Genomic DNA, 56,151 nt, shown 5'->3' on the forward strand with positions numbered 1-56,151 from the left:
CAACCGGGTCCTGCGCCTGGGCGACCGCGCCGTCGGCTCGGTCATGACGCCGCGGATGAAGATCGCCTGGCTGGATATCGCCGCGCCGCGCGAAGACAACCTGGAGGTGCTGCGGCAGACCCCGTTCTCGCGCTATCCGGTCTATCGCCGCGACGAGAGCGAGGTGATCGGCACGGTCGAAGTCAAATCGCTGATCCGCTCGCTCGAGACGGGCGAGATGGACCTGTTTGCCCACGTCGGCCGGCCCCTGTTCGTGCCGGCCACGGCGCGTGCGCTGGACCTGCTGGAAGCCTTCCGCGACGCCGACACCCAGCTTGCGCTGGCGGTGGACGAATACGGCGACATCGAGGGCCTGGTGACGTTGAACGACCTGCTTTCCGCGGTCGTCGGCGCCACGGCCCCTGCCGCGGACGACACGGCGCAGGACGGCCCGATCGTCCGCCGCGACGACGGCAGCTGGCTGGTCGACGGGTCGCTACCGGCCGACGACCTTCGCGAGCTACTGCAGGTGGACAAGCTTCCCAATGAGGAAGAGCACGATTTCCGCACGGTTGCCGGCATGGTCACCACCGGCTTCGGCCACATCCCGCACGCGGGGCAGGCCTTCAGCTGGCAGGGCCACCGGTTCGAAGTGGTCGACATGGATGGGGCGCGCATCGACAAGGTGCTGGTGAGCCTGGACCCGGACGAAGCCGCGGCCGGGGAATAGGCTCACTCACGCACGGTTCAACCCGGGCTGGCAACGCTCGATGCATGACCGCCCACCCTCCTCGCGAAGACAAGACCGCCGCCCTGTTGCGCGCCGCCGCGACGGCGACGCCCGGCGAGCGCATCACGGTCGAGCAGTTGCTGGAGCCGCTGAAGCGCCGGGCCTTCGGTTTCCTGCTTCTCCTGCTTGCGATCCCGAACTTCCTTCCCGTGCCGCTGGGCATCGGCGGAGTCATGGGCGTGCTCGTCGTGGGCCTGGGGCTGGAAATGTCGTGCGGGCTGGAGCAGCCGTGGATTCCGGGATTCCTCAAGCGACGAACGATGTCGCGCGAGGGATTGCTACGTTTCCTCGACCGGATTGCGCCGATCACCCGGCGGCTGGAGAAGGCCTGCCAGCCACGCCTGCAGCGGCTGACGCAGCGCCCCTTCACGCTGGGGTCGGGGCTCGTGATGATCCTGATCGGCATCCTGCTCGCACTGCCGATCCCGTTCACCAACTATCTGTTCGGCGGGATGCTGATCGTGTTCGCCTTCGCGCTGGTCGAGCGTGATGGCGCCCTGCTGCTGGCGGTGTGGGCCACGACGGTAGCCATGGTCGCGCTGTCGGCCACCTTCAGCCACGCCCTGCTCCGCTTCTTCCGCGACCTCGTGTAGGAGCGCGCCTGCGCGCGATTGGGGTTTATTGGATCCTTGGATCTTTGGATCCTTGGATCTTTGGATCCTTGGATCCTTGGATCTTTGGATCCTTGGATCTTTGGATCCTTGGATCCTTGGATCTTTGGATCCTTGGATCTTTGGATCCTTGGATCTTTGGAGCCTCGGATCTTTGGATCCTTGGATCCTTGGATCTTTGACTCTTCGCTTCGCCACCTTTTCGCGCGCAGGCGCGCTCCTACAGGTCTTTTTTGTGGGCGATCGCGGCCATGCGCTGGGCGTCGGCGAGGATGCCGTGCAGGATGCGCAGCTCGCGCAGTTCGGGGCGTGCGCGCAGGAATAGCTTGCGCAGCTTGAGCATGATGGTGACCGGCGAACGACCCTTGTGGAACTCGATGTCGTCCAGCGTTTCGCCCAGGTGCGTGAAGAAACGTTCCACCTGCTCGGCGTCGGCGGGCACCTCGTCCGGATCGACCTCCACCACGGGCTCGACCACCGCGGGACCCGCGGCCTCCTCGGCCAGCATCGCCGTGCGAATCTCGTAGGCGACGACCTGGACCGCCTGCGAGAGATTCAGCGAGCTGAAATCGTCCACGCTGGGGATGCGGACCATGGCATGGCAGCGCGACAGCTCGTCGTTCTCCAGCCCGGTGCGCTCGTTGCCGAAGACCAGGGCGACATGCTCGCCCCGGCGGGCGGCGGCGATCGCCTGGGCCGCGCCTTCACGCGGATCCAGCTCGGGCAGGTTCACCCCGCGGCGGCGGGCGGAAAGCCCCAGCGCGAAGGTCGTGCCGGCCAGGCCGGCGACCAGGTCGTCGACCACGGCAGCCTGGCCCAGCACGTCGTCCGCCCCGGCGGCCAGGGCGGTGGCCTCCGGATCGGGGAAGCGGTGCGGCGCCACGAGGGTCAGCTGGTCGAAGCCCATGGTCCGGATGGCACGTGCCGACGAGCCGATGTTGCCCGAGTGCGAGGTGCGGACGAGGACGAAGCGGAAGCGGTCGTGGAGCGGCGGCAGGGCCATGGACAGGGCATCGGTTCTTCAGGACCGGAAAGTCTACACCGGCCATCGACTTGGGCGCGGGCGACACGGGTGCTAAACTGCCCGACCGACGCGGCTTTCGACCGCTTCCCCTGTTCTTTTGCCAAGCCGACCCCCATGCCAAGACCCGCCGTCAACGTCGCGGCGCGCGCCGCGCGCTCCGCAGGAAACATCATCCTGCGCTACATGAACCGCATCGAAGGCCTTTCGGTCGTCGAGAAGCAGCGGATGGACTTCGCCTCCGAGGTCGATCGCCTGGCCGAAGCGGAGATCGTGAAGGAACTCCGTCGTGCGTACCCGACCCACGCCATCCTGGGCGAGGAGACCGGCCAGATCGGCAAGGGTCCGCTGATGTGGGTGATCGACCCGCTGGACGGCACGCACAACTACCTGCGCGGCATCCCGCACTTCTCCGTATCGATCGCCCTCGTCGAGAAGGGTGAGCCGGTCTACGGCGTGGTCTTCGACCCCCTGCGCGACGAGCTGTTCACCGCGAGCAAGGGCGACGGTGCCTACCTCAACGACCGCCGCATCCGCGTGGGCCGTCGCGAGGGGATCGCCGGCGCGCTGCTCGGCACGGGCTACCCGTACCGCGTGCGCAACCATCTCGAATCGCAGCTGTCGATGACCAGCGCCCTGCTGAAGGAAGCCGAGGACATCCGCCGCATGGGTTCGGCGGCCCTCGACCTGGCCTACGTCGCGGCCGGCCGTCTCGACGGTTATTTCGAGCCCGGCCTGCAGGTGTGGGACATGGCCGCAGGCGCCCTGCTGGTGCGCGAGGCAGGCGGTGTCTACAACGACTTCGGCGGCCGCGAAGGCTTGCCGGAAAGCGGCAACATCATCGCCGGCAACCACAAGATCGCCGCCGCGATGACCGAGGTCATCGGCGCCAACGCGACCCCGCGCCTCCTCGGCACCGACGCCTGACCTAGGCTGGGTGGGCGCCTAGGCGCCCGCCCGCTCAGGGCAGCAGCGTGCGAAGGAACGGGATGGTGACCCGGCGCTGCGCCGCGAGGGTCGCGCGATCCAGCGTGTCCAGCAGGTCCAGCAACGCCCCGAGGTCGCGCGCATGATGCGCGAAGAGCCAGTCCAGCACCGGCTCATCCAGCTCGATGCCCCGGCTCGCCGCCTGCTCACGCAACACCTGCCGCCGCTCGCCGTCGGCAAGCGGCTTCAACACCGCCTGCGTCAGCGAACCCAGGCGTGAACGCAGGTCCGGCAAGCCGAGGTCCAGCGCCACCGGCGCCACGTTCGCCGCGAACAACAGCGTGCAACCCTCCGCCTTGTAGCTGTTGAACGTATCGAACAGCGCGTGCTCGCTATCCGGGTCGCCGCCGATCGAATCCAGGTCGTCGATCGCCAGCAGGTCGCTGCCGGCCATGCCGCGAATAGCGGCCGCACGCGTGCCACGCAGCCCCGCGAGTGGCAGGTATTGCGCGCTGCGGCCCGCGTCGATCGCCGCCTGGCACGCGGCGATCAGCAGATGCGTGCGACCACTGCCCAGCGGCCCGGCGATGAACACCCATGGCGCAGCGGCGTCATCCGCCGCCGCACGCACGGCTTCCACCGTCGCGGCGTTCTCACCCGCGTGGAAATGCTCGAACCGCTGGCCACGCGGCCAGCGCAGTGCAAGGGGCAACTGCGAGGTCATGGACGGCCATCGCCCGGCGGCAGGATCGAACCGCCATCGCGCCGATTCACGGTGACGTCTACGTCGACATCCACCTCGACAGCCTGGCGCGCGGCGACGGGCGCCGGCTCCATGTACAGGTCGCTCTCGCGATAGCGGGCAAACACATAGCGCAGCAGCACCACCACGACCGACGCCGCCGGCAGGGCGAGCAGCACGCCGAGGAACCCGAACAGGTGGCCGCCCGCCAGCACGGCGAAGATCACCGCCACCGGATGCAGGCCGATCTTGCCGCCGACCAGGCGAGGCACCAGCACGTAGCCTTCGAGCAACTGGCCGATGGTGAACACCACGCCGACCATGATCACGTGGCTCCAGTCGCCGTACTGGACCAGCGCGGCCACCAGCGCCGCCACGAAGCCGATCATGAAGCCAAGGTAGGGCACGAAGCTGAGCAGGCCGGCGACCATGCCGATAAGCGGACCGATCGAGATGCCGACCAGGGTCAGGCCGAGGCCGTAGAACACGCCCAGCGCCAGCATCACCAGCAGCTGCCCACGCACGAAGGCGCCCAGCACCTGGTCCGACTCGCGCGACAGCCGCACCACGGTCGGTTCGACCGAACGGGGGATCAGTCGCTGGATGTGCGCGATCATCGTGTCCCAGTCGCGCAGCAGGTAGAACGCCACCACCGGGATCAGCACGAGGTTGGTCATCCAGGTGATGATGCCCATGCCCGACTGGGTGATCCGCTGCAGGGTGCGCGCCGCGATCGATCCGATCGAACCGATGTGCTCGCGAATCGCGGTCAGCACGCTGTCCGTATCGAACGTTGCCGGATCCATGTGCAGGCGCTGCTGCACCCACGGCAGCGCGACACTACGCATCCACTCCACGTAGTGCGGCAGGTTGGTGATGAGGTTCTCGACCTGGGTCTGGATCAACGGGACCAGCAGCAAGAGCACGCCGATGAAGATGATCGTGATGACGGTGAACACGATGCTCACCGCCCACGCCCGGCCCATGCCGAGCCGCTGCAGGCGGTCGGCGAGCGGGTCGCCCAGGTAGGCCAGCATGGCCGCCAGCGCGAACGGCATCAGCACCGGCGCCAGCAGCCAGATCACGAAAACGACCACGCCCACCAGGGCCAGCATCTGCCAGCGGCGAGAGGTATCCGGAGCCATGGCCATCGGTCAGGGTACCCAGCGTACGGCGAGGTCGGCGCCGTCGTGCGCGTCGGCCGCCAGGATGTGGCCGCCGGCCGCGTAGCCCGCGATCAGGCGGGCCACCGGCGCGCTCGCGTTCACGTTGAGCAGCACGCCGTCGGCCGAAGCGCCCAGCGGCGCCACCGACTTGATCGACGGGTCGTTCTGGAAGGTGGCGAGCAGGCCCGCGTAGTCGGTGGCCGAGTGCAGCCCGGTGACCCAGACCTTGCCGCTCGTCGCACCACCGGATGCGGCGGTGAACGAGTGGTCGAGCTTGTCGGCCATGGCGTTTGCGCCGTTGCTCAACAGGGCCGCGCGGGCTTCGCCGCTGTCCGACCAGCTGGACACGCGCCCCGCGTTCACGAGGGTCCACTCGGTACCATCGTCGCGCACCGTGCCGACCAGCACCGTGGCGGTGTTGTACTGGCGGGCCGCCGTGGCCACGGCCGAGGTATCGCCGGCGGCCAGGGCCTTTGCGTCCACCGGGGTATCCGCCTTCGGCGTCACGATCTGGTAGCCGCGGGCATCGGCCATCTGCGCCAGCGGCGCAAGGTCCTGCATGGTGAGGTTCTTGCCCGTGGCGTCGTGGGCAATGACCAGCACGGGCGGCTTCGGCGCCGCCGCGGCGGCGTCGCCGACCGCCAGGACGCGGCGAATCGCACCCGGGTCGAAGGTGATCTCGAGCGCCAGCGGGGCACCGTTGGCACCGCCGGTTCGCTGGTACTGGTACTGCTGGACCAGGCCGCCCGGCTGCTTCATCGCATCGGCGTAACCCTGCTTGGCGCGGGGGTCGGCGCCGTTGCTGGCGCGGGCCAGGACCTGGGTCAGCCCGTTGGCGAAGGCCTGGTCGCGCACCGCCGCACTGGTGTCCGCCACCGGCACGGAGACCGTGTACATAGCCGTCTGCGCGACCGCCGGGCCGATGGCGGCCAGCAGCAAAAGCATCAGGAATCCGAGCGAACGGGCTGCGCGCATGGTCATGGCATCGCTTCTAAAGAGGCGGGAAGTCTGCACAAACCTTGGCATGGCGTCCATCCAGACGGCGTGCAGGCCCCGGCCGGGCGCCACGCTTGCTGCTATCATTGCGCGTTTCCAATCAGTGCCGGAACCGCTTATGTCCTCCGACCAGGGCTCCCTCACCTACCGCGACGCAGGCGTCGACATCGACGCTGGCAATGCCCTCGTCGAGCGCATCAAGCCGATGGTGAAGCGCACCTTCCGCCCCGAAGTGATGGGCGGGCTCGGCGGCTTCGGCGGTCTGTTCGACCTGTCCGGCCGCTACCGGGAGCCGGTGCTGGTCTCGGGCACGGACGGCGTCGGCACCAAGCTCAAGCTGGCCCAGCAGCTCGGCCGGCACGACACCATCGGCATCGACCTGGTCGGCATGTGCGTCAACGACGTGCTCGTCCAGGGCGCCGAGCCGCTGTTCTTCCTGGATTATTTCGCGACCGGCAAGCTCGATGTCGACACGGCCGCTTCGGTCGTCGGCGGCATCGCCCGTGGCTGCGAACTGGCCGGTTGCGCCCTGATCGGTGGCGAAACGGCCGAAATGCCGGACATGTACCCGCCGGGCGAGTACGACCTGGCCGGCTTCACCGTCGGCGCGGTCGAAAAGTCGGCGATGAACGACGGCTCGAAGATCGTCGCGGGCGACGTGATCCTCGGCGTGGCCTCGTCGGGTCCGCACTCCAACGGCTATTCGCTGGTCCGCCGCATCCTCGAGCGCGCCGGCTCGCCGCTCGACACCGAGGTCGGTGGCGTCAGGCTGGTCGATGCCCTGATGGCGCCGACCACCATCTACGTCAAGCCGATCCTCGAGCTGATCGGCAAGGTCGACGTGCACGGCATGGCCCACGTCACCGGCGGTGGCCTGACCGAAAACATCATCCGCGTGGTGCCGGACGGCCTCGGCCTGTCCATCGACGCATCCTCGTGGGAGCTGCCGCCGGTGTTCCAGTGGCTGCAGCGCGAAGGCAACGTCGCCCGCGAAGAGATGTGGCGCACGTTCAATTGCGGTATCGGCTTCACCATCCTGCTCGCCCAGGACCAGGTGGATGCCGCGAAGGCCGCACTGGCCACGCACGGCCTCGATAGCTGGGTCATCGGCTCGGTCGTTGCCGCCAGCGGCAGCGAACGCGTCCACATCGGCTGAGGTTTTTCGTGGATCGGCCCCTGCGCGTCGCCGCGCTCGCCTCCGGGCGCGGCAGCAACCTCGGCGCGCTCATCGCGGCGCGCCTGCCGGTGGAGTTCGTGCTGGTCGGCAGCGACAAGCCGGCCGCCGGCGCGCTTGCCATTGCGCGCGAACATGGCATCCCCACCGTTGCCCTAAAGCCGCGCGACTTCGCCGACCGGCTCGCGTTCGACCAAGCGCTGTTCGGTGCGCTTGCCGACGCGAAGCCCGACCTGCTCGTCCTTGCCGGTTACATGCGGATCATCGATGCGTCGGTGGTCGCGGATTGGGAAGGCCGGGCGATCAACGTTCACCCCTCGCTGCTGCCCAAATACCAGGGCCTGCATACGCACCGTCGCTGCCTTGAAGCAGGCGACAACGAGCACGGCGCCAGCGTGCACTACGTTACCGCTGAACTCGACGGCGGCCCCGTCGTCGCCCAGGCCCGGATCAGCGTCGGGCCCGACGACACCGAAGCCACCCTCGCCCAGCGACTGTTAGTCGAAGAACACAAGCTGCTCCCCGCCGTCGTCGGCGCCATCGCCAACGGCCGCCTCCGCTGGAACGGCGCACCCCTGCTCGACGGCACCCCCCTGCCCTCCCCCGTCGACATCACCATGCTCCTGTAGGAGCGCGCCTGCGCGCGATCGCAGCCCCGCATGCCCCCGCATGCCCCCGGCACGCCTCCCATATCCGCCCACATACCTCCGCCATACCCCCCACGCCCCTCCGCCACAGAGGGTGATCCCGCATTCAGCCGCGCCGTTTAAACTCGGGCCCATGAAAACCACCCTCCTCCGCGCCGGCCTTGGCCTGGCCCTCGCCCTGCCTGCCACCGCGTTCGCCGCGGACGTGCCGCAGTCCTTCACCGCCACCTACAACGTGCTGCAGGGCGGCTCGCCGCTCGGCGAGGCGACCCTGACGCTGAAGCCGGCCGGCAATGGTCAGTTCGAATACAGCAACAAGGTGACCGGCACGTCGGGCCTCGCCGCCGCCCTCGGCGCCAGCAGCTCGGAAGTCTCGGTATTCACCTGGGTGGGCAAGGTGCCGCAGGCCGTCTCGTACAAGTACGACCTGCAGGCGTTCAAGCCGAAGACCCGCTCGCTGACGGTCAAGGGCAACACGGTTGCCGTGCAGGACAACAGCAAGTCGTTCTCGTACCCGGCGCAGCCCGGCATGGTCGACCGCAACACCCTGCCGCTCGCGCTCGGCGTCGCGCTGCATGGTGGCGCGAAGGGCGCCACGTTCCCGGTCGGCGTGAAGCAGTCGATCGAGACGCAGGTGTTCAAGGTGGCCGCCAGCGAGAAGGTCACCGTGCCGGCCGGTTCGTTCACCGCCGAGCGCGTCGACCGCACCGACCAGGACCGCGGCTTCAACGCCTGGTACGTCCCGGCGAAGTATCCGGTGCCGGTGAAGCTGGCGCAGAAAGATGGCGGCGATTTGACGCTGGAGCTGGTTAAGTTCCAGGGGCAGTAGGGACTTCCGGGGGCTATAGAAGAACACCCGGGCAATAAAAAAAACCCGCCTTCTGGCGGGTTTTTCGTTTGGGTGCGGGTGTCGCTTGCAGGGGTCGCGCGCAGGCGCGCTCCTACAGGGGGGGGAACGTGCGGGTTAGCCGGGGAGGCGGCGGATGCGGGCGCCGAGGACGCCGAGCTTTTCCTCGATGTTCTCGTAGCCGCGATCGATGTGGTACACGCGGTCGACCGTGGTGTCGCCCTCGGCGACGAGGCCGGCCAGCACCAGGCACGCGGAAGCACGCAGGTCGGTGGCCATGATCGGTGCGCCGCTCATCTTCGGCACGCCGGTGATGATCGCGGTGTTGCCTTCCAGGCGGATGTCCGCACCCAGGCGCTGCAGTTCCAGCGCGTGCATGAAGCGGTTTTCGAACACCGTCTCGGTGATCACGCCCACGCCTTCGGCGACGCAGTTGAGCGCGGTGAACTGCGCCTGCATGTCGGTCGGGAACGCGGGATACGGCGCGGTCACCAGGTTGACGGCCTTCGGCCGGCGCCCCTGCATGTCCAGTTCGATCCAGTCCTTGCCGGTGCTGATGTGCGCGCCGGATTCCTCCAGCTTCTGCAGCACCGCGTCCAGCGTGTCGGCACGCGCGCCGCGCGCACGCACCTTGCCGCCGGTCATCGCCGCGCCAACGAGGAAGGTGCCGGTCTCGATGCGATCCGGCAGCACTTCGTAGTGCGCGCCGTGCAGGCGCTCGACACCTTCGACGATCAGGGTGGAGGTGCCGATGCCGTCGATCTTCGCGCCCATCGCCATCAGGCAATGCGCAAGGTCGACCACTTCCGGTTCCTGCGCGGCGTTCTCGATGATCGTGGTGCCCGACGCCAGCGTCGCCGCCATCAGGATGTTCTCAGTGCCGGTGACGGTCACCATGTCCATCACGATGCGAGCGCCCTTCAGCCGGCCAGCCTTCGCCTTGATGAAGCCGTTTTCGACCGTGATGTCGGCACCGAGCGCCTGCAGGCCACGGATGTGCTGGTCGACCGGACGCGAACCGATGGCGCAGCCACCCGGCAGCGACACTTCGGCCTTGCCGTAGCGCGCGACCAGCGGGCCCAGGACGAGGATGGACGCACGCATGGTGCGGACCAGCTCGTACGGCGCCACGCAGCTGTTTTCCGGGCGCGGGTCGATGTGCATCTTCATGCGGTCGTCGAGGACCACGCGCACGCCCATCCGGCCGAGCAGCTCGATGAAGGTGGTGACGTCGTGCAGGTGCGGCACGTTGCCGATGCTGACCGGTTCGTCCGCCAGCAGGCAGGAAGCGAGGATGGGGAGCACGGCGTTCTTGGCGCCGCTGATGCTCACCTCACCGTTGAGCGGCTGGCCGCCGCTGATAAGGATCTTTGCCATGGAGTCGTAATGCCTTTCGGGAAAGGGAGAGCGTGGCGCCTCAGGGGCGGCCGGCGGCTTCTTCCGGGGTGAGGGTCTTCAGGCCCAGTGCGTGGATGGCGCCGCCCATCAGGTCACCGAGGGTGGCGTAGACGAGGCGGTGGCGAGCGAGGGGCAACTTGCCGGCGAACTGTGCCGAGATGACCTCGGCTTCAAAGTGAACGCCGTCGTCGCCGCGCACGTCCACCCGGGCGCCGGGCAGGCCGGCTTCGATCAATGCCTGGATGCGCGAAGCGTCCATGGGGTCTCCGGTAAAGGGGGAAAGTCGCGCGGCCGGGAGGGGTTCCAAAACGGTCCCTGAATCACCAGTCGATGGCAGCGACGATAAAATGAGAATATGTAATGGTAATGGAAATCCCATGTCGCAGAAATGGACATTCCGGGTTGCCCAGGGACAACCCCTCCAGTCGGAAGCCAAGGTCGAATGAACGCCCGCACTGCCCCGCCAGCCGACCACCCCCTCGTGAACGCGGAAACCGTGGTGCGCAGCGCGCGCACGGTCATCGCGACCGAGGCGGCCGCCATCCGGGGCCTGGAGCGGCGCATCGACGCCTCGTTCGTCCAGGCCTGCCAGATGATCCTGGCATGCAAGGGCCGGGTGGTGGTGTCGGGCATGGGCAAGTCGGGGCATATCGCCCGCAAGATCGCTGCCACCCTCGCCTCCACCGGCACGCCGTCGTTCTTCGTCCACCCGGGCGAGGCGAGCCACGGCGACCTCGGCATGATCCAGCCGGACGACATCCTGCTGGCGATCTCGTACTCCGGTGAAACCGACGAGCTGCTGTTCATCCTGCCCGCGATCAAGCGCCAGGGCATTCCCCTGATCGCGATCACGGGCAACCCGCGCTCCTCCCTGGCCAGCCAGGCCGAGGTCAACATCGATGGCAACGTGGCCTCGGAAGCCTGCCCGCACGGCCTGGCGCCCACCGCCAGTACCACGGCCGCGCTGGTCCTTGGCGACGCCCTGGCAGTCGCCCTGCTCGAAGCCCGCGGCTTCACCTCCGACGACTTCGCCCGTTCCCATCCGGCTGGCAGCCTCGGCCGGCGCCTCCTGCTGCACATCGCCGACGTGATGCACGCGGGCGACGACGTGCCGCGGGTGCCGGTCACCGCCACCCTCAGCGAAGCCCTCGTGGAGATGACCCGCAAGCACCTGGGCATGACCGCCGTGGTCGAGCCGGACGGTCGCCTGCTCGGCGTCTTCACCGACGGTGACCTGCGTCGCGCCCTGGACGACGAGGGCGTGGACCTGCGCGGCGCCACCGTGGCGCAGCTGATGACCCGCGGCCCGAAGACGATCGGCTCGGACAAGCTGGCCGTCGAAGCCGCCCAGTTGATGGAAAAGCACCAGATCCATGCGCTGCTGGTCACCGACCCCGACGGGCGCGTGGTCGGCGCACTGAACATCCACGACCTGCTCCGCGCCCGCGTCGTCTGAGCGAGCGCGACCGGCGCGTCCCCACCGCGCCGCCCGCCCCCACCTGGTTGCCATGGCCTACACCCACTACTCCGACATTCCCGCCGACGTCCTCGAACGCGCCGCCCGCATCCGCGTGGTGGTGTTCGACGTCGATGGCACGCTGACCGACGGCCGCCTCTGGTACGCCGAAGACGGCCGCGAAACCAAGGTTTTCCACGTCCACGACGGCCTCGGGCTGAAGCGCCTACAGGAAAACGGCATCAAGGTCGCGATCATCACCGCCCGGATCAGCCACCCCGTCTCGCTTCGCGCCGAGGAGCTGGGGATCCAGCACGTCTACCAGGGCCAGAAGGACAAGCGCGCGACGCTCAACGCACTCGTCGAAGCCCTTCGCCTCGAGCCCGGCCAGGCCGCCTTCGTCGGCGACGACCTGCCCGACCTGCCCGCGATGGGTATCTGTGGGCTGGCCGTGGCCGTGGCCAATGCCCATCCCTGGGTGGCCGAGCGCGCCCACTGGCGCACCCGCCTGAGCGGTGGCTACGGCGCCGCCCGCGAGGTGGCCGACATGCTGCTGGCTGCGCAGGGCAAGGCCGAAGCCGAGCGGGATCGCTGGCTGTGAGCGCCCTGAACCTGTTCAAGGATCGCAGCGCCGCCAGCGTCGTGGGCATCCTTGCCGCCGTGCTCGGGGCGAGCGTGCTGCTGTATTACTGGGTTGCGCCGGAGAAGAAGGTCGACGACTTCATCGGACCGCCGCGCTCCGGCTACGTGCTGACCAACTTCGACCTCGATTCCTACAACGAGGAAGGCAAGCCCGCCTTCAAGCTCATCGCGCCCCACCTGGAGCGTCGCGAGGGCGACGAGTCGCTCTACATCAATGCGCCCAACTTCGTGCTGCCCTCGACCAAGGAAGCCGACGTGCCGCCGTGGAAGGGCCATTCGCAGTACGGCTGGGTCAACAAGGACGGCAGCCTGCTCAAGCTGCAGGGCATCGTCCACATGGATCGCATCGCCTTCCAGAACAGCCCGCCCGCCAGCATCGACACCTCCGAAGTGACCGCGTGGCCGAAGGAGAACCGTCTGGAAACGGCCGAGGCGGCGCGTATCGTTCAGGGAACCTCTACAATGGATGGCGTAGGTATGCGCGCCAATCTCGACACCAAGCACCTGGAGCTCCTCGATGCCGTCCACACCCAATACCAGCCTCGCAAGCGCTAAGGCACTGCTCGCGGCTTGCGGCGTGGCGCTGTTTGCCATGGCCGCCCCCGCGATGGCCAAGCAGTCCGATCGCCAGCAGGTGGTCGACGTCAAGGCAAAGAGCTTCGACGGCAGCCAGCAGCCGCAGGGCATCGCCATCTACACCACCGGCGTCGTGATCACCCAGGGCACCCTGAAGGTCACCGGCGTCAAGGCGACGGTCTACTTCGATGACCAGAACCAGGTCACCCGCGCGGTGATCCTCGGTAGTCCCGCGACCATCGAGCAGCAGGACGACCAGGGCAACTGGATGCACGGCCACGCCGCCAACGTCGATTATCACAACGACACCGGCATCGCGATCCTGACCGGCGCCGCGCATATCGACCAGCCGACCAAGGGCACGGCCGATGGCGACAAGCTCACGTACAACACCAACGACAGCACGATGACCGGCGAGAGCAACGGCGACGCCACCGTGCACATGACCTTCCAGCCGAAGACCCAGCCAGGCGCCGCTCCCGCGGCCAAGCCGGCGGCTCCGGCAGCCACTCCGAAGAAGCCCTGACACGATGCTTTCAGCCCAAGGCCTGCAGAAGCGTTTCCGCGCCCGCCAGGTGGTGCGCGATTTCGCGTTCTCCATCCGCGAAGGTGAAGTGGTTGGCCTGCTCGGCCCCAACGGGGCCGGCAAGACCACCTGCTTCTACATGGTGGTCGGCCTGATCCAGGCGGACGCTGGCCAGATCAAGCTCGACCAGCAGGACATCACCGGCCTGCCGATGCATGCCCGCGCCAAGCTCGGCATCGGCTACCTGCCGCAGGAAGCGTCGGTGTTCCGCCGCCTCAGCGTGTCGGACAACATCCTCGCCGTGCTCGAGCTGCGCGAGAACATGACGCAGAAGCAGCGCGAAGACGAACTGGAAAGCCTGCTCGACGAACTGAAGATCGCGCACATCGCCGAACAGAAGGGCATCAGCCTTTCCGGTGGCGAGCGTCGACGCGTGGAAATCGCGCGCGCGCTGGCGGCACGCCCGCGTTACATGCTGCTCGACGAACCGTTCGCCGGCGTCGACCCGATCTCGGTCGGTGAAATCCAGCGCATCGTCCGGCACCTGAAGGAACGCGGCATCGGCGTGCTGATCACCGACCACAACGTGCGCGAGACGCTCGGCATCTGTGACCGCGCCTACATCCTCAACGATGGCGAAGTGCTGTCGCGCGGCACGCCGCAGCACATCCTGGCCGACGAGAAGGTCCGCGAGGTGTACCTGGGCCGCGAGTTCAAGATCTGACCGCAAGCTGCCCGTTGGCAGTACGCAAAACCGGCCAGCCGGCCTAGCCGCCGGTGACGCTGGTTTACCGGGCCCGCAAGGGGTTACGATGGGTTCGTAACCCGATCACGCGAAGGTAATGAAGCCCGGACTCCAGTTTCGCCTGCATCAGCAGCTCACGCTGACGCCACAGCTCCAGCAGGCCATCCGCCTGTTGCAGTTGTCGCAGCTCGAGCTCGAGGCCGAACTCCGCCAGATCGCGGAAGGCAACCCGTTGCTTGAGTTCGCGGAAGATGCCGAATCGGAACCGGAGGCGGCCGACGAGCCCACCTTCGACGAGGCCGTCGATTACCGCACCCGCGACGAAGCGCCGACCAAGGCCACCCGCGAAGAAGAGTCCACGGCATCGCCGGCCGACGACCTGACGCCCGACTGGGACGACGACCGCTACCAGGGCGAGGCAGGTGACTACGGCGGCGCATCGTCGCGCAACGGCAGCAGCAGCGGTGACGAGGACGGGTTCGAGCCGCAGAACGCGGCACCCGAGAGCTTGCAGCAGCACCTTGAGTGGCAGCTCAACCTCTCGCAGTTCTCACCGCGCGACCACGCCATCGCCACGGCGATCATCCATGCGCTGGACGAAGACGGCTACCTGCGCGATGGCGTCGAGGCCGTTCATGCCGCGCTCCCGGCGGAACTGCGCGCCGATCTTGACGAGATCGAAGCCGTCCGCAAGCGCGTCCAGCGTTTCGATCCCACCGGCATCGCCAGCCTGGACCTGCGCGACTGCCTGCTCTGCCAGCTAGGCCAGTTCTCCGCCGAGACCATGCACCGCGACCTCGCGATCCGCATCGTCAACGAGGAGATCGAGCTACTGGCGCGGAACGACGCAGGCAAGATCGCCCGTCGCCTCAAGGTGGCCGAAGCCGACGTGGCGGCGGCCGCCGCGCTGATCCGCAGCCTCGACCCCCGCCCTGGCGCCGCGCTCGATGCCACGCCCGTGGAATACGTGGCGCCCGACGTCTACGCCAGGCGTGAGAATGGCCGCTGGCGGGTTAGCCTGAATCCCGACGCCCAGCCCCGGCTGGGCCTGAACCAGCATTACTGCAACCTGATCGCCCGCGCCCGCGGCGACGACGCCACGTGGATGAAGGGCCAGCTGCAGGAGGCCCGCTGGCTGCTGAAGAGCCTGCAGTCCCGCGCCGAGACCCTGACCAAGGTGGCCGAGGTGATCGTCCGCCGGCAGAGCGCCTTCCTCGATTACGGCCCCGAGGCCATGCACCCGCTGGTGCTGCGCGAGGTGGCCGAGGAAGTCGGCATGCATGAATCGACTATTTCCAGGGTAACCACGCGCAAGTACATGCACACGCCGCGCGGTACCTTCGAACTGAAACATTTCTTTTCCAGCGGCGTGGCCACGGAAGACGGCGGCAGCGCGTCCGCCACGGCCATCCAGGCCATGCTGCGCAAGCTGATCACGGCGGAAGACCCGCGTCGGCCGCTGTCTGACCAGGCACTCGCGGAGGAACTCCATCGACGCGGTATTCAGGTTGCCCGACGTACGGTAGCCAAGTACCGGGAAGCGATGCGCATCCCCAGTTCCAGTGAGCGCGTGCGCGCCAGCTAGGCAAGGCGCGGAACCCCCACGGAGGATCACGGTCCCACGTACAACGGTTCAGGCGTGGCATACGGCCACTCCCCTCTCGCCGCCACCTTTCGGCGGCACCCTCAGCAAGAAGGAGGCGTCATGCAAATCCAGATCAGCGGCCAGCACATCCAGGTCACCCCCGCCCTGCGCGAGCGCGTGGAGCAACAGATTGGCCGCTTCGAACGCCTTTTCGACAACATCACCGGGCTGGATGTCGTGCTCTCCGTGGACAAGGCGGAGCACAAGGCCGGTGGCACCCTGCATTGCTCGGGCACCCGGCTCCACGCCGATGGCATTGCCAGCCAGCAGGATGGAACGATCGGCGACCGCATGTACGCCGCCATCGACGAGATGATTACCAAACTGGCCGACCAGCTGCGTAAGCATAAGGAAAAGCTCAAGGACCATCACAACAGTGAAGTCCGCGAGGCCCGCGCGGCCACGTAAAAGCCCACATCGGCCCTGTGGCACAATATAAGCAAGCCGGCACCCCCGAGTGCCGGCTTCTTTTTTGACAGGAACCGACGCTTGGACCGGCTGACCGCCAGACAACTCTTCGACGGCGTCCACGAACGCATGGCCCTGCGCTGGATCGCGGGCATGCGTGGCGAAGCCCGCGTGCTCGAGCCCAATGCCAAGCTGAGCCGCCGCCCGTCCCTGGTCGGCTACCTCAACGTGATCTACCCGAACAAGGTGCAGATCATCGGCACCGAGGAGCTCAACTACCTCGACGGGCTGGATTCCCGGCAGCGCTGGGAAGCGATCCACAAGGTCGCCGCCTACCAGCCTGCCGCGCTGATCGTCACCAAGGACCAGGCCATCCCGCCGGACCTGCGCGAGGTGGCGGAAGAAACCGACACCCCGCTGTGGCAGAGCACCAAGCGTGGGCATGAGCTGCTCACCTATCTGCAGTACCACCTGGCGCGGACGCTCGCGCCGCGGGTCACCCTGCACGGGGTGTTCCTGGAAGTGTTTTCCATCGGCGTGCTGATCACCGGTGAGCCGGGCTCAGGCAAGAGCGAACTGGCGCTGGAACTGATCAGCCGCGGCCACCGGCTGGTCGCCGACGATGCGACCGAATTCACCCTGATCGCCCCCGACGTCATCGACGGTGCCTGCCCGGAACTGCTGCAGGACCTGCTCGAAGTGCGTGGCCTGGGCGTGCTCAACATCCGCGAGATGTTCGGCCACACGGCGGTGAAGCCGTCGAAGTACCTGCGCCTGGTCATCCACCTCAAACCGATGCTTCCGGGCGAGGAAACCGACGCCATGACCCGCCTCACCGGCGACGTCAGCCGGCGTAACGTGCTCGACGTGGACGTGCCCAAGATCACCATCCCGGTCGCACCTGGCCGCAACCTCGCGGTGCTGGTGGAGGCCGCGGTGCGCAACCACGTGCTCAAGAGCAAGGGCATCGACCCAGCGCAAACCTTCATCGACCGCCAGGCGCACCAGATGCGCCGCTTCTCGCCATGGTGACCGCGTGACCGACGATCTCCTCAACCCCATCGTCGAACCCGACGCCATCCACCTGGTCGTGCTCACCGGCATGTCCGGCGGTGGCAAGACGGTCGCCCTGCGCGCGCTGGAAGACCTCGAGTTCTACTGCGTCGACAACATGCCGGCGGAATTGATCCCGCAGCTCGTGGCCGCGGTCAGCCAGGGCGAGCACGGCCCGCGCCGGCGCATCGCCGTGGGCGTGGATGTGCGCAATCGCCGCTCCGACCTCGAGCGCATGCCGCACGTGCTCTCCGAGCTGTCCAGCGCGGGCGTGCACGTGCACCTGATCTTCCTCGACAGCCGCGACGACGTACTGATCAAGCGTTACTCGGAGACGCGCCGGCGCCATCCCCTGGCCGCCGAACGCCGCTCGCTGGCCGATTCCATCGCCGAGGAGCGCCGCCTGCTGCGCCCGCTGGTGGCCATCGCCGAGAAGGTGATCGACTCGTCCGAACTGAACGTGCACCAGCTGCGCCGACTGTTCGCCACCGGCTACGCCGCCGCGAGCGACGGCACGACCCTGTTGTTCGAATCGTTTGCCTACCGGCGCGGCCTGCCGTCCGACGCGGATTTCGTGTTCGATGCCCGCTGCCTGCCCAATCCGCACTGGGATCCGCGCCTGCGCCCGTTCTCAGGTCGCGACCAGCCGGTGCGCGAATACCTCGACGCGCAGCCCCTCGTGGGCGAGTACTATGCGGACGTTGCGCACTGGCTCGATACATGGCTGCCGCGCTTCGAAGGCGAAGACCGAAGCTACGTCACCGTTTCGATCGGCTGCACCGGCGGGCGTCATCGCTCGGTGTACCTGGTCGAGCGGCTGGCCCAGCATTTCCGCACGGAACGCGGCAACGTACTGACTTTCCACCGCGAGCTCGAATGAGCACCTTCCCGAACCCGATCCACCTGCGGAGCCTGCCATGACCGTCGGCGTCCTTTTGATGACGCACGAAGCGGTGGGCCATGCCCTGGTGTCGGCTGCTCGCCACGTCATGCCCCGCCTGCCCCTCACCGTGGATGCGGTGGAGGTGCCTCCCGGCGCCGATCCGGACGTGATGCGCTCGCTCACCGCGAAGCATGCGCGCGACCTGGATACCGGCGAGGGCGTGCTCGTGCTCGCCGACCTTTACGGCGCCACGCCTTGCAACATCGGCCTCTCGCTGGGTGAGCTCGGCGTCCGCCTGCGTTGCGTGTCGGGCCTGAACCTGCCGATGCTGCTGCGCGTGCTCAACTATTCTGAAAAGTCGCTTCCCGAGCTGGCGGAAATCGCCGCCAGCGGTGGTCGCGGAGGGATCTTCATCGACCATGCTTGAACAGGAAATCACCGTATCCAACCGGCTGGGGCTGCACGCCCGTGCGTCCGCCAAGCTCGTCCAGCTGGTCTCGTCGTTCAAGTCCACCGTGCACCTGATCAGCAAGGGTCGCGAAGTGAATGCACAGAGCATCATGGGCGTGATGATGCTTGCCGCCGGCATGGGCACCCAGCTGGTGGTCCGTGCCGAGGGTGACGACGAGCAGGCCGCCGTCGCGGCGGTCATCGACCTCTTTAACCGTAAGTTCGACGAAGGGCAGTAAGCATGGGCGCCAGCGGGGCGACGCACGCATGAGGTATCTGCTGACCGGTACGCCGGCGGCCCGGGGCATGGCCCTCGGGCGGGCGCGTCTGGTCCAGCCCAGCCTTTACACCGCTGACATGCGCATGCTCGAGGACGCCGAGATCGGCCCCGAGCTCGACCGCCTGCACAAGGCCCTGGACCATGCCCGCGCGGAACTGCGCGAGTTGCGCGGCAAGCTGCACGGCGCACTGGCCCGCGAAGTGGGTGACTTCATCGATGCGCATAGCCTGCTGCTCGATGACGAAGAACTGCTGCGTGGCCTGGACGAACTGATTTCGGTCGGCCATTACACCGCGAGCGCCGCGCTGAAGATGCAACGTGATCGGCTCGCGGCCGTGTTCGACGCGATGAACGATCCGTACCTGAAGAGCCGTGGCGAGGACATCGACCAGGTCATCGGCCGGGTGATGTCCGCCCTGTTCCAGCACTCCAGTCGCGAGGAACGCAAGCTCGCCGCGCGTGTCGGCGAGATCATCGTCAGCGACACGGTCGCCCCGGCCGACATGGCCTCGCTGGCCGGCCAGGGCATGCTTGGCGTGGTCGCCAGCGCGGGCAGCGTGTACTCGCACAGCGCGATCCTGGCGCGTAGCTTCAACCTGCCGATGCTGGTGGGCACTAAGGATGCCCTCGCGACGATCAACGACGACGACCTCGTGTTGATCGACGCCGAGCACGGCGAGGTCATCGTCCACCCGACCGCGCAGGACCTCGCGCGTTATCGCCAGTGGCAGCGGCAGGCTGCCGCCGAAGGTCGCCGCCTCGCTGCGCTGGCCTCCGCGCCGACGCACACCCGCGATGGCTTCCACGTGCGCCTGTTCGCCAATGCGGAGCTGGCCGGCGATGTGACGCTCGCCCGCTCACGCGGTGCCGACGGCGTGGGCCTGTACCGCTCCGAATTCCTGTTCCTGCGCCAGCGTGGCCTGCCCAGCGAAGAAGAGCAGTTCGCCGCGTACCGCGATGTCGTCCTCGGCATGGGTGGCCTGCCGGTCACCATACGCACGCTCGACCTCGGCGCCGACAAGGCCGACGCGGCCGGCCTTGCGATCCGCGGCGAGGAAAACCCGGCGCTGGGCGTGCGTGGCATCCGTCTTTCGCTGCGCTACCCGGATATCTTCCTCGTGCAGCTGCGCGCGATCCTGCGTGCCGCTGCCTACGGGCCGGTGCGCGTGCTCGTGCCGATGATCACCCACCTGGGTGAGCTGACCGAAGTGCGCCGGTTGATCAAGAAGGCCCGCGAACAACTCGCACTGGAAGGCCAGGAACTGCCCGAGCGCCTCGACATCGGCGCGATGATCGAAGTGCCGGCGGCGGCGATCGGGGTGACCTCGATCCTGCAGAAGGCCGACTTCCTCGCCATCGGCACGAATGACCTTGCCCAGTACACGCTGGCCGCCGATCGCAACAACGATGCACTGGAAGGCATCTACGACCCGCTGCAGCCGGCGTTCCTGCGCCTGATCGCGCATGTCATCGCCGCTGCCCGCCGGGCGAAGAAACCGGTGAGCCTGTGCGGCGAGATCGCCGGCGATACGCAGTTCACCGCGTTGCTGCTCGCCATGGGCCTCGAGGAATTCTCGATGCACCCCGGCCAGTTGCTCCAGGTCCGCGACCGCCTCACCACCCTCGACTGCGCCGCCCTGCGCCGCGCCGCGCCGCACCTGTTCCGCGCGCACACCCGCGACGAAGTCGAAGAACGCCTGCTCGCCGTCGTCGCCAAGCAAGACGGCTGCGCCGGCGCCGCCTGACACCCCGCCAGGCCCGGTCCACCGCCTCACACACCGCCAGGACGGCTGCGCGCCTCCGCCCTCCCCCATCGCATACCGCCCCTGTAGGAGCGCGCCTGCGCGCGACCGCCAACCAACGCAGCGCCCCCCCCTCAAGCAACGCGCAGCTGAATCCCCAGCGCATGCAACACTCGCATCACCGTCGCGAACTCGGGATTGCCGTCGGACGCCAACGCGCGGTAGAGCCCCTCGCGCGAAATCCCCGCCGCCCGCGACACCGTCGTCATGCCGCGTGCCCGCGCGATATCGCCCAACGCAGCGCGCACAAGGCTCCCATCACCCGGGTCTTCGACAAGGCACGCATTCAGGTAGGCGATCTGGCTTGCCTCCGTGTGGAGGTGATCGACGGGATCCCATCGAGTGACAACTTCTTTCATCAGTTCTGGTCCCATGCCTTTGCGAGCTGGATGGCGCGACGGATGTCTTGCGACTGGCTGCTCTTGTCGCCTCCCGATAGCAAGACGATGAGCTGGTTCCCGCGATGGATGTAGTAAAGGCGGTAGCCCGGGCCGCAATCGATCCTCGCCTCCCTGACGCCTTCACCGACGTGCTTCACGTCGCCAAAGTGGCCGAGCTCCATCCGACGCAACCGCGCGTCGATGCGCAACATGGCTGCAAGATCGGGCAAGCCGTCATGCCATCGTTTGAACGTTCGCGTTTGGTTGATTGCGTACATGACGCAACCGTAACCCATAGGCTACACCCGTGACCCATGGACTACAACTGGCGCGTAAAAGCCCTACGAACGCGCGCGCCCTAGGAACCTGTTGGGCAAGCCACGCCTTCGCGCGGTCGACGGCGGCATCGCCTTCCACCCGTTCGTCCGGTAGCACTTGCTTGCCGAAGACCACGCCCGATCGATCGACGGCGATCGCCGACTTCAGCACCACGCTGCTGCCGTCTTTCAACGGGAAAACGGCATTCCCGTTCGCCTGGCCAAAGGTCGGCAGGCCGAACGAGCGCGTCGCCGGGCGGCCATGGAAGGCGACCGCGACGCCCTCGCCCGCGCTGGCGGTATGCGGGCCCAGAAGCACAGCCACGGGTTCATGGGTCAGGTCCATCGTGGGCTTCACCGGGAAGCCGAGACCCCGGTCCGCATGGATCGGCTGGTCCGGCCTGGCGGGCGTCCGATAGCCACCGAGCAAGCCGCTGCCGAGCAACGCACGGACGCCGGCAAGCATGGGCGGCACGCTGCCACCGGTGTCCTCGCGCAGGTCCACGATCCAGCCACCCGTGACCGAGGGAGCGAGAGCCGCGATCGCCGACGCAACGGTTTCCGCATAGTACTGCCTCGCTTCCACCGGGCCGGTCATGCCGGGCAGCCGCACGTACCCGACCCCGCCTGGCAACAGCTTGACCACGGGTGGGAAACGCGTGCCATCGACGGTCGACTCAGCCGTCGCCCTAGTCGGGTCCATGAAGAAGCTGTGCCCATCGGCCAGCTTCGTGATCGCGTAACGAATGGCGGGATAGGCCACGTAGGCGGGATCGCCCTTGTCCAGGTGGGGATCGACTTCCTTGCGGAAGGCATCCCAGTCCACGTTGCCCGCGTTGAGCGCATGGGCGCGGATGAGGGCAAGCGCTTCGTCGAGCAGCGCGGGTGCGTCGATGGCGGTTCGCTCCGGATCCGCGACGGCAAGGCGAAGGTGGTTGAAGTGGGCGACGCCGGGGCCGGTCAGCAGGACACCCACGACGACCTCCGTGGCGTCGCGCGGGATGAACAGCCGGACGCTGCGCGCCAGCGCAGCGGAGTCGACGTTGACCGGATGGCCCTGCGTGGTCTGGAAGGCACGCCCAAGCGGCGACGCGCTATCGGCGCGCAGCCAGATGGCTGCGTTGGCTGCGCCACCGGTCGTCGCCACGTCGGCGCTCAGGATCACATCCCTGCCTGCGAACGGGCGCGCATCGATACCCGCCGCGCCGCTGCCCCACGGTTCGTTTCCCTCCGGAGTGCGCGCCAGCGTGACGGCGACACCGTCACCCGACCATGGATCCCCCTGCGCCGCGAGCGTGTACGACGGACTGCGGTTGACGACATACCAGTGCAGCTGCGCCTCCGTTGCGGCGGCGAGCGTGGGAACGGCGACCCACAGCGTCAGCACCATCCGCCATACAAGCGTTGCCTTGGACATCGTTAACCCACTCCGCGCCCCGTCGTTCATGGACACCGGATGCTATAGAGCTGATCCCAGGAAATCTGTAGGCGCCTGCCTACAACGAACCTTGCGAATCGCCCAAAAGAAAAGGGCCGGCAATACGCCGGCCCTTCGTCCCATCCACATCGAAGGCGATCAGGCTGCCCGCGACGCTTCCATCTTCTCGGCCTTCGCCGCCACGCCAGCCTTCAGCTCGTCGCTGTCGAAGTCGTCCACCGAAATGAACTCGGCGACGGCATCGCGCACGCGCTGCAGCAGCTCGCGTTCGGCGGTCGTGATCGCGCCGAGCTTCTCGGCTTCCGCCAGCTGCTCGTTATACGTGTGCGCCTTCAGCTGGCCACCCTTGAACGCCTTTAGGAACTTGCGCTCCACCGGCTCGGCGGCGATGACGTCCGGCAGCACCGCGTTCATCTGGCCAACGACGTTGTTCGCGGTCGGGGTCAGGTAGGTCCACGTGGTCAGGCGATCGCGGGCCTCGCTGGGCGCCGTGATCAGTGCAGCCACGCGACGACCGAGGCGATCCGACGGCGGTACTTCGCGACGACCGAACGGGAACACCAGGGCACGCAGCAGCCAGGCTACCGGGCGCACCGGGAAGTTCCGGATCACGCCATCCAGCGCCATCTGCATGTTCCATACGCACTGGTGGAACGCCCAGGCCAGCAGCGGACGATCCGCTTCCGGACGGCCGGTGTCTTCGTAGCGCTTCAGCATCGCGCTGGCGATGTAGAGGTACGACAGCACGTCGCCGAGGCGGGCCGACAGCTTTTCCTTGAACTTCAGCTTGCCGCCGAGCACGCCCATCGCCACGTCGGCACACAGTGCCAGTGCCGCGGAGTAACGGTTGAGCTTGCGGTAGTAGCGGCGGGTGTACGCATCGCCCGGGGCATCACCGATGCGCGCCGAGGTGATGCCGAGCACGAAGCTGCGCACCGCGTTGGAAAAGCCGAAGCCGATGTGGCCGAACAGCGCCTTGTCGAAGGTCTTCAGGCGCTCGCGATAGTCCGCGATGGAAAGCGCCTGCATTTCCTTCAGCACGTAAGGATGGCAGCGGATCGCACCCTGGCCGAAGATCATCAGGCTGCGCGTCATGATGTTCGCGCCTTCCACCGTGATGGCGATCGGCACGCTCTGCCAGCCGCGACCCATGTAGTTCTTCGGGCCGAGGATGACGCCCTTGCCACCGTGCACGTCCATCGCGTCGGATGCGATCTGGCGGCACCATTCGGTGGCGTGGTATTTCGCGATCGCCGAAGGCACCGCCGGCTTTTCACCACGATCCACCGCGGCAGCCGTCGCGCGCGACAGTGCCTGGGTGGCATAGGTCAGGCCGCCGATGCGGGCCAGCGCTTCTTCCACGCCCTCGAAACGACCGATGGCCAGGCCGAACTGCTTGCGCATGCGGGCATACGCGCCGGTCGACGCCACGGCCATGCGCGACGCGCCGGTCGCGTTGGACGGCAGCGAGATGGCGCGGCCGACCGACAGGCACTCGACCAGCATGCGCCAGCCCTGGCCGGCCATGTGCGGGCCACCGATCAGCACCGACAGCGGGACGAACATGTCCTTCGCGTGGATCGGGCCGTTCTGGAACGGCGTGTTGAGCGGGAAGTGGCGACGGCCGATTTCCATCCCCGGGGTTTCGCGCGGCAGCAGCGCCAGCGTGATGCCGAGGTCTTCCTTGTCACCCAGCAGCTTGTCCGGGTCGTACATGCGGAAGGCCAGGCCGACGATGGTCGCGACCGGAGCCAGCGTGATGTAGCGCTTGTCGAAGGTCAGGCGGATGCCGACGGTTTCTTCGCCGTTCCACATGCCCTTGGTGACGATGCCGAAGTCCGGGATCGAGGTCGCGTCCGAGCCGGCGTACGGGCCGGTCAGCGCGAAACAGGGGACCTCGCGGCCGTCGGCGAGGCGCGGCAGGAAGTGGTTCTTCTGCTCGTCGCTGCCGTAGTGCATCAGCAGCTCGCCAGGGCCGAGCGAGTTGGGCACGGCGACTGTGGAAGCCAGCGTCTGCGACATGCTGGACAGCTTCTGCAGCACCGCCGAATGCGCCAGCGCGGAGAAGCCCAGGCCACCGTAGCTCTTCGGGATGATCATGCCGAAGAACTTGTTCTTCTTGATGAAGGCCCAGACCTCCGGCGGCAGGTCCGCCAGCTCGTGGGTGATCTGCCAGTCGTCGATCATGCCGCAGAGTTCTTCGACGGGGCCGTCGAGGAAGGCCTGCTCTTCGACCGACAGTTCCGGCTTCGGCTGCTTCAGCAGCACGCTCCACTTCGGCATGCCCGAGAACAGCTCGCCTTCGAAACCGACGGTGCCGGCCTCGAGCGCGGTCTGTTCGGTTTCCGACAGCTTCGGGGTCACCTTGGCGAACATCGACAGCAGCGGCGCACTGATCTTCTTGCGACGGAAGTCGACCATCAGCAGCGGCACGGCGACCACCGCCAGCAGCACCAGCAGGATGACGGTGGTGACCGGCGCACCGGCCAGGAAGCCGACGACCAGCGTCGTCGCCGCCGTGGCGATCGCCCACGTCCTGAGGGACGTGCGGTGGTAAGCACATGCACCGGAGGCGATCAGTGCCGCCAGTACAACCAGGATCGCAGACATGGGTATCACCTCGTACGTCGTGTTTCTAACAGGGTTACTTCAAGCGGAATGCAGCGGGACAGATAACAGGTGAAACGTGGAGTCAAAGCGATTGCATGAACGACGCGATCTCGCGGGTGAACGCGTCGTTCGCGTCGCCGGCCACCATGTGGGTGGCATCGGCGAGCGACACGTGGCGCGCGTGCGGTACCACGCGGAGGAATTCGTCGACGGTGTGGCTGGACACCACGTCGCTGCGCGCGCCCGAAAGCAGCAGCACGGGCACCCGGATGTTGGCGGCGGCGGCGAACAGACGCGGCTGGTAGCGCTCGCTCTCCTCGACCAGGCCATCCAGCAAGGCGGGATCCCAATGCCAGCGCAGCCGGCCATCGTCGCCCTGGCGCAGCAGCGGCTTCAGCTGGCTCTCCGTCTTGCGCTCGCGACGATGCGGCAGGTAGGCCTCGATGGCCGTGGCTGCTTCCTCGTAACTGGCGAAACCGTCGGGATGGGCGCGCATGAAGCCGAGGATACGTTCCACCCCACGGGTTTCCCACCGCGGCGTGATATCGACGAGGATCAATGCCGAGAACGGGCAATCGTCGCCCGCCTCGCCCGCCGCGACCAGGGCAAGCAGGCCACCCATCGAGGCGCCCACCACGACCGGACGGGTTCCATCCGCTGGGGCGGCGGCATCGGCAACGCTGCGCAGGTCCGCGACGAACTGTTCCATGTGGTAGTCGCCACGCGGCACGCGCTCGCTCTCGCCATGGCCGCGGGCGTCAAAGGTCAACGCCGGGAAGCCCTGCGCCGCCAGCGTCCGCGCCGAACCGGTCCAGGCATGGCGGGTCTGGCCGAAGCCGTGCGCGAACACCAGGGCAGGCCCGCGGGAGCCGGGCCAGCGCTCGCCGGCCAGCAGGATGCCGTCCAGCGCGGTGAGCTGGAGCGGGATCGACGGGATCGTGGCGGGTTCGGCAACCATACGGATGAGTATGTGGGGCCGGCTTGCCGTCGTCAATACGCTTGCGTACGGTCATGTAACGTACGGAAAGTCAAGGTCTTACGCAACACGTACGGAACCGGATGGATTGCAAAGCCGCGCATTCCCGCTACCATGCGTCGATGAACGATGGTGCCAAGAACGAACGGGTCCGCCTCTCCGCCGAAGACTGGGAAGATGGCGCGCTGGCCTTGATCGCCGAACAGGGCGTGGGAGCGCTGGCCGTGGAGGCCCTCGCCCGCCGCCTGGGCGTGACCAAGGGCAGCTTTTACTGGCATTTCCGTACCCGTGAAGCGCTTCTCCAGGCCGCCCTCGAGCGCTGGGAAGAGTACGGTGAGCGCGAAGTGCTGGCCGAGATCGAACGCATCGCCGATCCACGCAAGCGCTTGCCCGAACTGTTCCGCCGCGTGGCCCACGAGCTGCAGCCGCACCGCGTCTATGCGGCACTGCTGAAAGCGCTGGACCACCCGCAGGTGATCCCGGTCATGGCACGCGTGTCGCAGCGACGGATGGACTTCCTGACCCGCATGTATAGCGAAGCCGGCCTCGAGCCGATCGTCGCCCTGCACCGGGCACGCCTTACCTATGCGGCCTACGTCGGCTTCCTGCAGCTGAACTTCACGCTGGGCCTGCCGCGCCTGTCGCACGAAGAATTCGATGCCTACGTCGAGCACGTGATCACCACGCTGACGCCGGCGAAAGTCGAAGAGTGACCTGAACGGCGCCCGCGTTTTGCTGCGCCGTGCCTTGTAAATACCACGATCCGCAAACTACTGTCTCCACAGGCAATTACCTGGAGACCACACCGGATGGGTTCGCACGGCAGTTCACTGGAAGCATTGAATCGATGGGTCGATGACGTTGCCCGCCTCACGGAGCCCGGCTCCGTCGCGTGGTGTGACGGGTCCGACGCGGAGTACATGCGCCTCGTCGAGACGATGCTCGCCAGCGGTGATCTCCTCCCGCTCAACGAGAAGACCAACCCCCGCAGCTACCTGCATCGCTCGCACCCCTCCGACGTGGCGCGCGTGGAGCACCTGACCTTCGTCTGCACGCCCGACGAGGAAGATGCCGGCCCGAACAACCACTGGATGGCACCTGCCGACGCCCACGCGAAGATCGACGCCCTGTTCGCAGGGGCCATGCGCGGCCGCACCATGTACGTGATCCCGTATTGCATGGGCCCGATCGATTCGCCGATCGCGCGTTGTGGCGTGGAAATCACCGACAGCCCTTACGTTGTCGCCAACATGCGGATCATGACTCGCATGGGTGCGCCGGCACTGGCGCGGATCGAGCGCGAAGGCGTCTTCGTCAAAGGCCTGCACTCCACCGGCGACCTCGATCCGGAACGCCGCTTCATCATGCATTTCCCCGAGGAACTGGCGATCAAGTCAATCGGCTCGGGTTACGGCGGCAACGCGCTCCTGGGCAAGAAGTGCCATGCCCTGCGCATCGCCAGCCACCAGGCCCGCCGCGAAGGCTGGCTGGCGGAGCACATGCTGATCGTCGGCATCGAAAACCCCAAGGGCGAAAAGCATTACATCGCCGCGGCGTTCCCCTCGGCTTGCGGCAAGACCAACCTCGCCATGCTGATTCCCACCGAGGGCTATCGCGAAGCCGGCTGGAAGGTGTGGACCGTCGGCGACGACATCTGCTGGATGACGCCGGGCGAAGACGGCCGGCTGTGGGCGATCAATCCCGAGGCGGGCTACTTCGGGGTGGCCCCGGGCACGGGGGCGAACACTAATCCGGCGGCGCTGGAAACCCTCGGCCATGATGCGATCTTCACCAACACGGCCGTGACCGCGGACGGCCGCCCCTGGTGGGAGGGCCTCGGCGAAGGTGCACCGGTCACCGACTGGCAGGGGTGCGCATTCGACCCGGCCAACGGCCCGGCCGCCCATCCGAACTCGCGTTTCACCGTGTCGGCAAAGCAGTGCCCGAGCTGGGCGCCCGAGTCGGAAGATGCGAGCGGCGTCCCGATTTCGGCGATCGTTTTCGGTGGCCGTCGTCCGTCGCTCGTGCCGCTCGTCTTCGAAGCGAAGGACTGGGCGCACGGCGTACTCGTCGGTGCCGCGATGGGTTCGGAGACGACCGCCGCCGCGACGGGTGCGGTGGGCGTGCTGCGCCGGGATTCCATGGCGATGAAGCCGTTCTGCGGCTACAACTTCGCCGACTATTTCGCCCACTGGCTGTCGTTCGACAAGCCCGGCGCGAAGTTGCCGCGGATCTTCCACGTGAACTGGTTCCGCAAGGACGCCGACGGCCGCTTCATGTGGCCCGGCTACGGCGAGAACCTGCGCGTGCTCGACTGGATGATCCAGCGCGTGGAAGGCCAGGCCAGCGGCGAGGAGACACCGATCGGCGTCGTCCCAGCCAGGGGCGAGCTCAATACCGACGGCCTGGCGATCGCGCCGGGCACGGTCGACGAGCTGCTGCGCGTGGACGTGGACGGCTGGGTGGAAGAGCTCAACGCCATCGGCACGTACCTCGACGGCTTCGGCGAACGCATGCCCGAACGCCTCAAGGCCGAACGGGCCCGCGTCAGCAAGGCACTGGAAGCCGCCGTGGAACGCCGCGCCGAACGCGTAGCCTGACCCACCCCGCCCCATGTAGGAGCGCGCCTGCGCGCGATGGAGCCCCCAGGCCCATCCATCGCGCGCAGAGCCTCGCCATCCGGATTCCCATCCCTGCCCTTAAACCGTTTCCCCCTTGCCCGCATCCAAGCTGGCAAGATGAACGCCCTATGCCTCGCCGCCACTTCCTTCATGCAGCCTGAGCTGCCCGCCACGACGTCGGACGACGACATCGTGCGCGCCGCGATCGGTGGCGATCGCAAGGCGTTCGAGAAGCTCTATCGCAAGCATGCCGACCGCGTTTACGGCGCCATCCTTCGCCTGGCCGGGTTCGACCACGCCCGCGCCGAGGACCTGACCCAGGAAGCCTTCATCCGCGCATGGCAGAAGCTGGACAGCTTTCGCTTCGAGAGCGCATTCGGCACCTGGGTCTACCGGCTGGCGGTGAACGTGGCGCTGATGTCCATACGCGCCCGCAACGCCGACCCGGTCAGCATCGTCGACGACGAACACCTGCCCGACCTCGCCGACACCGATAACCCCGTCCGCGCCATCGAGCGCGACGAGCTGGAAAAGGCCATCTCGGGTTTACCCCCGCGGGCCCGCGCCGTCCTCGTGCTGCACGACGTGGAAGGCTGGAAACACGAGGAGATCGCCACCGAACTCGGCATGGCGGTCGGTTCCTCGAAAGCGCAGTTACACCGTGCCCGCGGCCTGCTCCGCCGCGTGCTGGGAGAAAAGCCATGAACGACCTCGAATACCTGCGCCAGATGCGCTCGCTCAACCGCCCCGTCGCGCCCCCACGCGACCTGTGGGCGGGGATCGAAGCCCGCCTCGATGGACCGGCCGCCGTCACCCCCGTACGCCACCGTCGTGGCCACGCCTGGGCCATGGCCGCCGCGATCGCCGGCGTCGCCGTCCTCAGCGGCGGCATCGGCCTGCGCCTTGCCCCCGGTGGCAGCGATGCCGTGGCCGAGGCGCCAGCCCACTGGAAGCCCACCGACCCGCGCCTGACCGGCGCCGCGGTGGAACTCGATGCCGCCCGCCTGGAACTCACCCAGGCCATGCAGGATTCACCGCAGTCCCCGGCGCTCCAGCGCCTGCTGCAGAAAACCGAACGCCAGCGTGACCGTCTCCGCTCCTTTGACAAGCAAGCCGGCTAAGTCACCGCGACACCCGCCAGGATCCATGCCATGAAAATGCTCTATGCCACTCCCCTACTGCTGGCGCTGTCGATCGGTCAGGCGTTTGCCTCGACACCGATCAACCTGTCGAAAGACATCCGGCCCAATGCAAAGATCAGCATCGACAACACCAAGGGCGAAGTCACCGTCACCGCCTGGGACAAGAACCAGGTGCAGGTGACCGGCACGCTCGGCGACGGCGCCAGGCCGATCGAACTCGATGGCGACGCAGGCAACATCGACATCCGCGTCGACACCGGCGGCGGGAAGAACGGCAGCTGGTTCAGCTGGGGCAATGACACACGGATGCAGCCCACCGTGCTCAACGTGCGCGTGCCGAAGGGCGTGCAGGTCGACATCAACGTGGTCAGCGCGCCGGTGAGCATCGATGGCCTGGACGGCGGCAAGGTCTCGGTCGACTCGGTCAGCGGCCGCATCCGCGCCAATGTCCGTTCCCCGGAAATCAGCATGCAGACGGTCAGCGGCACCATCGACCTGGCTGGCAAGGCCAGCAAGGCCGACCTGCAGACGGTCTCGGGCGACATCACCGCTCCAGGCATCACCGACAAGGTGGAAGCGCAGACCGTCTCGGGCCGCATGACCATCGGTGGCGGACCGTGGAAGGAAGCGAACTTCAGCACGGTGTCGGGCGACACGCAGATCCACGGCGGCATCATCGACGGCGGCAAGATCACCGTGGATTCCATGAGCGGCGACGTCGAACTCGCCCTGCCCGCCGCCACCTCCGCGAAGCTCGAAGCCTCTACCTTCAGCGGCGACCTGCGCACCGATTTCGGCACGCCGAGCAAGGGCGACGACGGCCCGGGCAAGGAATTGAAAGCCACGATCGGCAGCGGTGCCGGCACGATCCATCTCGAAGCCTTCAGCGGCGACGTGAAGATCCGGCGGGCGGGTAACTGAGAGGCGCGGCAGTCGTTCGCTGCGCTCGCTGCGAGTCGCAGCCTTCGGCTGCTGGAAGTCGTAACGGGCGCAACTCACAGCCCGCCCAGCGGGCGGCTACCGGTCAGAGATCCTGGTGATACTGCACGTACGGCGTACGCGACTGATCCGGCTCGGGCATGTTCGCGCCACCGGTGGGCGCCGTGCTCGACGACCAGACGTTCTGCGCACCGACCGACAGTTCGCCGCGCCACGGCAGGCGCCACGTCACGCCGAGGTCGATGGCGTTCCAGCGACGGTCACCGTTCAATGCGTTCACCGCACCGGCTTCCGGCTGCATGCTGCGACCGGTGATGGCGCCGTAGATCGGGCCGCGGTCGACGCCGAGGCTGAGCGATTTCTGGTCCACCGCGCCGAGACCGAGCAGGTTGCCCGGAACGAGGCGGACGCGACCGACGCTGGCACCGAGGTCTATACCGCTACGCGCACCCAGGTCGAGGCGACCGTGGGCGTTGACTTCGGTGCTCGACGACAGCGCACCGAACGGCAGGCCGGATGCGGTCGTCAGGCCAGGCAACACGCGCGGCAGCGCCGCACCGGCGCCATTCGGCCGGGCCGAACCCACGCCGACGCCAATGCTGTAACCCGTGCCGCGATAGGTCGCACCCACTTCGCTGCCGACGATGCGCGGCGGCGTGCCGGGCTCATTGCAACGATCGCCGCTGCGTGCGGCGGCGGCAGGCGTGCCGCAGGATTCGAGCGAATTGATCCAGCCCTGGTTACTGACGCTGGCATGCGCGGAAACGCGCGGGCCGAGGTCGTACTGCAGGCCACTGGAAAGGAAAGGACCCGACTGCACCGGGCGGACGGACAGCGGACTGGTCGGATCGACCCGGGAGTCCGTCGTCGCGGCGAGTGAGCGGCCATCGTCCGTGCGCCACAGCGTCACCGCCGCCTGGCCACCATCGCCTTCGACCGGCGCAGCCAGCAAACGGGCGGGCGAGGTGTCGGCCCCTACCGGCACGACCTGTCCTGCCGCGGCGAGCGGCATGAACAAAAGCGTGGCGAGAAGAGACTTGCGCATGGTTACCGTATCGGCAGGTGGCTGGCTTTCCCCATCCTCCCGCACCAGCCTTGGCGGGGAGGTATGAGCATACCCCATTTTACTTTTTACTAACACCCCATTCCTACGGCTTAAGAAAAGAACGGCGCTGCCGTTTATGACCAGTAAGGGGAGTTTTCGCGCACCGGATCAGCCGCCATGAGACTGGCGGAGCCGCGCCCGTCGCGCCCCGCCTTGAACGCATATAGACTGATCCGACCACGACCGGAAACCACGTTGGCGATGACCATCGCTCCATCACAAAGCCCCGCTTTGCAGGCTCCCGGTCCGGCCGAGGTGGAGCCGCTGCACGACGCCGTGGAGCGCCTCCTGCGCGCGGCCGACGCCGAAAGCGTGCGCGGCGAATGCGAAGCCTTCGCCCGCTGCCTCCTGCCCGAGGCGCACACCGCCTGGCGCGAGGCGACGGCCGAGCCGGCGCGTGGCCATGTCGTCGTGGACCTGGGCAGCGATCCCCAGACCGAACGCACCCTCGAGTTGCACACCACCGAGCAGGACAGCGCCGGCTGGGCCGACATGATCGGCTGGCTGGGTCGCCTCGCCGCGGCCCGCCTGCGCCAGCTCGCCGAAACGGCAAACCTCTACGAGGCGATCTCGCGCCTCGCGCTGGCCGAACGGCTGCAGCGTGCGCTCTACGCCATCGCCGAGCAGGCGGGCGCCGAGCACAACATGAACGACATGATGAGCGCCCTGCACGGCATCGTGGGCAGCCTCATGTACGCCGAGAATTTCTTCATCGTGCTGTACGACTCGCAGAACCGTACGGTGCGCTTCCCCTACTTCGTCGATTCGGTGGATCCGGATATCCCGGATCCCGACGGCATCCGCCCGATCGAAGCCATTGAGAACACGCTGACCTGGCATGTGCTCAAGAGCGGCAAGTCGATGATGGGTGCCAGCACCGACCTGGAAAAGAACCTGCCCGGCCCGCGCGTCCCGATCGGACCGCCCAGCGACGACTGGCTCGGCGTGCCGATGAAGCGTGCCGACGACGTGGTCGGTGCCCTGGTCGTGCAGAGCTACCGCCCGGATACCCGCTACACGCAAAACGATCGTGAACTGCTCACCTACGTGGCACAGCACGTGCAGACCGCGCTTGAGCGCCGCCAGGCCCACGAGGAGCTGGAGCGCCGGGTGACCACGCGCACCGCCGCCCTGCGCGAAGCCAACCGCGTCCTGCGCCAGCAGGTGCTGCAGCGCCAGCGCGGCGAACGCCTGCAGGCGGCGCTGTTTCGCATCGCCGAGCTCGCCAACACGTCGGACAGCATCGAGAACTTCTACGCCGCCGTGCATCGCGTCATCGGTGGCCTGCTCTACGCGCGCAACTTCTATATCGCACTGCTTTCCGAAGACCAGAACAAGCTTACCTTCCCGTATTCGGTGGACGAACTGGACGGCGTGCGCGAACCGCGCGAGCTTGGCCGCGGCCTTACCGAGTTTGTATTGCGCAACGGCAAGGCGTTGCTGGCCGACCGCGAGGAAATCGACCGCCTGAACCGCGACCTGGTGCTCTCCACCAGCGGCGCGCGGTCGCTGCACTGGCTTGGCGTCCCGCTCATCTGGAACGAGAAATCGATGGGCGTGCTGGCCGTGCAGAGCTACACGCCGGAGCACACCTACAGCGCGCGCGACCAGGAACTGCTCACCTTCGTGAGCTACCACATCGCCAACGCACTGCAGCGCAAATATACCACCGAGTCGCTGAAGCAGGCCTACGCCAGCCTCGAGCGCCGCGTCACCGAACGCACCCGCGCGCTGGCCCTCGCCAACCGCGACCTGCGCGAGCAGATCGCCGAACGCGAGCGCGTCGAACGCCGGCTGAAATACGAAACCCTGCACGATTCGCTTACCGGCCTGCCCAACCGCACGCTGCTGCTGCAGCGCCTCGAGCAGGCACTGAACCATTACCGCGAGAATCCGACGGACCTGTTCGCGGTGCTGTTCATCGACCTCGATCGCTTCAAGGTCATCAACGATTCGGTCGGCCACCTGGTCGGCGACGACCTGTTGTTCCAGGTCGGCGGTCGCGTCCGCGCCTGCCTGAAGACCCGCGACGTGGTGGCACGCCTGGGCGGTGACGAGTTCGCCGTGCTGGTGGAAGGCATCACCGACCCGCAGGCCGCCACGCACATCGCCGAGCGGATCATTGCCCAGTTGCAGACGCCGTTCCGCCTGGGTGCGAAGGAAATCTTCACCTCAGCCTCGATCGGCATCGCGTTGCCGACCCTGGACTACACCCGTCCGGAAGAACTTCTGCGCGACGCCGATTCGGCGATGTATCGCGCCAAGGCCGAAGGTCGCCACCGTGCGGCGGTGTTCGACGACCGCCTGCGTCGCGAAGCCCTGCTCCTGCTAGAACTGGAAGGCGACCTGCGCCGCGCGATCGCGCGCAACGAATTCGTACCGTTCTTCCAGCCGATCGTGGAACTGGAAGGACCGCGCGTGGTGGGCTACGAGGCCTTGCTACGCTGGCGGCATCCTGAGCGCGGCCTGTTGCCGCCGGGCGAGTTCCTCGCCGTGGCCGAAGATACGGGCTGCGCCGAGGCCATCGACTGGCAGATCTTCGAACAGGTGGCGCGACAGGCACGTGCCCTGACCCGCGACGAGGGGTTCATCAGCATCAATGTCTCGGGCAGCCACTTCCGCTCGCCCAACCTCGACCAGCGCCTGCTCGACCTGTTCGCCGAACACGAAGTGCCCGCCCGCTGCATCCGCGTGGAAGTGACCGAGCGCGCGCTGCTGGAAAACCCGGCGCAGGTGAAACGCATCCTCGAGAACCTGCGCAACCATGGCGTCGGCATCGCGCTCGACGACTTCGGCACGGGTTACTCGTCGCTGAGCTACCTGCACCAGTACCCGATCGAAACGCTGAAGATCGACCGTTCGTTCATCATCGAACTGCCGGCCGAGGACGTCGAAGGCCACAGCACCGCCGTGGTTCGCGCTATCCAGGCGCTTGCCGACTCGCTGCGCATGCAGGTCATCGCCGAAGGCATCGAGACGGAAACGCAGATGCGTGCGTTGCAGCGCATCGGTTGTCGCTTTGGCCAGGGCTTCCTGTTCGCCCAGCCGGCGCCGGCCAGCAAGTGGCTGGGGGCACCGCTTTCGCTGGATGCGTGAGGGGCGATTGGGGTGGGTGGCCCGGCGCTGGGTGGGTTGGATTTTTTTAAGCGGCGGGTTGATAGCTAGATAGGTAGTCGCTACCGGGGATCGCGCGCAGGCGCGCTCCTACTGGAGGGTGGAGGGGGACGGGGGGGCGGCGTCGGCCTGGGTGAGTAGTTGTTCCGCGTCCACGGCATCGAAAACGTAACGGGTCGCGCAGAACTCGCAGATCACCTCGATCTCGCCGTTACGGTCTTCCAGCGTCGCCTCCACTTCGTCGCGGCCGAGCGCCCGCAGCATCCCTTCCACGCGCTCGCGCGAACAGGTGCAGCCGAAGGCCAGCGAACGCGGCTCGTACAGGCGCACGGACTCTTCGTGATACAGCCGGTAGAGCAACTGCTCCGGCGGCGTCCCCAGCATTTCCTTGGCGCCCAGCGTGCTGGTCAGCATGCCCACGCGCTCCCATGCGTCGTCATCGGCTTCGGCGGCATCGTGGCCACCTTCGCCCGGCACCGGCTGCAGCATGAGTCCCACGGCATGCTCACCGTCGGCGGCGAGGAGGATGCGTGCGGGAAGCTGCTCTGAGCGCTCGAAATACCCTTCCAGCGCGGCGCTGATCGATTCCGTGCCGCCCAGGTCGACCACGCCCTGGTAGCGACCCTTGTCGACGTGGCCGACGGTGATCGCCAGCATGGCGTCGTCGAGGTCGCTGAGGTTGACGCTGTCGCCCACGGCCTCGGGGTCGAATCGCGCAAGGCCACGGATACGACCCTGGTCGGTGCACTCGGCGAACAGCAGGCGCACCGCACCCTGGCTCTTGAACTCGAGCGACAAGGCGCCTTCGAACTTGATGTTGCCGGTAAGCAGCGCACTGGCCGCCATCGCCTGGCCCAGCGTGTCGTGCAGGCCCGCCGGATAATCCACGCGTGAGGCGATATCGCGCCAGCTCTGGCCCAGCCGCACGAACACGCCGCGCACGCCCGCTTTCTCGAGCATGAAGCGGTGCAGCACGTCGTCGGAAACGAGGGTTTCGACAAGGGAATCGGTCACGATGGGTCTCCTGGTGATCCGACGGAAGATGGGGGCGCGCGGCCGGGGCGACAAGCCCGGCGCCAATGCCCCTTATACTGCGCCATCCTTCGCCAGCGCGCCGCCATGCCAACGACGCCCCGCTCACTGCCGCGCCGCATCCTCCGCGTCGTCGCGACGCTCGCCATCGCCTGGCTCGCCCTGTCGTGGCTGGTCGTGTTCATCTTTCGCTTCGTACCGCCATGGACCAGCGCCACGATGATGGAGCGCCGCGTGGAAGCGGCGGTCGAGGGCGAAAAAGGCTTCACGCTCAGGCATCGCTGGGTGCCGTGGGACGCCATCTCACCGCAGGTCGGCATCGCGATGGTGGCTGGTGAAGACCAGAAATTTCCGTACCACCATGGCTTCGACGTCGACGCGATCCAGGATGCCATCGACGCGGCGGACGACGGCAAGCGCCTGCGTGGCGCCAGCACGATCAGCCAGCAGACGGCGAAGAACCTGTTCCTGTGGAACGGCCGCAGCTTCGTCCGCAAGGGCCTGGAAGCATATTTCACGGTCCTGCTCGAGGCCACGTGGCCGAAGCAGCGCATCCTCGAGGTCTACATGAACATCGTCGAGCTCGGCGACGGCGTCTACGGTGTCGGCGCAGCCAGCGACACGTTCTTCCACGCATCCCCGGCGCGGCTCGCTCCCGCGCAGGCGGCACGCCTTGCGGCCGTCCTGCCGAATCCGCGGCGGTTCCGGGTCGACGCGCCCAGCGCCTACGTGATGCGTCGCACGGCCTGGATCGAACAGCAGATGGGCCAGCTCGGTGGTCCGGCGTACCTCACCCGGCCTGCGCCGGCGGCAGGGCGCGTCCGATGAACGCAACGATGCCGTTTTCACTCGACGTGGTCGTCCCGGCCTACAACGAAACCGCGGTGCTGGAGCACTTCCACGCACGCGTCACCACCGTGCTGGAAGCGATCGAAGCCAGCGCGCGCATCATCTACGTAGACGACGGCAGCGCGGATGACACCTGGGCAATCATCGACCGCCTCGCAGGCACGGATCCCCGCGTGGTCGGCCTGCGCCTCTCACGCAACTTCGGCAAGGAAGCCGCGCTGACAGCGGGACTCGACGCCGCCGATGCCGATGCCGTGGTGGTGATCGATGCCGACCTGCAGGATCCGCCCGAGCTCATCCCCGAACTGGTCGCACGCTGGCGCGAGGGCAACGACGTGGTCTACGCGACGCGTGCCGACCGTGCCGGCGAGACGCGCCTGAAAAAATTCACGTCGTCGGCGTTCTACCGGCTGATGGATCGCCTGTCGGACACGCCCATGCCGCGCGACACCGGCGACTTCCGCCTGCTGTCGCGACGGGCCGTGGACGCCTTGCGCGAGCTGCGCGAACGCCAGCGCTTCATGAAGGGCCTTTTCGCCTGGGTGGGTTACCGGCAGGTATCGGTGCTCTACCACCGTGACGCACGCGCGGCCGGCGACACCAAGTGGAACTATTGGCGGCTGACCAACCTGGCGATCGAGGGCATCACCTCGTTCTCCGTGGCCCCGCTCAGGATGGCCACCTGGGTCGGCCTTTCCACCGCGTTCGTCGCGTTTCTCTACGGCCTGTGGGTGATCGTGAAGGCACTCGCCTGGGGCGATCCCGTGCGCGGCTACCCGACCCTGATGGTGGTCATCCTGTTCCTTGGCGGCATCCAGTTGCTGGCGCTCGGGGTGATCGGCGAATACGTCGGCCGGAACTACGCCGAGAGCAAGCAGCGCCCGCTTTACTACGTCGAAGATCGCCGCGGCGACACACGCCCCTTCACCCGCCCATGACCCCCGCCGACCGCGCACCGGCGTAGACTTGGTTGATCGCGGCGATGCCCGCCGCGCCCGTCCGGGGAGTCGAGCATGCAGCAGGTCAAGCATCTCCTGGAAGCGAAAGGCAAGGAGGTCTTCGCGGTGGCGCCCGACGCGCCGGTCATCGACGCCGTGCGCCAGATGGCCGCCAAGAACGTCGGAGCGCTCGTGGTCATGAAGGGCAGCGAGCTGGTCGGGATCGTTTCCGAGCGCGACTACGCCCGCAAGGTGATCCTGAAAGACCGTTCGTCGCGCGACACGCCCGTCGCCGACATCATGACGGCGAGCGTCGTCACCGTCGCGACCAGCGCCACGGTCGACGAGTGCATGCGCCTGTGCACCGACGGCCACCTGCGCCACCTGCCGGTACTGGACGGCAGCCGTGTAGTGGGCATGGTGTCGATCGGCGACCTGGTCAAGGCGACGATCAGCGAGCAGAAGGAAACGATCAACCAGCTGGAGAGCTACATCACCAGCTAGTCGTCATCCTGCTCCGGCAGGAGGTCGGGTGAGGTCGCCGCGCGGCGTGCGATTTCCGTGGCCAGCGCGGCCAGCCCGGCGCAGACCAGGCCGATGGTGGCGATGCCCACGCCAGCGCTGCGTGCCGCGCTGAGCGACGTGGTGACCACGAGGTCGCCGAAGCGCCATACGGCCGTCTCGATGAAGTTCTTGCCCTTGTAGCGCGCCTCGCGCGGCATCCGCGTGTAAAGCGAATCCGAGGCCGGCTTGGTCATGCCGTAGGTCATCGCGCGACTGCCGACCATCACCAGCGCGACCAGCGGCAAGGCGTGGCCGAACACGGCGAAATCGACCGCGCCGAACGTGGCCAGCATGCCCAGCAGCACGAAGTTGGCGAGGGCGGGAAGCACCATCGCCCAGGTGGTGCCCAGGCCGCGCAGGACCAGCGGCGTGAGGGTCAGCTGCAGCAGCGCGCCCATGCCGTTCACCCAGAGGTCGAGATCGGCGTAGAAGGCGGTGCGCGCCGCGTTGTCGACGAAATGCAGCTTCGCGTAATCGGCGACGAGGGCATAGGCCAGGGTGGCGATGCCGTCGCTCAACAACATCAGCACCGTCATGTAGCGCAGGAACGGCTGTGACAGGGCCGACTTCGCTCCTTCCAGGATCGATCCGCCGACGGGCTCCCCGGATGACGCCGCGTCGTCGCCCGGACGGGCCGACAGCGCGAGCAGGGCACCCAGTGCGGCCAGCAGGCCAACCGCCGAGATCACCAGCATGGCTGGCACGCCGACCCGCTCAACCAGCAGGCGCGTCACCAGCGGCCCGAGCAGCGCGCCGCCCATGCCGCCAAAGGCGATGAACGGGAACACCAACCGCGCCTTCCGGCTGCGGTAGATGTCCGCCATGAAGCTCCAGAACAGCGAGACGACGAACAGGTTGAAGACGCTGACCCAGACGAAGAACACCTTGCCCAGGTTGGCGGCACCGATCCGGTCCTGCGCCACGAACGCCGGCACGAAGCCGACCAGGCATGCGATGAAGAACAGGTAGCTGACGCCGACCACGCGCTTGCGCGGAAAGCGTGCCACCAGCCAGCCGAACACGGGGGTCAGCACCAGCATCACGACGAACACGATGGCGTAGAAAGCGGGCAGCGACGAGGCACCCGCGGCGCCCACCAGCTGGTCGCGGACGGGGCGCAGCACGTAATAGGAGGTCATCACGAAAAAAAACGCGATGACCGACAACGCGAGGGTCGTGCCCTCGCCCACGGCGGGTCGGCTTGCGTTCACGGTGGCCGGCGTTTCCTGTGGTGTCGACGCAAGCCTATCAGACCTGACGGCGCGCCCCATCCTTACGTTGTAGATGCGGGGCAAGTGCACGACAATGGAAGGGACGTCGTTTAGCAGTACGATCCACCAAGCCGCGAGAACCGCATGCCGTTTCGTCCCACCTCCCTGCTTGCCTGCGCGCTTGCCGCCGCCCTTGCCGCCCCGTCCGCCTTCGCCGCGCCGCCCCCCAGGCCGCCCGTCGTCCACGTGGACCCTGAGTCGGCGAAGATTCCCGCCGAGCGGGTCAAGCAAACCATCGAAGATTACAAACGCTGGCTGGATTCCGCGGAAGCCCGTGACGCCGCGCCTGCCATCGTCACCGCGGTGATCGTGGACGACAAGGTCGTCTATGAGCGCGCCATCGGCTATGCCAACGCGAAGACCAAGGAGCCGGCGACGCCGGAGACGGTGTTCCGCCTGGCCTCGCTGTCCAAGGCCTTCGCCACCGGCGTCACCGCGGTGCTGGTGAAGAACGGCTTCCTCAGCTGGGATACCAAGCTGGTCGACACCCTGCCCTACTTCAAGCTGAAGGACATGCAGGCCGCCCAACAGGCGACCGTGCGCGACATCCTCGGCCAGCGCCTCGGGCTGCCGCGGAACACCTACGACGCGATGCTCGAGGCGGATGCCCCCTACGAGGAGCTGGTGCGCAAGCTCGACGAGGTCGACCTCTCGTGCAAGGTCGGGGCCTGCTATGGCTACCAGAACGTCGCCTTCAGCATGATCGGCGACGTGATCTACGCCACCACCGGCGATTATTTCTTCCGCCAGGTGGAACGGCGTATTTTCGCGCCGCTGGGCATGACCACCGCCAGCTATGGCCGTGACGCCCTGGAAGCCAGCAAGAGCTGGGCGCGCCCGCATCGTGGCAGCCCGCATAACTGGGTGCCGTACGAGCCCAACGACAGTTACTACCGCGTCGCCCCGGCAGCCGGTGTCAATGCCAGCCTGCGCGACATGGAGCAGTGGCTGATGGCGCAGATGGGCGGTCGCCCCGACGTGCTGCCCACGCCGCTGCTGGACGTGCTGCATGCCCCGGGCGTACCCACGCCTTCCGAAGAGCATTCCCTGCCCTGGCGGCGCGCCCGGGTGACCGACGCGCACTATGCGCTGGGCTGGCGCGTCTTCACCTACGCCAACGAAGACCTCGTCTACCACGCAGGCGCCGTGTCGGGTTACCGCACGATGATCGGCTTCTTCCCGAAATACCACGCGGGCGTGGTGACGATGTGGAATGCGGCCGCGCCGATTCCCGCCGGCCTGATGCCGATGGTGTTCGATGACCTGCTGGGCCTGCCGCACCAGGATTGGGCGGGGGTGGAAGGCAGCGTGCATACGGCACCGGCGGCGAAGGCGGCGCCGGCCAGGAAGAAGGCGGCGGCTGCGCCGGCAAAGAAAAAGGCCGCCGTGGTGAAAAAGAAGAAGAAGTAATCGCTGGGGAGTGGCCGCGGGGTATTTGCGGCGCATGCGGGTGGTGTGATCGGCCACATTAAAAAAAGGCCGGCGGTTCGGTAACGAATCGCCGGCCTTTTTTTATCCCTGGTTATTTGCGGTTATCGCAATTCGTGGTCGCGCACGGGTGCGCTCCTACAGGGGAGGGGTATCGCGAATTAGCGGCCGAGGTTGAACTGGAGGCGGCGGCGGAGGGTGGTGATCATGGGTTCGCCATTGCGCATGGCCGGCTTGAATTCCCAGCGGCTGACGGCGTCGATCGCGGAGCGGTCGAAGACGTGCTTGGGCTGGGCGTCCACCACGTTCACATTGCTCACCGAGCCATCGGCGCCCACGGTCAGTTCCACGTCGACCCAGCCTTCCTGGTTCGCGCGCATGGCGGCCGTCGGGTAGCGCGGATTGACCTGGCGGACCAGCACGGCCTCGGTAATCGCTTCGGAGTCCGGCGTACGCGCCACCGGCGGCGGCGTACGCGGCGCGGCCTGCGGCTGTGCCGCCGGCTGCTGGGCGACGCGCGCGGCCTGCTCACGCGCCGCCTGCTGGCGCTGCGCTTCGGCAGCCGCCGCCACGGCAGCGGCCTGCTGCTCGGCCTGGGCCTTCGCCGCGGCACCCTGCTGGGCCAGCTGGGCCTTCTGTGCGTCCTGTGCCTGCTGCTGCTCGCGATCCAGCGTCTTGCGCTGGGCATCCAGCTTCGAGCGCAGGATGGTCAGCGTGTAATTGGCCGGGTCAGCCTTGGCCAGCAGGTCGATCTCGCGCTGCGCTTCGTTGAAGTCGCGGCTGTTGATCGTCTGCTCCGTGGCGGCTGCGCCGTAGGAGAACGTTTCGCGCAGGGCGTCGGCGGCGACGGCGTTGCCTGGCTGCTTCTGCAGCACCTTCATGTAGAACTCGAAGGCGTTGTTGCCGGCCGGTGCGACCAGGCGCTGTTCGTTCATGGCCTTGCGGGCCTCGGCGAGCAGCTGGTCGGTGCTCAGGGCGTCGACGTTGGCCGGCGGCGCTTCATGCGACGCGCCCTGCTTCGGCGCGGTGGCGGCCGCCTGGGCGAGGTCGCCGTTAGCGTCGCGGTACGGCTTGATGATAAGAAAATACGCAGCCACGCCGAGTACGACCACGATGGCGAGGACGGCGAGAGTGACGGGATTGATGGCGCCGCGCATGCGGCGGCTCACCGGGATTCGATGGCGAGTATCCATGGCGGTGGGACCGGACTCCGAAAGAACGCGCGCCCCCTGATGGCTTACGCGTGGGACCCCCCGTCCCTACGCAGCGCGTGGCTGAAAGGTAACCGCATTGGAGGCGTGAATCCAGCCTGCCGGTCTAGGAGCTTTTCCAGAAATGAATAACCCCGGCAGGACCGGGGTCAAGTTTCGAAGTGGCTCCCCGCGCTGGGCACCGCGGGGAGCTAATTCGCAAACAGCTTTCTTATTGGAAGGTAAAGCCTGGCTTACGCCTTCGGTGCCTTCGGTGCCTTGGCAGCCTTCGGTGCCTTCACGGCCTTGGGGGCCTTGGCAGCCTTGGTTGCGCGAACAACCTTCGCAGCGGCGACCTTCTTCGAGGCGGCCTTGCGCGGAGCAGCCTTGCGGGCAGTCTTCTTGGCAGCGACCTTCTTCGCCGGTGCCTTACGGACAGCCTTCTTCACCGCCTTCTTCGCGGCAACCTTACGGGCCGGCGACTTACGGGCGGTCTTCTTTACCGCAGCCTTGCGGGCGGTCTTCTTCGCCGCGACCTTACGGGCCGGCGACTTGCGTGCAGTCTTCTTGGCCGGCGCCTTGCGGGCGGCGGTCTTCTTCACGGTGGACTTCTTGGTCGCCTTTTTGGCGGCCGACTTCTTGGCAGTGGCTTTCTTGGCAGTGGCCATGGTTCGTCTCAGCTCCTCATCAGTTGGCAGTGGTTGCCCAGTAAAAGCATGCAGGAACGCTTCAACCAGCAAATCGCTGTTCGTCGCGTGCCTTAAATTGTTCACCTGTCGGCGGGTGCGTTCATCGGAAAGCAGGCGGAGCACATGCAGCGGAATCGATACCGTGATCTTGCGTACCGCTCCCGCTTTTGAACCGTGCTCCACATACGGCCGGATGAATTTCTCAGTTTCCATTCCCGGGTTCCCCGTCAATTGACGCAAAAGCTATTCCTGAACAAATCCGCTGTCAATAAATTTTGGCTCTAAATTGAAGACGTTGCGGATACATCACATGCGACCCGGCGGTCCGTCGAGATAACCGACGCCGGTTTTTCGACCACGCCATTCCGTTAATTCGATCACTCCGCGAATCACGCACTCCATTCGACCCATTCAAAAAACACCTTAAATAAAGGCATTTCCTGAACGCATTCGGATTTTCGGTATGCCGATGCGTGTCGTCGTCCCGACCTCGCGCGGCGTGCCGGCGAACGCCCGCGAGGGGTGTCCGCGGGGATGAACGGAACTCAACTGACGGCGAAAAAAATTTTCCGGAAAGGGTCGTCGCGGACAAAAAAATGCCGGTCGAGGACGACCGGCACCAGGTTCGAACGATTTGGGCGACCGTCAGTGATCTTCGTTTTCGATCAGTTCGGCGTAGTCATCCGGACCGAGCAGGTCGTCGACTTCGCTCCGGTTGGTGTACTTGATCTTGAAGATCCAGCCATCGCCGTAGGCATCGGCATTGATCGTTTCCGGCGCGTCGGAGAGTTTCTCGTTCACCTCGACGACTTCGCCCGAGACCGGCGAATAGATGTCGGACGCGGCCTTCACCGATTCCACCACGGCGACGCCCTTGCCCTCGCCCGCTTCCACGTCGCTACCCACTTCCGGCAGCTCGACGTAGACCAGGTCGCCCAGCGCTTCCTGTGCGTGCTGGGAAATGCCGACGGTGGCGGTGCCGTCGTCGTTGATGCGCACCCACTCGTGGGACTTCAGGAAATACAGATCGCCGGGGATTTCGCTGCTCATGGGGGGCTTGCCTCGCAATGGGTTGGACGGTGGTGACCACCAGATTGTACCGATCCGTGCGCGGTGCGGAAGCACCACTACCGCACACCTATATATACGTAAGGATCAGCCGGCGATGCCTTCCATCGGCTTGCCGTCGCGGACGAACGGGAACCTGACCACGCGGACGGGGATCTCGCGGCCGCGGATGTCCACGCGGACCTCGCCCGGCTCGCCGGCCGGGATGCGCGCGAACGCGATGGACTTGCCCAGGGTCGGGGCGAAACCACCGGAAAGGATTTCGCCCTCGCCATTCGCCGTCAGCACCTTCTGGCCATGGCGGAGCACGCCCTTGTCGTCCATCACCAGGCCGACCATGACGCGCTTCACGCCATCGGCCTTGTGCTGCTCCAGCGCGGCACGGCCGATGAAGTCGCGGCCCTCGTCGAGCGAGATCGTCCAGGCCAGCGCGGCTTCCCACGGCGACACGGTTTCGTCCATGTCCTGGCCGTAGAGATTCATGCCCGCTTCCAGGCGAAGGGTGTCGCGTGCACCCAGGCCGGCCGGTGCGACGCCGGCGTCCTTGAGGTGGTTCCAGAGTTCCACGACGCGGCTATTCGGCACGACGACTTCGAAGCCGTCTTCGCCGGTGTAACCCGTGCGCGCCAGGAACAGCGGCATGCCACCCGGGCCTTCGGTTTCGATCGCGGCGAACTTGCCGAGCTTGCGCGCCTTTTCCTGCGCGTCGGCGGGGAGCAGGCCGATCAGCTTCTCGCGTGCGTTCGGACCCTGCACGGCGATCATGCCGAATTCCGGCCGCTCGCGGACGCTGACGCCGAAGGCCGCCGCCTGCTTGCCGATCCAGGCCAGGTCCTTTTCGCGAGTGGCTGCGTTCACGACCAGGCGGAAGAAATCCTCGCGCAGGAAGTAGACGATCAGGTCGTCGATCACGCCGCCGTTCTCGTCGAGCATGCAGGTGTAGAGCGCCTTGCCGGGCTTGGCCAGCTTGTCCACGTTGTTGGCGACCAGCTTGCGCAGGAAGTCGCGGGTGGACGGGCCGGTCAGGTCGACGACGGTCATGTGCGAGACGTCGAACATCCCGGCGTCCTTGCGCACGGCGTGGTGCTCTTCGATCTGCGAGCCGTAGGCGATGGGCATGTCCCAGCCGCCGAAGTCGACCATGCGGGCACCGAGTTCGCGGTGGGTGGCGTTGAGTTCGGTCTTGTCGGTCATGGGCTGGCCTTCTGTCCTGCGTAAGGATGGGGTGGGGTCGCGCGGGGGGGTGGGTAGCCCGGCATTATCCCGGCACGGACAGCCAAGTCCAAGCGCGGTGCAACATGTTCCTGCTAGCCTTCGGCCATGTCCGCCCCCTCCCTGCCCGGCTCGGTCACCCTCACCCGCGACGCAGGCGGCGCGCGCCTCGTCCTGCGCGGCGACTGGACGCTGTCCCACTACACGGTGCTACAGCAACGGGCCAACGAACTGGCCGGGTCGATCGGCGCGGATGTCGGCGTGGACGTCCACGACGTGGCCACCATGGATACCTCGGGCGCCTTCGTCATCGCCGAACTACTGGGCAGCTCGCGCACCCAGGCCCTTGCCCAGGATGAATCCCTGCCGGCCGCCCGGCGCGCCCTGCTGAAGACTGTCGGCGACGCCATCGACACCTACTGCAAGGGTGTCCGGCGCAAGCGCGATGCGGGCTTCGTGGTGATGCTCGAACGGATCGGCGCAGCCATGGCGTCGACCTGGAAGCAGACGCTGAAGTTGCTCGGCTTCATTGGCATCACCCTGCAGGGCTTCGCCCGGACCGCCTGGCGCCCGTCGCGCTGGCGCGTCACCTCGCTGGTGTCGCACCTGGAACAGACCGGGCTGGATGCGGTGCCGATCCTCGCGTTGCTGTCGTTCATGGTCGGCGCGGTGGTCGCCTTCCTCGGTTCCACGGCTCTGGCCGCCTACGGCGCCAGCGTGTTCACCGTCGACCTGATCGGCTTCGCCTTCCTGCGCGAGTTCGGCGTCTTGCTCACAGCGATCCTGCTCGCGGGCCGCACGGCCAGCGCCTTCACCGCGCAGATCGGTTCGATGAAGGCGCGCGAAGAAATCGACGCGATCCGCACGCTCGGCCTGGATCCGGTGGAGCTGCTGGTCCTGCCGCGCGTGCTCGCCCTGCTGATCGCCCTTCCCTTGCTCACCTTCGTCGCCATGATCGCCGGCATCGTCGGCGGTGGCGCGGTGTGCCTGGCGGTGCTGAAGATGTCCCCGTCGATGTTCCTGTCGATGTTTCAAGACGACATGTCGCTGCGCCAGTTCCTGGTCGGCATCGCCAAGGCGCCGGTGTTCGCCTTCATGATTTCGGTGATCGGCTGCATGGAGGGTTTCAAGGTGTCCGGCAGCGCGCAGTCGGTCGGCGAGCACACCACCTCGGCGGTGGTGCAGTCGATCTTCATCGTGATCCTGCTCGATGCCACCGCCGCCCTCTTCTATATGGAGATGGGCTGGTGAACGCCCAGCCGACCGCCGCGCCCGCCGCCGACACCGTCATCGAGGTGCGCGGGTTGCTCAATCGCTTCGGCACGCAGACCGTGCATGAAAACCTCGACCTCGACGTGCGCCGTGGCGAGATCATCGGCATCGTCGGCGGTTCGGGCACGGGTAAATCGGTCCTGCTGCGCACCATCATCGGGTTGGTCCGGCCGGTGGCGGGCGAAGTGCGCGTGTTCGGCCAGGACCTGCTGGCCCTGGCCGACGAGCAGCGCTCGCTGGTGGAGCGCCGCTTCGGCGTGCTGTTCCAGAGCGGCGCGCTGTTTTCCTCGCTGACGGTCGCCGAGAACGTCGCGCTGCCGCTGGTCGAGCATGCCGGGCTGGACCGCACCGATGCCAATCGCCTCGCCGGCGTGAAGCTGGCGCTTTCCGGCCTGCCCGTGGACGCGGGACGCAAGTGGCCATCGGAACTGTCCGGCGGCATGATCAAGCGCGCCGCACTCGCCCGTGCGCTCGCCCTCGATCCGGAAATCCTCTTCCTCGACGAGCCGACCGCCGGCCTCGATCCGATCAGTGCCGCCGCGTTCGACAGCCTCATCGTCACCCTGCGCGATGCGCTCGGGCTTACCGTGTTCCTGGTCACCCACGATCTCGACACGCTGTACTCCACCTGCGATCGCGTGGCGGTGCTGTCCCAGCGCCGCGTCCTCGCGGTCGGGCCGATCAGGGAAGTCGCACGCACGGACGACCCCTGGGTGCAGGCCTATTTCAACGGACCGCGCGGTCGCGCGGCCACCTTCGCCGCCAGCCAAGGCAAGGACTAGAACCATGGAAACTCGCGCGCACCACATCCTGATCGGGTTGTTCACCGTCATCATCGTGATCGGTGGCCTGCTCTTCGGTGTCTGGCTGGCCAAGGCCCATTCCGACCAGGAGTGGAACTACTACGACGTGGTGTTCAACGAAGCGGTGACCGGCCTCTCTCGCGGCTCCGCCGTGCAGTACAACGGCATCCGCCTGGGTGACGTGACCCAGCTGCGCCTGGACCCGCAGGATCCGCGCCGCGTGCTCGCGAGGATCCGTGTCAGTGGCGATACGCCCCTACGCCAGGACACCCATGCCAAGCTCGCGCTGACCGGCGTCACCGGCGTGGCGATCATCCAGTTGTCTGGCGGCTCGCCCGGCAGCGCCCTGCTGGTGGGACATGACGGCGAAGTGCCGATCATCAACGCGGACACCTCGCCACTGGCGAAGCTGCTCTCCAACGGCGAAGACCTGATCACCAATATCAACCAGGCGGCGGCGCGGGCCAGCGAATTGTTATCGCCCGACAACGTGCACCGCATCGAACGCACGCTCGACCACCTGGACAAGACCACCGGCGTGATCGCGGACGAGCGCGAGGACATCCGCTCGCTGATCAGGCAGCTGGCGATCGCGACCCAGCAGGCGAACGACACGCTGGCCGAGAGCAAGAACCTGGTCCACAACGCCAATGGGCTGATCGAAGGCCAGGGCAAGACGACCCTGGAAAGCGCCCAGCGTGCGATGGCCTCGCTAGAGCATTCGATGGCCTCGGTCGATCGCCTGATCAACGACAACAGCGATGCGCTGAACGGCGGCGCCGCCAGCCTCGGCGACCTCGCCCCGGCACTGCGCGAGTTGCGCGATACGCTGTCGTCGCTACGTTCGATCACCCGCCGGCTCGACGAGAATCCCAGCGGCTACCTGTTCGGCCGTGAGAAAACCAAGGAGTTCACCCCATGATCCGCGCACGCCTGGTCCTTCCCATGGTCATCGCCTGCGTGGCGGGTTGCTCCATCCTGCCCAAGGCCGAAACGCCGAGCGTGTATACGTTGCCGGCCGCCGCGGGGGCACGACCGGCCAACATCGCGCCGGTGGCCTGGGGCCTGCGCATTGCCACGCCGAGCGCGGCACGTGCGCTGGATAACCCGCGCATCGCGGTGATGCCCGACGCCAGCACGATCACCGTCTATGCCAGCGCCCGCTGGAGCGATACCTCGCCGCATCTGTTCCGCGACCGGCTGGCCGATGCCTTCCGCGATAGCGCCCGGATCACGGCGCTGAGCACGGACGACAGCAACGTGGCGGCGGACTACGAACTGGGTGGGAACCTCGCCGCCTTCCAGACCGAATACAACGGCGGGAAGCCCGAGGTCGTCATTCGTTTCGACGCGATGCTCGCAGCCACCCGCAAGCACCAGATCGTCGCCAGCCAGCGCTTCGAAGTGCGCGAGCCGATCGACGGGAAGGAAGTGCCGCAGGTGGTGCAGGCCTTCGGCCGGGCGATGGACAAGCTATCGCGCGACGTGGTCGGCTGGACCTACACCGCCGCCAAATAACCCCGTGTAGGAGCGCGCCTGCGCGCGAAAGGCCCTGGCCCAGGCTCGATCCACTTTAGGAGCGCGCCTGCGCGCGAAAGCCCCCGCCGCCAAGCTCGGCCTACTGTAGGAGCGCGCCTGCGCGCGAAAGAATTCATGGCGACCTCCAGTCGCACATGGCATTCATGGCGACCTCCCATCGCGCGCAGGCGCGCTCCTACAATGTGTGCGGGGGCTCGACGGGATAGGCGGGCTCGGCGTCCAGCGACGACGCGCACACCGCGGCGAGCTCGAGCAAACGAAGGTCGGAACCGCGTGCACCGACCAGCTGCATGCCGATCGGCATGCCGTTGCGCAGCGTTCCCATCGGGATGCTGACCGAGGGACAGCCCGCCAGGCTGGCGAAGCTGCACAGGTCGGCCTGCGACGCCGGGGCCGGCTGGTCGAGCGGGAACGCCCCCTGCGACGTCGTCGGCAAGACCAGCACGTCGACCTGGGCGAACAACCTGCGCATCTTCAGCGTCGCCGCATCCAGAACCAGGTCGGCAGCCACGTAATCCGCCGCGGATTTCTTCGCCGCGAAGTCGACCATCTGGCGGAACCCCGGCGACACCGGATAGGCCTCGTCGGCCAGTTCGTCGGCAAACGTGTTCAGCATCTCGGCCTCCATCAGGAGCAGGCCGGCGCGACGGGTCCGCGCGAAATCCCAGTCGGAGAAATCCACCGTGCGACGTTCACCCAGTTCACCGGTGAGTTTCGACAGGGCTTCCTCGAAGACATGGATGACATCCTGCTCGACGCCCACGGCGGCGAGGTCGGGCAGGAAACCGGCACGCAGGTTGCCCGGCTCCCAGTCCGGCGGCGAGAACGCGACGCGGCGCCGGCGCGAGCGCGCGTCGTCGGCGTCGTACCCCGCCAGCGTCTGCAGCAGGACGGTCAGGTCATCGACGCCACGCGCCAGCAGGCCCACCGCGTCCAGGCGCCGTGCGGCGGGCACCAGGCCGCGCGCGGAGATTTCGCCGTGGGTCGGTTTCAGCGCGTATACCCCGCAGTAGCTCGCCGGTACCCGGATCGAACCCAGCGTATCCGAGCCGATGGCCGCCACGGCCAGGCCCGCGGCAACGGCAGCGGCCGCACCACCGGACGATCCACCCGCGGTGTAGCCCAGGCGATGCGGATTGTGCGTTGCGCCATGGAACGGATTATTCGTGGCGAGCCCGAGCGCGCCCTCGTCCATGTTCGTTTTGCCAAGCAAGACAGCGCCTGACGCACGCAGGCGCGCCACGGCATGGGCGTCTTCCTGCGGAATAACGGTGCGCCGCCGCATGCCGGCGCGGGTCGGTACGCCGGCGACGTCGAAGTTGTCCTTGATCGCGATCGGCAGGCCGTCGAGCCGGCCCATCACGCCATCGCGGCGGCGGCGATCGGCGGCCAGCGCCTGCTCCTGGATCAATGGCACGCTGACGTCGGTATATGCGTTGAGTTGCGGGTTCAGGCGCTCGATGGCGTCCTGGTAAACATCCGACAGGGCCTGGGGCTGTGCCCGGCCGATGGCGAGCCAGTGCATGATCTGTAGCAACGTGGCGCGGCGCATGTCCGTAGGGGAGACGGGCGGCATCGTATTCATGGATTCTCCTTGCGCTTGGAGACGATTATGAACGCGCTATGTGAAAGAGTTGCAAGCCCCTGTTCGCAAAGGTGCCGTTTGAAACGACGATTTGCCCGGCTCCAAGGGAAACGGGACAATGCCTGACTGATCCAGCCAGCCAGATTCGAGAGCCAGCGATGACCGACCGCGAAACCATGGAATATGACCTCGTCGTCGTTGGCGCGGGCCCTGCCGGGCTCGCGTTCGCGATTCGTACGAAACAGCTCAATCCTGAGCTGACCGTCTGCGTCATCGAAAAGGCGTCGACGATCGGCGCGCAGATCCTCTCCGGCGCCGTCATCGAGACCGCGCCGCTGGATCGCCTGTTGCCGGAATGGCGTAACTCGCCACCGCCCGTGTGCGTGCCGGTGACCCACGACGAGTTCTGGCTGCTGCGCGACCACGCCTCCGGCACGAAGCTGCCGGTGACGCCGCCGCAGATGAACAACCACGGCAACGTCATCGTCAGCCTGGGTTCGCTCTGCGCCTGGATGGCACCGCAGGCCGAGGCCATCGGCGTCGACGTGTTCCCCGGCTATGCCGCCGCCGAAGCCTTGTTCGACGAGGCCGGCGCCGTGAACGGCGTGCGCATCGGCGACATGGGCATCGCGCGTGACGGCACGCACAAGCCCGGCTACACCGAAGGCATCGACATCCGCGCGAAAGTCACCGTGCTGGCCGAAGGCTGCCGTGGACATATCAGCAAGACGCTGATCAAGAAGTTCGACCTGGACAAGGAGAGCGACCCGCAGACCTACGGCATCGGCATCAAGGAACTCTGGCAGCTTCCGGCGGGCCGCGCCGAAGCCGGCAAGGTGGTGCACACCGCGGGCTGGCCGCTGGCCAACGACACCTACGGCGGCAGCTTCCTGTATCACCTGGACCACGACCGCGTGGCCGTCGGCTTCGTGGTCGGCCTGGACTACCCCGATCCGGCGTTCTCGCCGTTCGAAGCGTTCCAGCAATTCAAGCACCACCCGAACGTAAAGGGCCTGCTCGAGGGCGGCAACATCGTGTCCGCCGGCGCGCGCGCGATCATCGAGGGCGGGTACCAGTCGTTGCCGAAAGTGGAAATGCCCGGCGCGATCCTGATCGGCGATTCCGCCGGCCTGGTTAACGTGCCGAAGATCAAGGGCACCCACCAGGCGATGGCATCCGGCATGCTCGCCGCCGAACACCTCGTGGCGACGCAGCTGGACCCGGCCGGCTGGGATGCGAAGCTGCGCGATTCGGCCGTGATGGCTGAGCTGAAGAAGGTGCGCAACATCCGCCCCGGCTTCAACAAGGGCCTGTGGCGCGGCCTCATCAACGCGGCGTGGGAGACGCTCACCGGCGGCAAGTCGCCGTGGACGCTGAAGAACCATGCCGACTGGTCGTCGCTGGACAAGCTCGGGCAGCATGAGGCGCCGAAGAAGGACTACGTCGAGCGCACGCTGGCCCCGCGCGATCGCCTCGCCAGCGTCTACTACGCCGCCACCGAACACGACGAAGACCAGCCGGTACACCTCAAGGTGGCCGACACCTCGATCTGCATCGATCGTTGCACGACCGAATACGGCAACCCGTGCCAGCGCTTCTGCCCGGCGGGTGTCTACGAGATCGTGCAGGACGACGCAGGCAAGCGCCTGCAGATCAACAGCGCCAACTGCGTGCATTGCAAGACCTGCGACATCAAGGATCCATACCAGATCATCACCTGGGTGACGCCGGAAGGCGGCTCCGGACCGAACTACCAGGGCCTCTAGCGCATGCGCGTACGCCTGGGATGGCTCGCGTGGTGGTTGCTGGTCGTGGCATGCATCACACTGCCGCTGCATGCCCTGTACGGGCAAGGCGGCCCTTTCGAACGGCAGCTGGCGAATTCGGCGCCGTGGAAAAGCCTGGACGAGTGCCTGCTGCTGCTCGGCGCGCTGTATGTCGCGCTGCGCTGGCGGCGCGGCGGTGTCGTGCTCGGCATCGTTGCGTTTGAAGCGTTCGCGCGAAGGCATGGCATCGACCTGACGCTGGCCATGCTGTTGCTGTATGTCGGCGGCATGCATGCACTCGGCCGTCTCTGCGTGTCCGTGGAGTCGAATCGCGTCGACCGCGTCGCCGACGCCTTGCGCCATGTGCTGGTCGGCATGATGGCGTGGGCGGCCCTGACCTGGCTCGCCTCCCTCGCCGGCATGGGTACCGTGGCTGAAATTCGCTGGCTTGCCATCGGCGTGCTCGGCGGCGCGCTTGCCCTCGATACGTGGCGGCAGCGAGCAAGGCTGCACTGGCCTGCACGCCCAACCGGCCGCCTCAGCGCCTTTCTCCTGGCACTCGCGCTTACCGTCGTGGCCATGCTCGCGGCGAAGGCCGCCGCTGCGCTCGACGGCGATGCCCTGTGGTATGGCGTGAACGCGGATCGCGTGTTGCTCGGCGCGGGGAACCTGTTCGCGTCCCAGGGGCTGGTCGTCCACGTCCATTACTACCCCAAGCTCGCCGAGTCGCTGCAAATCCCCTTCATGGGCCTGGGTAGCGCGAGCCTCGTGACCGGGCTGAGCCTGGCGTGCTGGCTACTGCTCGTGGCGACCTGCCGCGAACTGCTGCGCGAAGCGGGCGTTGTCGCTGCCCCACTGGCGTGGGGCGGTGCGTTGTTCGCCACCTGCATCCCAGCCGTGGCCGCGTCCGCCGCGACGCCCAAGGGCGAAGTCCTCGCGGCGTGGCTATGCCTGATGGCGCTACTGGCCGCCATGCGCCTGCCCCGCGCCACCGGGCGCGATGCCGCGACATGGCTCGCCGCCGGCCTGGTAGCCGCCCTGCTTGCGCCCCTGGCCCGGCTGACCGTGCTGCCGTACGCGGCGGCGATCTTCGTCTTCGTGGCCTGGCAGGCAGTACGCCAACACCTGCGGCCCACGCTGCGTCGCACATGGCTCGTCTACACCACGGGCCTGCTCGTGGTCGCCCTCGTCTGCTGGCGAACCTGGGTGATGACGGGCGTGGCCCTGGCAACGCCCGACGTGCTGGTGGACCTCCAGGGATGGCTCGGCTGGCACCTGCACGACGACATCGGCCGTTATGTCCCTGACTTCCGCACCCCCTTCCCCTCGGGCCTGGTCCAGTCGCTGTTCGGGCCGCGCGCCTATATCCACCAGGCCCTGTTCTGGATGGGCAACGCGTGGATCCCCTTGCTTGCTTTTGCGCTGGTCCGGCGCGGCTGGCGCTGGATCCTGGCGGACGGCCTGCTGTTCTGGCTGATGCTCGGGCTGGCCATGTACGCCATGCTCTATGCGTACCGGTTTGGTCCCGACGGTCCGGATGGCAATTACTTCATCGTGTGCATCGTCCTGCTCCATCTGGTGGCATGGGCCGGATGCGCCGGGCCGGCGACGACCGCGCCCAGGCCCTTCCTGGCCGGCGCTGCCGCCCTGCTCGCGTTGAGCCTGTTCATGGTGCTCACCACGGCGAACTGGTTGCCCGGCCTGGCCCGGCTCGACGCGCGCTTCGACCGAACCCCCTTCGGTGAGCTCGACCGCATGGCGGCGGCGCGTTATCGCGTCAGTGGCATGGGACCACTGGCCGGGGTAGTTGCCGCCTACCCGGCGTCCACGCGGATGGTCGGCGACCTCGACGTCGGCGATGGCGGGTTCTTCAACGTGAGCTATGAATCGCTGAACAGCGTCGCATGGGCCCGGCCGCCCCTCCTGGCTGACAATGCCGCCGTGCAGGCGTTCCTCCTCTCCCACCGGATCCGGCTGGTGGTACTGGCTCGCCCGGGCAATCCAGCCGTCGCACGCACGGTGCGACCGGCCCTCGAGGCCCTGGTGGCGACCGGACGGGCAAGACAACTGAATGCTGGCGGCGCACCGGCGGACCTTTGGGAGGTGCTCGATGCGCCCGGGTTCCCACAAACGTTAAGATGACAGGTCGTTTCCCGAGGTAAAGCACTGTGTCGAACCACCTTACCTGGCGCTATCGGCGGCTACGCTCCATCGCACAGCGCGTGCGCATGAGCATCGCGCTGCGTGGATGGCGCGGGACGGTCCAGCGCGTCACCCAGGGGATGGTCAGGCGCAAGGTCGAGGACGATACGCTGGCGTTGCTACCGCTGGAGTCCAGCTTCGGCAAGCTGGAATTGCCGAGATCAGGCGAACCCGTCGTCTCCATCATCATCCCGGTATACGGGAAGGTGGAGTACACGATCGCCTGCCTCCGCTCGATCGCCAACCATCCGCCCGCCACGCCGTTCGAGGTCATCGTCGTGGACGACGCATCCCCGGACAATACGGCCTCGGTGCTGAGGCACGTCGTCGGCCTGCGCCTGCTGAGCAATGAAAAAAACCTGGGATTCGTTGGCTCGTGCAATGCCGGCGCAGCAGCCGCGCGTGGCGCGATGCTGCTATTCCTCAACAACGATACGCAGGTCACGCCAGGCTGGGCGGATGCCCTGCTCCGCGTGTTCGATGTGTTTCCCGACACCGGCATCGCGGGAAGCCAGCTCGTATACCCAGATGGACGGCTGCAGGAAGCAGGTGCATGGATTTTCGCCGACGGCACCGCGTGGAATCGTGGCCGCTTCGAATCCCGCAAATTCCCTGCATACCAGTACACGCGCATCGTCGATTACGTGTCGGGTGCTGCGCTGGCCATACGCGCCACGCTATTCCACGACGTGGGCGGTTTCGACCTTCGCTACGCACCGGGCTACTACGAGGACGCCGATCTCGCCTTCGCGGTGCGCCATGCCGGCCAACAGGTGCGCTATGTGCCGGGGAGCGTGGTCGTGCATGCCGAGGGAATCAGTTCCGCGGGCGAGCCCGACGAGGGCATGAAGCGCCACCAGGCGATCAACCAGCACAAGCTCGTCGAGAAATGGGCTGACGTCATCGTCAGGCAGCCCGCCCCTGGCACGTCACTGGCCCAGATCGATCGACGCTCGTATCGAGGCACGGTCCTCGTCGTGGATGCCATGACACCGGATGCCTCGCGCGACTCCGGCTCGCTGCGCCTCATCACCCTGATGGCTTTGCTGGTGGCTGATGGATGGCACGTGGTGTTTGCGCCCGACGACGGGCAAGTCACGGACACCGCCATGGCTTATCTCGGCGAACAGGGGATCGAGGTGGCTGCGCGCCCCTGGTGCCCTAGCGTTCCTGCCTGGATCGCCGACCACGCCAATGACCTGCATGCTGCGATCCTGAGCCGGCATACGGTGGCTCATCAATACGCGCCCTTCATTCGCAGGCACGCGCCGACGGCACGCCTGGTTTTCGACACGGTCGACCTGCATTTCCTGCGTGAGGAGCGGGGTGCGGCGCAG

At 67.0% G+C, this 56,151-nt stretch carries 54 protein-coding genes (2 of these 54 cut by a window edge); 35 read left to right on the plus strand and 19 right to left on the minus strand.

Features of this window, described 5'->3' with window-relative positions:
- A protein-coding gene (locus tag KPL74_12930) for a hemolysin family protein (GenBank protein QWT18644.1) crosses the window boundary here: on the plus strand, positions 1 to 709 show its 3' portion. It extends 608 nt beyond the left edge of the window; the window shows 709 of its 1,317 coding nt (coding positions 609–1,317); its start codon lies beyond the left edge, outside the window; the stop codon is at positions 707 to 709.
- A gap of 44 nt (positions 710 to 753) precedes the next feature.
- Positions 754 to 1,362: an exopolysaccharide biosynthesis protein gene (locus KPL74_12935; GenBank protein QWT18645.1), complete on the plus strand. Its 609-nt coding sequence runs from the start codon at positions 754 to 756 to the stop codon at positions 1,360 to 1,362.
- A 238-nt stretch (positions 1,363 to 1,600) separates the two neighbouring features.
- Here KPL74_12935 and KPL74_12940 read toward each other — a convergent pair whose 3' ends face one another.
- On the minus strand, positions 1,601 to 2,383 hold the full coding sequence (locus KPL74_12940) for an RNA methyltransferase (GenBank protein QWT18646.1): 783 nt from the start codon (positions 2,381 to 2,383) through the stop codon (positions 1,601 to 1,603).
- 135 nt (positions 2,384 to 2,518) lie between these two features.
- Here KPL74_12940 and KPL74_12945 point away from each other — a divergent pair, with 135 nt between their 5' ends.
- Entirely contained in the window at positions 2,519 to 3,328 is an 810-nt protein-coding gene (locus KPL74_12945; GenBank protein ID QWT18647.1) for an inositol monophosphatase, read from the plus strand.
- 34 nt (positions 3,329 to 3,362) lie between these two features.
- On the opposite strand, the gene hda is transcribed toward KPL74_12945, so the two are convergent.
- From hda to KPL74_12960, 3 genes are read right to left on the minus strand one after another with little or no spacing between them, the layout of a single operon-like run.
- Positions 3,363 to 4,052 carry a DnaA regulatory inactivator Hda gene (gene hda, locus KPL74_12950; GenBank protein ID QWT18648.1) on the minus strand — a complete coding sequence of 230 codons (690 nt, stop codon included), beginning with the start codon at positions 4,050 to 4,052 and terminating at the stop codon, positions 3,363 to 3,365.
- The gene (locus KPL74_12955) at positions 4,049 to 5,215 is read right to left on the minus strand and encodes an AI-2E family transporter (GenBank protein QWT18649.1); all 1,167 of its coding nucleotides are present in this window, start codon (positions 5,213 to 5,215) and stop codon (positions 4,049 to 4,051) included. Before KPL74_12955 ends, hda begins: the two co-directional genes overlap by 4 nt.
- Before the next feature lie 9 nt (positions 5,216 to 5,224).
- Entirely contained in the window at positions 5,225 to 6,217 is a 993-nt protein-coding gene (locus KPL74_12960; GenBank protein ID QWT18650.1) for a DUF2066 domain-containing protein, read from the minus strand.
- 133 nt (positions 6,218 to 6,350) lie between these two features.
- Between KPL74_12960 and purM the strand changes: the two genes are divergently transcribed.
- The 3 genes from purM (at position 6,351) to KPL74_12975 (ending at position 8,882) form a co-directional block, all read left to right on the plus strand.
- Positions 6,351 to 7,388: a phosphoribosylformylglycinamidine cyclo-ligase gene (gene purM / locus KPL74_12965; protein QWT18651.1), complete on the plus strand. Its 1,038-nt coding sequence runs from the start codon at positions 6,351 to 6,353 to the stop codon at positions 7,386 to 7,388.
- A gap of 8 nt (positions 7,389 to 7,396) precedes the next feature.
- Positions 7,397 to 8,035, plus strand: coding sequence for a phosphoribosylglycinamide formyltransferase (locus KPL74_12970; protein ID QWT18652.1), 639 nt, complete (start codon positions 7,397 to 7,399; stop codon positions 8,033 to 8,035).
- Positions 8,036 to 8,186: 151 nt separating this feature from the next.
- Positions 8,187 to 8,882 (plus strand): DUF3108 domain-containing protein, encoded by a 696-nt coding sequence (locus KPL74_12975; protein QWT18653.1) that lies wholly within the window; start codon positions 8,187 to 8,189, stop codon positions 8,880 to 8,882.
- 135 nt (positions 8,883 to 9,017) lie between these two features.
- Here the strand turns inward: KPL74_12975 and murA are convergent, their stop codons facing one another.
- Both murA and KPL74_12985 read right to left on the minus strand, forming a co-directional pair.
- Positions 9,018 to 10,277: a UDP-N-acetylglucosamine 1-carboxyvinyltransferase gene (murA, locus tag KPL74_12980; GenBank protein ID QWT18654.1), complete on the minus strand. Its 1,260-nt coding sequence runs from the start codon at positions 10,275 to 10,277 to the stop codon at positions 9,018 to 9,020.
- A 40-nt stretch (positions 10,278 to 10,317) separates the two neighbouring features.
- On the minus strand, positions 10,318 to 10,557 hold the full coding sequence (locus KPL74_12985) for a BolA/IbaG family iron-sulfur metabolism protein (GenBank protein QWT18655.1): 240 nt from the start codon (positions 10,555 to 10,557) through the stop codon (positions 10,318 to 10,320).
- Between the two features lie 183 nt (positions 10,558 to 10,740).
- On the opposite strand from KPL74_12985, the gene KPL74_12990 reads away from it, so the two are divergent.
- The 12 genes from KPL74_12990 to ptsP all read left to right on the plus strand — a co-directional run bounded on the left by KPL74_12990 (position 10,741) and on the right by ptsP (position 20,707).
- The gene (locus tag KPL74_12990) at positions 10,741 to 11,754 is read left to right on the plus strand and encodes a KpsF/GutQ family sugar-phosphate isomerase (GenBank protein ID QWT18656.1); all 1,014 of its coding nucleotides are present in this window, start codon (positions 10,741 to 10,743) and stop codon (positions 11,752 to 11,754) included.
- Between the two features lie 52 nt (positions 11,755 to 11,806).
- Positions 11,807 to 12,355, plus strand: coding sequence for an HAD-IIIA family hydrolase (locus KPL74_12995; GenBank protein ID QWT18657.1), 549 nt, complete (start codon positions 11,807 to 11,809; stop codon positions 12,353 to 12,355).
- Positions 12,352 to 12,951 (plus strand): LPS export ABC transporter periplasmic protein LptC, encoded by a 600-nt coding sequence (lptC, locus tag KPL74_13000; GenBank protein QWT18658.1) that lies wholly within the window; start codon positions 12,352 to 12,354, stop codon positions 12,949 to 12,951. Before KPL74_12995 ends, lptC begins: the two co-directional genes overlap by 4 nt.
- Positions 12,914 to 13,498 carry a lipopolysaccharide transport periplasmic protein LptA gene (gene lptA / locus KPL74_13005; protein ID QWT18659.1) on the plus strand — a complete coding sequence of 195 codons (585 nt, stop codon included), beginning with the start codon at positions 12,914 to 12,916 and terminating at the stop codon, positions 13,496 to 13,498. Before lptC ends, lptA begins: the two co-directional genes overlap by 38 nt.
- A gap of 4 nt (positions 13,499 to 13,502) precedes the next feature.
- Complete coding sequence (gene lptB / locus KPL74_13010; protein ID QWT18660.1) at positions 13,503 to 14,222, plus strand: LPS export ABC transporter ATP-binding protein; 720 nt, start codon at positions 13,503 to 13,505, stop codon at positions 14,220 to 14,222.
- Between the two features lie 118 nt (positions 14,223 to 14,340).
- The gene (locus KPL74_13015; protein QWT18661.1) at positions 14,341 to 15,828 is read left to right on the plus strand and encodes an RNA polymerase factor sigma-54; all 1,488 of its coding nucleotides are present in this window, start codon (positions 14,341 to 14,343) and stop codon (positions 15,826 to 15,828) included.
- 120 nt (positions 15,829 to 15,948) lie between these two features.
- The gene (gene raiA / locus KPL74_13020; GenBank protein QWT18662.1) at positions 15,949 to 16,296 is read left to right on the plus strand and encodes a ribosome-associated translation inhibitor RaiA; all 348 of its coding nucleotides are present in this window, start codon (positions 15,949 to 15,951) and stop codon (positions 16,294 to 16,296) included.
- Positions 16,297 to 16,377: 81 nt separating this feature from the next.
- Positions 16,378 to 17,328 (plus strand): HPr(Ser) kinase/phosphatase, encoded by a 951-nt coding sequence (hprK, locus tag KPL74_13025; protein QWT18663.1) that lies wholly within the window; start codon positions 16,378 to 16,380, stop codon positions 17,326 to 17,328.
- A gap of 4 nt (positions 17,329 to 17,332) precedes the next feature.
- Positions 17,333 to 18,229, plus strand: coding sequence for an RNase adapter RapZ (gene rapZ, locus KPL74_13030; protein ID QWT18664.1), 897 nt, complete (start codon positions 17,333 to 17,335; stop codon positions 18,227 to 18,229).
- A gap of 37 nt (positions 18,230 to 18,266) precedes the next feature.
- The gene (locus KPL74_13035; protein ID QWT18665.1) at positions 18,267 to 18,659 is read left to right on the plus strand and encodes a hypothetical protein; all 393 of its coding nucleotides are present in this window, start codon (positions 18,267 to 18,269) and stop codon (positions 18,657 to 18,659) included.
- The gene (locus tag KPL74_13040; protein QWT18666.1) at positions 18,652 to 18,921 is read left to right on the plus strand and encodes an HPr family phosphocarrier protein; all 270 of its coding nucleotides are present in this window, start codon (positions 18,652 to 18,654) and stop codon (positions 18,919 to 18,921) included. Before KPL74_13035 ends, KPL74_13040 begins: the two co-directional genes overlap by 8 nt.
- Positions 18,922 to 18,949: 28 nt before the next feature.
- Positions 18,950 to 20,707: a phosphoenolpyruvate--protein phosphotransferase gene (ptsP, locus tag KPL74_13045; protein ID QWT18667.1), complete on the plus strand. Its 1,758-nt coding sequence runs from the start codon at positions 18,950 to 18,952 to the stop codon at positions 20,705 to 20,707.
- Positions 20,708 to 20,838: 131 nt separating this feature from the next.
- Here ptsP and KPL74_13050 read toward each other — a convergent pair whose 3' ends face one another.
- From KPL74_13050 to KPL74_13070, 5 genes are all read right to left on the minus strand, one after another.
- The gene (locus KPL74_13050; protein ID QWT18668.1) at positions 20,839 to 21,123 is read right to left on the minus strand and encodes a putative addiction module antidote protein; all 285 of its coding nucleotides are present in this window, start codon (positions 21,121 to 21,123) and stop codon (positions 20,839 to 20,841) included.
- Entirely contained in the window at positions 21,123 to 21,422 is a 300-nt protein-coding gene (locus KPL74_13055) for a type II toxin-antitoxin system RelE/ParE family toxin (GenBank protein ID QWT18669.1), read from the minus strand. The genes KPL74_13050 and KPL74_13055 overlap by 1 nt, the downstream gene beginning before the upstream one ends.
- A complete protein-coding gene (locus KPL74_13060; protein ID QWT18670.1) occupies positions 21,379 to 22,878 on the minus strand; it encodes a S41 family peptidase in 1,500 nt (499 codons plus the stop codon). The genes KPL74_13055 and KPL74_13060 overlap by 44 nt, the downstream gene beginning before the upstream one ends.
- Before the next feature lie 159 nt (positions 22,879 to 23,037).
- Positions 23,038 to 25,509 (minus strand): acyl-CoA dehydrogenase, encoded by a 2,472-nt coding sequence (locus KPL74_13065; GenBank protein QWT18671.1) that lies wholly within the window; start codon positions 25,507 to 25,509, stop codon positions 23,038 to 23,040.
- 82 nt (positions 25,510 to 25,591) lie between these two features.
- Complete coding sequence (locus KPL74_13070) at positions 25,592 to 26,467, minus strand: alpha/beta hydrolase (GenBank protein ID QWT18672.1); 876 nt, start codon at positions 26,465 to 26,467, stop codon at positions 25,592 to 25,594.
- 101 nt (positions 26,468 to 26,568) lie between these two features.
- Between KPL74_13070 and KPL74_13075 the strand changes: the two genes are divergently transcribed.
- The 5 genes from KPL74_13075 (at position 26,569) to KPL74_13095 (ending at position 31,169) form a co-directional block, all read left to right on the plus strand.
- A complete protein-coding gene (locus KPL74_13075) occupies positions 26,569 to 27,198 on the plus strand; it encodes a TetR/AcrR family transcriptional regulator (GenBank protein QWT18673.1) in 630 nt (209 codons plus the stop codon).
- Positions 27,199 to 27,294: 96 nt separating this feature from the next.
- On the plus strand, positions 27,295 to 29,085 hold the full coding sequence (locus tag KPL74_13080) for a phosphoenolpyruvate carboxykinase (GTP) (protein QWT18674.1): 1,791 nt from the start codon (positions 27,295 to 27,297) through the stop codon (positions 29,083 to 29,085).
- A gap of 138 nt (positions 29,086 to 29,223) precedes the next feature.
- Entirely contained in the window at positions 29,224 to 29,811 is a 588-nt protein-coding gene (locus KPL74_13085; protein ID QWT18675.1) for a sigma-70 family RNA polymerase sigma factor, read from the plus strand.
- A complete protein-coding gene (locus KPL74_13090; GenBank protein ID QWT18676.1) occupies positions 29,808 to 30,227 on the plus strand; it encodes a hypothetical protein in 420 nt (139 codons plus the stop codon). Before KPL74_13085 ends, KPL74_13090 begins: the two co-directional genes overlap by 4 nt.
- A gap of 30 nt (positions 30,228 to 30,257) precedes the next feature.
- A complete protein-coding gene (locus tag KPL74_13095) occupies positions 30,258 to 31,169 on the plus strand; it encodes a DUF4097 domain-containing protein (GenBank protein ID QWT18677.1) in 912 nt (303 codons plus the stop codon).
- Positions 31,170 to 31,272: 103 nt separating this feature from the next.
- Here KPL74_13095 and KPL74_13100 read toward each other — a convergent pair whose 3' ends face one another.
- A complete protein-coding gene (locus KPL74_13100; GenBank protein ID QWT18678.1) occupies positions 31,273 to 32,232 on the minus strand; it encodes a hypothetical protein in 960 nt (319 codons plus the stop codon).
- Between the two features lie 261 nt (positions 32,233 to 32,493).
- On the opposite strand from KPL74_13100, the gene KPL74_13105 reads away from it, so the two are divergent.
- Positions 32,494 to 35,388, plus strand: coding sequence for an EAL domain-containing protein (locus KPL74_13105; protein QWT18679.1), 2,895 nt, complete (start codon positions 32,494 to 32,496; stop codon positions 35,386 to 35,388).
- A gap of 108 nt (positions 35,389 to 35,496) precedes the next feature.
- Here KPL74_13105 and KPL74_13110 read toward each other — a convergent pair whose 3' ends face one another.
- Positions 35,497 to 36,420, minus strand: a complete 924-nt coding sequence (locus tag KPL74_13110) for an Hsp33 family molecular chaperone HslO (GenBank protein QWT18680.1) — start codon at positions 36,418 to 36,420, stop codon at positions 35,497 to 35,499.
- A 105-nt stretch (positions 36,421 to 36,525) separates the two neighbouring features.
- Here KPL74_13110 and mtgA point away from each other — a divergent pair, with 105 nt between their 5' ends.
- From mtgA to KPL74_13125, 3 genes are all read left to right on the plus strand, one after another.
- Entirely contained in the window at positions 36,526 to 37,266 is a 741-nt protein-coding gene (gene mtgA, locus KPL74_13115) for a monofunctional biosynthetic peptidoglycan transglycosylase (GenBank protein QWT18681.1), read from the plus strand.
- Positions 37,267 to 37,274: 8 nt separating this feature from the next.
- Positions 37,275 to 38,225, plus strand: a complete 951-nt coding sequence (locus KPL74_13120) for a glycosyltransferase family 2 protein (protein ID QWT22614.1) — start codon at positions 37,275 to 37,277, stop codon at positions 38,223 to 38,225.
- Between the two features lie 75 nt (positions 38,226 to 38,300).
- Positions 38,301 to 38,729, plus strand: a complete 429-nt coding sequence (locus tag KPL74_13125; GenBank protein ID QWT18682.1) for a CBS domain-containing protein — start codon at positions 38,301 to 38,303, stop codon at positions 38,727 to 38,729.
- Here KPL74_13125 and KPL74_13130 read toward each other — a convergent pair.
- Positions 38,726 to 40,000: an MFS transporter gene (locus tag KPL74_13130; protein ID QWT18683.1), complete on the minus strand. Its 1,275-nt coding sequence runs from the start codon at positions 39,998 to 40,000 to the stop codon at positions 38,726 to 38,728. The genes KPL74_13125 and KPL74_13130 overlap by 4 nt on opposite strands.
- Before the next feature lie 144 nt (positions 40,001 to 40,144).
- Between KPL74_13130 and KPL74_13135 the strand changes: the two genes are divergently transcribed.
- On the plus strand, positions 40,145 to 41,470 hold the full coding sequence (locus KPL74_13135; GenBank protein ID QWT18684.1) for a beta-lactamase family protein: 1,326 nt from the start codon (positions 40,145 to 40,147) through the stop codon (positions 41,468 to 41,470).
- Between the two features lie 179 nt (positions 41,471 to 41,649).
- On the opposite strand, the gene KPL74_13140 is transcribed toward KPL74_13135, so the two are convergent.
- The 4 genes from KPL74_13140 to gcvT all read right to left on the minus strand — a co-directional run bounded on the left by KPL74_13140 (position 41,650) and on the right by gcvT (position 45,629).
- Positions 41,650 to 42,681 (minus strand): energy transducer TonB, encoded by a 1,032-nt coding sequence (locus KPL74_13140; protein QWT18685.1) that lies wholly within the window; start codon positions 42,679 to 42,681, stop codon positions 41,650 to 41,652.
- Between the two features lie 251 nt (positions 42,682 to 42,932).
- Positions 42,933 to 43,580 carry a met regulon transcriptional regulator MetJ gene (metJ, locus tag KPL74_13145; protein QWT18686.1) on the minus strand — a complete coding sequence of 216 codons (648 nt, stop codon included), beginning with the start codon at positions 43,578 to 43,580 and terminating at the stop codon, positions 42,933 to 42,935.
- Between the two features lie 432 nt (positions 43,581 to 44,012).
- Complete coding sequence (gcvH, locus tag KPL74_13150; GenBank protein QWT18687.1) at positions 44,013 to 44,417, minus strand: glycine cleavage system protein GcvH; 405 nt, start codon at positions 44,415 to 44,417, stop codon at positions 44,013 to 44,015.
- 105 nt (positions 44,418 to 44,522) lie between these two features.
- The gene (gene gcvT / locus KPL74_13155) at positions 44,523 to 45,629 is read right to left on the minus strand and encodes a glycine cleavage system aminomethyltransferase GcvT (protein ID QWT18688.1); all 1,107 of its coding nucleotides are present in this window, start codon (positions 45,627 to 45,629) and stop codon (positions 44,523 to 44,525) included.
- Positions 45,630 to 45,755: 126 nt separating this feature from the next.
- On the opposite strand from gcvT, the gene KPL74_13160 reads away from it, so the two are divergent.
- The 4 genes from KPL74_13160 to KPL74_13175 are packed head-to-tail and all read left to right on the plus strand — an operon-like array spanning position 45,756 to position 49,240.
- Positions 45,756 to 46,898 carry an ABC transporter permease gene (locus KPL74_13160; GenBank protein QWT18689.1) on the plus strand — a complete coding sequence of 381 codons (1,143 nt, stop codon included), beginning with the start codon at positions 45,756 to 45,758 and terminating at the stop codon, positions 46,896 to 46,898.
- The gene (locus KPL74_13165; GenBank protein ID QWT18690.1) at positions 46,895 to 47,701 is read left to right on the plus strand and encodes an ATP-binding cassette domain-containing protein; all 807 of its coding nucleotides are present in this window, start codon (positions 46,895 to 46,897) and stop codon (positions 47,699 to 47,701) included. The genes KPL74_13160 and KPL74_13165 overlap by 4 nt, the downstream gene beginning before the upstream one ends.
- 4 nt (positions 47,702 to 47,705) lie before the next feature.
- Entirely contained in the window at positions 47,706 to 48,644 is a 939-nt protein-coding gene (locus tag KPL74_13170; protein ID QWT18691.1) for an MCE family protein, read from the plus strand.
- The gene (locus KPL74_13175; protein ID QWT18692.1) at positions 48,641 to 49,240 is read left to right on the plus strand and encodes a membrane integrity-associated transporter subunit PqiC; all 600 of its coding nucleotides are present in this window, start codon (positions 48,641 to 48,643) and stop codon (positions 49,238 to 49,240) included. The genes KPL74_13170 and KPL74_13175 overlap by 4 nt, the downstream gene beginning before the upstream one ends.
- 196 nt (positions 49,241 to 49,436) lie before the next feature.
- Here KPL74_13175 and KPL74_13180 read toward each other — a convergent pair whose 3' ends face one another.
- Positions 49,437 to 50,846, minus strand: coding sequence for an amidase (locus KPL74_13180; protein ID QWT18693.1), 1,410 nt, complete (start codon positions 50,844 to 50,846; stop codon positions 49,437 to 49,439).
- Positions 50,847 to 51,004: 158 nt separating this feature from the next.
- Here KPL74_13180 and KPL74_13185 point away from each other — a divergent pair, with 158 nt between their 5' ends.
- The 3 genes in view from KPL74_13185 to KPL74_13195 are tightly spaced (at most 26 nt apart) and all read left to right on the plus strand, a layout consistent with a single transcriptional unit that may run on beyond the window.
- Entirely contained in the window at positions 51,005 to 52,612 is a 1,608-nt protein-coding gene (locus tag KPL74_13185) for an electron transfer flavoprotein-ubiquinone oxidoreductase (protein QWT18694.1), read from the plus strand.
- 3 nt (positions 52,613 to 52,615) lie between these two features.
- Positions 52,616 to 54,754, plus strand: a complete 2,139-nt coding sequence (locus tag KPL74_13190; GenBank protein QWT18695.1) for a hypothetical protein — start codon at positions 52,616 to 52,618, stop codon at positions 54,752 to 54,754.
- Positions 54,755 to 54,780: 26 nt separating this feature from the next.
- Positions 54,781 to 56,151: the 5' portion of a glycosyltransferase gene (locus KPL74_13195; GenBank protein ID QWT18696.1), read on the plus strand. It continues 711 nt past the right edge of the window; 1,371 of the gene's 2,082 nt are visible here — the first part of the coding sequence; its start codon is at positions 54,781 to 54,783; the stop codon falls past the right edge of the window.

The organism is Bacillus sp. NP157 (genome assembly GCA_018889975.1).
GTDB lineage: Bacteria > Pseudomonadota > Gammaproteobacteria > Xanthomonadales > Rhodanobacteraceae > Luteibacter.

What these genes read in the sequence shown, in the direction of transcription:
- KPL74_12935 (QWT18645.1), top strand. Translation starts at nt 754, where the DNA reads ATGACCGCCCACCCTCCTCGCGAAGACAAGACCGCCGCCCTGTTGCGC.
- KPL74_12940 (QWT18646.1), bottom strand. Translation starts at nt 2,383, where the DNA reads ATGGCCCTGCCGCCGCTCCACGACCGCTTCCGCTTCGTCCTCGTCCGC.
- KPL74_12945 (QWT18647.1), top strand. Translation starts at nt 2,519, where the DNA reads ATGCCAAGACCCGCCGTCAACGTCGCGGCGCGCGCCGCGCGCTCCGCA.
- hda (QWT18648.1), bottom strand. Translation starts at nt 4,052, where the DNA reads ATGACCTCGCAGTTGCCCCTTGCACTGCGCTGGCCGCGTGGCCAGCGG.
- KPL74_12955 (QWT18649.1), bottom strand. Translation starts at nt 5,215, where the DNA reads ATGGCTCCGGATACCTCTCGCCGCTGGCAGATGCTGGCCCTGGTGGGC.
- KPL74_12960 (QWT18650.1), bottom strand. Translation starts at nt 6,217, where the DNA reads ATGACCATGCGCGCAGCCCGTTCGCTCGGATTCCTGATGCTTTTGCTG.
- purM (QWT18651.1), top strand. Translation starts at nt 6,351, where the DNA reads ATGTCCTCCGACCAGGGCTCCCTCACCTACCGCGACGCAGGCGTCGAC.
- KPL74_12975 (QWT18653.1), top strand. Translation starts at nt 8,187, where the DNA reads ATGAAAACCACCCTCCTCCGCGCCGGCCTTGGCCTGGCCCTCGCCCTG.
- murA (QWT18654.1), bottom strand. Translation starts at nt 10,277, where the DNA reads ATGGCAAAGATCCTTATCAGCGGCGGCCAGCCGCTCAACGGTGAGGTG.
- KPL74_12985 (QWT18655.1), bottom strand. Translation starts at nt 10,557, where the DNA reads ATGGACGCTTCGCGCATCCAGGCATTGATCGAAGCCGGCCTGCCCGGC.
- KPL74_12990 (QWT18656.1), top strand. Translation starts at nt 10,741, where the DNA reads ATGAACGCCCGCACTGCCCCGCCAGCCGACCACCCCCTCGTGAACGCG.
- KPL74_12995 (QWT18657.1), top strand. Translation starts at nt 11,807, where the DNA reads ATGGCCTACACCCACTACTCCGACATTCCCGCCGACGTCCTCGAACGC.
- lptA (QWT18659.1), top strand. Translation starts at nt 12,914, where the DNA reads ATGCCGTCCACACCCAATACCAGCCTCGCAAGCGCTAAGGCACTGCTC.
- lptB (QWT18660.1), top strand. Translation starts at nt 13,503, where the DNA reads ATGCTTTCAGCCCAAGGCCTGCAGAAGCGTTTCCGCGCCCGCCAGGTG.
- KPL74_13015 (QWT18661.1), top strand. Translation starts at nt 14,341, where the DNA reads ATGAAGCCCGGACTCCAGTTTCGCCTGCATCAGCAGCTCACGCTGACG.
- raiA (QWT18662.1), top strand. Translation starts at nt 15,949, where the DNA reads ATGCAAATCCAGATCAGCGGCCAGCACATCCAGGTCACCCCCGCCCTG.
- KPL74_13035 (QWT18665.1), top strand. Translation starts at nt 18,267, where the DNA reads ATGACCGTCGGCGTCCTTTTGATGACGCACGAAGCGGTGGGCCATGCC.
- KPL74_13040 (QWT18666.1), top strand. Translation starts at nt 18,652, where the DNA reads ATGCTTGAACAGGAAATCACCGTATCCAACCGGCTGGGGCTGCACGCC.
- ptsP (QWT18667.1), top strand. Translation starts at nt 18,950, where the DNA reads ATGAGGTATCTGCTGACCGGTACGCCGGCGGCCCGGGGCATGGCCCTC.
- KPL74_13050 (QWT18668.1), bottom strand. Translation starts at nt 21,123, where the DNA reads ATGAAAGAAGTTGTCACTCGATGGGATCCCGTCGATCACCTCCACACG.
- KPL74_13055 (QWT18669.1), bottom strand. Translation starts at nt 21,422, where the DNA reads ATGTACGCAATCAACCAAACGCGAACGTTCAAACGATGGCATGACGGC.
- KPL74_13060 (QWT18670.1), bottom strand. Translation starts at nt 22,878, where the DNA reads ATGTCCAAGGCAACGCTTGTATGGCGGATGGTGCTGACGCTGTGGGTC.
- KPL74_13065 (QWT18671.1), bottom strand. Translation starts at nt 25,509, where the DNA reads ATGTCTGCGATCCTGGTTGTACTGGCGGCACTGATCGCCTCCGGTGCA.
- KPL74_13070 (QWT18672.1), bottom strand. Translation starts at nt 26,467, where the DNA reads ATGGTTGCCGAACCCGCCACGATCCCGTCGATCCCGCTCCAGCTCACC.
- KPL74_13075 (QWT18673.1), top strand. Translation starts at nt 26,569, where the DNA reads ATGGATTGCAAAGCCGCGCATTCCCGCTACCATGCGTCGATGAACGAT.
- KPL74_13080 (QWT18674.1), top strand. Translation starts at nt 27,295, where the DNA reads ATGGGTTCGCACGGCAGTTCACTGGAAGCATTGAATCGATGGGTCGAT.
- KPL74_13085 (QWT18675.1), top strand. Translation starts at nt 29,224, where the DNA reads ATGAACGCCCTATGCCTCGCCGCCACTTCCTTCATGCAGCCTGAGCTG.
- KPL74_13090 (QWT18676.1), top strand. Translation starts at nt 29,808, where the DNA reads ATGAACGACCTCGAATACCTGCGCCAGATGCGCTCGCTCAACCGCCCC.
- KPL74_13095 (QWT18677.1), top strand. Translation starts at nt 30,258, where the DNA reads ATGAAAATGCTCTATGCCACTCCCCTACTGCTGGCGCTGTCGATCGGT.
- KPL74_13100 (QWT18678.1), bottom strand. Translation starts at nt 32,232, where the DNA reads ATGCGCAAGTCTCTTCTCGCCACGCTTTTGTTCATGCCGCTCGCCGCG.
- KPL74_13105 (QWT18679.1), top strand. Translation starts at nt 32,494, where the DNA reads ATGACCATCGCTCCATCACAAAGCCCCGCTTTGCAGGCTCCCGGTCCG.
- mtgA (QWT18681.1), top strand. Translation starts at nt 36,526, where the DNA reads ATGCCAACGACGCCCCGCTCACTGCCGCGCCGCATCCTCCGCGTCGTC.
- KPL74_13120 (QWT22614.1), top strand. Translation starts at nt 37,275, where the DNA reads ATGCCGTTTTCACTCGACGTGGTCGTCCCGGCCTACAACGAAACCGCG.
- KPL74_13125 (QWT18682.1), top strand. Translation starts at nt 38,301, where the DNA reads ATGCAGCAGGTCAAGCATCTCCTGGAAGCGAAAGGCAAGGAGGTCTTC.
- KPL74_13135 (QWT18684.1), top strand. Translation starts at nt 40,145, where the DNA reads ATGCCGTTTCGTCCCACCTCCCTGCTTGCCTGCGCGCTTGCCGCCGCC.
- KPL74_13140 (QWT18685.1), bottom strand. Translation starts at nt 42,681, where the DNA reads ATGGATACTCGCCATCGAATCCCGGTGAGCCGCCGCATGCGCGGCGCC.
- metJ (QWT18686.1), bottom strand. Translation starts at nt 43,580, where the DNA reads ATGGAAACTGAGAAATTCATCCGGCCGTATGTGGAGCACGGTTCAAAA.
- gcvH (QWT18687.1), bottom strand. Translation starts at nt 44,417, where the DNA reads ATGAGCAGCGAAATCCCCGGCGATCTGTATTTCCTGAAGTCCCACGAG.
- gcvT (QWT18688.1), bottom strand. Translation starts at nt 45,629, where the DNA reads ATGACCGACAAGACCGAACTCAACGCCACCCACCGCGAACTCGGTGCC.
- KPL74_13160 (QWT18689.1), top strand. Translation starts at nt 45,756, where the DNA reads ATGTCCGCCCCCTCCCTGCCCGGCTCGGTCACCCTCACCCGCGACGCA.
- KPL74_13170 (QWT18691.1), top strand. Translation starts at nt 47,706, where the DNA reads ATGGAAACTCGCGCGCACCACATCCTGATCGGGTTGTTCACCGTCATC.
- KPL74_13175 (QWT18692.1), top strand. Translation starts at nt 48,641, where the DNA reads ATGATCCGCGCACGCCTGGTCCTTCCCATGGTCATCGCCTGCGTGGCG.
- KPL74_13180 (QWT18693.1), bottom strand. Translation starts at nt 50,846, where the DNA reads ATGAATACGATGCCGCCCGTCTCCCCTACGGACATGCGCCGCGCCACG.
- KPL74_13185 (QWT18694.1), top strand. Translation starts at nt 51,005, where the DNA reads ATGACCGACCGCGAAACCATGGAATATGACCTCGTCGTCGTTGGCGCG.
- KPL74_13190 (QWT18695.1), top strand. Translation starts at nt 52,616, where the DNA reads ATGCGCGTACGCCTGGGATGGCTCGCGTGGTGGTTGCTGGTCGTGGCA.